This window comes from Leptospira bourretii, from assembly GCF_004770145.1.
Lineage (GTDB): Bacteria > Spirochaetota > Leptospiria > Leptospirales > Leptospiraceae > Leptospira_A > Leptospira_A bourretii.
Map to the genome: position 1 here is coordinate 115,344 of NZ_RQFW01000022.1, position 57,671 is coordinate 173,014.

The window sequence follows — 57,671 nt, forward strand, 5'->3', positions numbered from 1 at the left end:
GGACCTCGGCTACGAAAAGGTGCTGCCACAGCCACAGGTAAGTCGGAAGTGGTTGGTGCCGTGACCCTTATGTTACTGGGCGAAAATTCACTAGAAGTCACAACAGCAGTAAAAGATAAAATCACCCAAATCGAAAAAACACTTCCAACTGGAATGAAAATTAAACCATATTACGACCGTTCCATTATGGTGAAAAATACTCTAAGCACTATCGTTTGGAATTTATCAGAAGGTGCTATCCTTGTGATCATCATTCTTTTTCTAATGATCGGTGATTTTCGATCAGGGCTTGTGATCGCCTCGATGATTCCGCTTGCAATGTTGTTTGCCATCAGTCTTATGTTTTTACGTGATTTACCAGCCAATTTAATGTCTATGGGAGCCATCGACTTCGGACTCATTGTGGATGGTGCGGTAATTCTCATTGAAAATTCACACAGGAGATTGGGGTTAAAACGAAAGGAACTCAAAAGAGATCTTACTGATGCCGAACAAAAAGAAACTATTTTGAATGCAACGATCGAAGTTAGAAAAGCAACCATTTATGGTGAGATTATCATAGGAGTTGTTTACATTCCAATCCTCACTCTCAGTGGGACCGAAGGAAAAATGTTTATCCCGATGGCAACAACCGTTTTATTTGCGTTACTTGGTGCATTTTTTTTGACACTCACCATAATTCCCGTTTTAGCTTCCTATTTTTTGAAAGGAGGACATATCGCAGAAGAAGAAACTCCTTTTTTCCAAAAAATCCATCATTGGTATACTCCTAAGTTGGATTATTGTTTGAGAGAATCCAAAAAGGTTACCTATTCGACCATTGGAATCTTAATTCTATCCATCTTCTTATTTTTTCGTTTGGGTGGAGAATTTTTACCTAAACTGGATGAAGGAAATTTGTTAATTGAAATTAGTCGATACCCTTCAACAACTTTAACAGAATCCTTATTATCTTCCATGAAGATTGAAAAAACCATTCTTAAAGAAATTCCTGAAATCACAGAAGTAGTTTCACGTACCGGATCCCCTGATCTTGCTATCGAACCTATGGGTGTCGAAAAAACAGATATGTATTTAGACATGAAACCAAGATCAGAATGGAATCTTACCAAATCTGAAATCGAATCTAAACTACAAGAAATCATTGAGAGGGTCGCACCTCAAGTGGCTTATGGATTGTCTCAACCGATTGAAATGCGTAACAATGAAATTATGGCTGGAATTCGTGCCGATGTCGGAATCAAAGTCTTTGGTGATGACTTAATCCAACTAAAAACAATCGCAGAGGAAATCTCTACCAAAATCAAAAACATCCCTGGTGTTGTAGACCTTAGGATAGAACAATTGTATGGACTTGAATATTTAAGAATCAAACCTAACAGAGAAAAATTGGCACGATATGACCAATCAATATTAGATGTGAATCGAGTCACAGAATCTATTTCTTCTGGAGTTCCTGCAGGGATCGTTTATGAAGGAATGAAACGATTTGAAATTGTGGTCAAAACGGACGTTGGACAAAATCCGGAACAAATCAAAAACATTCCTGTAAAAGTTGGAAAAAACACCTTTGCTCCGTTACATGAACTTTCGGAGATTCAGATTGAAGATGGACCTGTTCAGATTTATCATCAAAATCAAAATCGTTATGCTTTAGTTCAGTTTAACATTCGTGGAAGCGATATGGTTAGTACTGTCAATGCAGTTCAAACTGTGTTACAAAAAGAAATTAAATTTCCGCCAGGTTATCATTATACAACTGGAGGAGAATTTGAAAAGTTTGAATCGGCAGCAAAAACATTATATGTTGTTGTTCCAATCACACTGATTATTATTTTTTTAATCCTCTATTTTGCATTTAACGAAATATCAGCGGCAACGATCATTTTTTTAAACGTACCGTTCGCAATCACAGGTGGAATTTTTGCACTTTATCTCAGAAATTTGCCATTCAGTATTTCTGCAGGAGTGGGATTTATCGCGTTATTTGGAATTGCAGTACTCAATGGACTCGTACTGATTAGTTTCATTCGTAGTTTGGAACAATCAGGTAAAAAGAAAGAAGAAGCTGTCAAAGAGGCGGCCATATCACGACTTCGGCCGGTCCTTACCACTGCCCTACTTGCATCGATTGGATTTATACCAATGGCAATTAGCACATCACCAGGTGCTGAAGTCCAAAGACCTCTTGCAACCGTAGTGATAGGAGGGTTAGTCACAGCTAGTGCACTGACCCTCTTTGTTCTTCCTTTAGTTTATTTGAAGTTTGCAGCAAAAAAAGTTTTCATACTATCAAAAGACGCATAATCTGCTTTTTGATTATAAGCAAGACCAGGTAACCCTTGTTTTTCGGAACCTGGTCGAGTGAATCCATGAACGGCTCCTGGATGAGAAACAAAAGTGACAGGAGCTTTTGCATCAGTTACAGTTTTCACAAAGGTTTCCACGGAAGCCTTAGGTACAAATGGATCGTCTGCCCCATGATGTACTAAAACTTTACTTTTTATCTTTTTGGCACCCGTTGCCAAATTTTTGCTACCAAAAAATCCATGGAAGGATACAACTCCCCCTTTTAAATCTGCACCATCTAATGCTAGTTCAATGACTCCTCCGCCACCAAAACAATATCCAATAGCACCAATTTTACTAACATCTACATTGGGATTCGATTTTAAAATATCTAAGGCCTTATAGATTTTTTTAAGGATCACTTTTGGATCCCCATTCGCACCAGAAAGTTTTCCAGCCTCCACATGATCCTTTGCAATGATTCCTTTTCCATAAACATCCATCACAAATGCAACATATCCCAAATCAGCTAATTGTTTGGCACGTTGTTTTGGATAATCGTTTAAACCCCACCATTCATGGATCACAAGAATTCCAGGTCGTTTGCCTGTAATGGAAGAATCAACGGCGAGAAAACCTTCATACGTTTTCCCGTCCAATTTATATTCCACCGGACTGCCTGTGACTGTTGATTTAACGGGTAGTTGTGAAGTTGGCACGCTTGCACATTGAATGGCAAAAACGAGCGTAAGAATGGAAATCAGTTGTTTCATACATCTCCTGTTCTGCCAAAAGGAGGGACGATTTAGTCCCGAGGCAGAGATAGATTTAGAATTTTAATTTGAAACTGTAAAAAAGAAACCTTATTTTCTGCTTAGTTCTGTCAGAATTTCGACTTTAGAGGAAGCCAATTACTATGTTCTTTTTTGTATCCAAAATTAAAAAATTTCAATAATGAACCGATCGGTTCACAAAATACAATCATTCAATTTTTTTTGTTATACGAATATTTTTTAATCGCCTCACATTCATAAATTTTATCTTCTAATCCAAAAGGAATTTATATGATCCAAAGTAACTATTTTCAAACCAACGAAGACCTAAGAGAACATTTCGAAGATTTGATTGATTGGAATGAAATTGTACCAATCTACGAAAATCAATTTTCAGATTCCAAGTTATATTTAGAAAACAATAACCCAAAACTAGAATATGCACCATCTAATGTTGGTGAGGCGAAATCGTTTTATGAAGAAATCCTAAAATCTTGTGGTGAAATTAGTGGGATGTATGTTTCACAAGTTGCTTCTATTGTAGATTCGAAAGGACTTAAATTTGAGAATGGAAACGTAATCCACCCACAAGAGATGGTGGATGTAGTCCAAATGTATCACGATGCAGGACTTGGTCCGGCAGCTTTCAAAAGAAAATACGGCGGACTTGGAACACCAAGTATCATCAAAGCGATGATCGCTGAGTTGATGTATAGATCCGATAGTTCCATTACAATAGCAGTGGGAAGTATGGGCCTTGCCGCTATCCTAGAAGTTTGTGCAACCGAAGAAATGAAAGATGAATGGATTCCAAAATTAATTTCAGGAAACTATACGGTCACCATGGGACTATCGGAACCGGACTTTGGATCTGACTTACCAAATATCACAACCAAGGCAATCAAAAAAGATGATAAGTGGTTTCTGAATGGAACCAAAAGATTCCAAACGGTTGCTTGTGGTATCAATGGAAGTCCGGGAATCACACTTACTCTTGCAAGAACTGGAACTCAAGAAAGCGGAGCGCGAGGACTTTCTTTTTTCATCGTTGAAAACAAAAACTACGCCGTACAAGGAATTGAAAAAAAATTAGGAATCAAAGCATCAGCTACATGCGAAACAGTTTTTGAAAACAGTGAAGGCCATTTGGTTGGAAAAGAAGGTTTCGGGCTTGTGAAGTATGTTATGGGAATGCTCAACGGCGCTCGCCTCAGTGTTTCTTCCCAAGGAACGGGAATTGTCACAGCGGCTTACGAAGAAGCTCTCAAATATGCGAAGGAAAGAGTTCAATTCGGAAAACCCATTTATGAAATTCCAGCCGTACGTCGTATGTTGGACCGAATGGAAAGGGAACTGGCGGGAATGCGTTGCCTCATGGTAGAGGCAGCATATTCCGTAGATAAATACTATTGGTATGAAGATGGAAGAAAACCTACCCCAGAAGAAACAAAAACAGGAAAATTTTGGGAGAAGGTAGCAAATACCCTCACTCCTATTTCCAAATACTATAATTCTGAAATGTGCAATGATCTAGTATATGACGGATTACAAGTATTAGGTGGTGCTGGATATACAGAAGATTATGATCTTTCTAGACTTTATCGAGATGCCAGGATCACCAATATCTATGATGGAACCACACAAATCCAAGTCAACGCAGCCATTGGAGGAATCACATCAGGGATGAGCCCGACAGGTACATTTCGTGCTTACTTAGATCATCTTGCAAAAGGTTCGGAATCAAATCCAAAACTTCTAGAAGTTCGAAATCTTTTTGAGTCCATTGTGGAAACATACAAGTCGATTGAAAACCAAGAGACCAAAGAAACATTTAGTTTTGAAGTTGTCGAATCAGCAGCAAGAGTGGTAGTCGGTTACTTAATGGAAAGAGCGAAAAACAAATCTTCGAAACGAAAAGATTTACGCACCACCTGGTGCAAAGCGTTCCATGCTGATAGTTTGGCAATCCTTTCCGCAAACAAAATCAGACTCACTGAAAGATAAAAAAAAGGGTCCTCGTTTTGAGGACCCAAAAGAAAGGAAAGGGATGAACTCCCCACAATGCGCTAGTGGGAAGTCCAAAATTGTTCAGGTTAAGTGAGAGTAACGGATTTCTCTTTTGCAGGAAGGGAGATCTGGAAACTGGGTTGTGAGATCATACCTTTTGGTTCCAAATATACTTTTCGATTTCCCATTAATTTTCCCGCAATGGAATCTGGAAAAGAGTATGCAATGATTCGTTTCCAAACAGAAGCAAACTGCTTTAGGAAACTTCCTGTGTTGTAGTGTTGACCATACTTTTCACAAATTTCTTTCAATCGAGGCGCAACTTCACGATAACGAATCGCTGGCATACCTGGAAACATATGGTGTTCAATTTGGTGACTTAAGTGACCAGTCATTGTATAAAACAACTTGCTACCTTCCAAGTTGGATGAACCTTTGAGCTGTCTTAAATACCATTGTGCTTTTGTTTCACCAACGATCTCATCAGTAGTAAAGGATTCTGCATTTTCTGTGAAGTGACCACAAAAGATCACAGCATAAGTCCAAAGGTTACGAATTAAATTCGCAATCATATTCCCTAAAATGATTTTTGGAAAATTTAGTCCGGCAAGTACAGGAAACAATAAGTAATCCTTAACAACCTGTAGTTCAATTTTTTTAAAGAACACTTTCTTAAAATCTTTTAAGGATCTTTTATTTCTTTGTTTTTTGGGAATTTCTAAGTGTTCAACACGGAATCCATGTGCACCAATTCCCCATTGAAAGTTCATAGCAAGAAATAGATTAGTGAAAGGCTGTGTTAAATGAACCGGCTTCCATTTTTGCCCTTCTGTCAAACGTGTAAAATTATAACCATAATCATGGTCTTTGTTTAAAACATTCGTAAAGGTATGGTGCATATAGTTATGATAAAATTTCCACTGATGTGCATCACATACAATATCCCACTCGAAAGTTCTTGAATTGAAACGTGGATCGTTCATCCAATCATATTGACCATGAAGGACATTATGACCAAGTTCCATATTGTTGATAATTTTAGATGTCGCCAGTAACAAGGTCCCAGCTACAAAAGAAATTGGTTCAAAACTAAAATGGATGAGTCCTCTACCCAAAACTTCTGTATAACGATATGCCTTATAAATGAATCGGATATGATCTGCATCTTCTTTTCCGACTTTGGACATTACTTCTTCTCGAAGTGAATCTACTTCTTTACCAAATGCTTCAATTTCTTCGTTGTTTAACTTTTTACTAATCGTTCTCATATTTTTTTTCCTATGAATATTTCGTTTATTTTAATCTGTTTGGTGACTTGAGTTCTCGAGATCTAAAGCTCTAATTCCAAATTTGATTCTGCACGAGAGATACAAATCTGAATATTCTCTTCACCTAACTCAGATACTTCGCCTTTAGATAAATCAGTCACAGAACCAGCAGATTTTTTACAAACACAAGTATGACAAATCCCCATCCGACATCCACTTGGCGGATAAATTCCTTGGTCTTCTAGTTCTTCGAGAAGAGAACGTTCCCCTTTTACTTGAATTGTTTTGTGACTCAAAGAGAGAAACACATCGACTGTTCCCGTTTTTTTGACTTTCAACTGCGATTGGCCCGGCAAAAGAAAAAGCTCGGACTTTACTTCATTTCCTTCTAAAAGGGATAGAGCTTTGGTTTGCATTGGTCCTGGGCCACAAACATATACTGAATACGATTTAATATCATCAGTATATTTCTGTAAAATTTCTTTGGTCAGAAATCCTGAATCAAAACCTTCACGAGGAACGTCTGAAAAAATATAACGAATCTCTAAAAAGCCAGTTGCTTTAACTATTTCTTCTAATGAAGAATGTAGGATGATGTCTTCATAGGACCTAACAAAATACAAAAGAGTGACTTTTCCTTTGAATTGGTTTGCCTGCAATTGTTTGAGGATGGAATGAATCGGAGTGATTCCACTTCCACCAGCCAAAAATAAAATTTTAGAAGGTAAAACCTTTGGAAGAACAAACTCACCCGATGGCTCTCCGAGTTCCAACAAATCGCCTTTTTTAATATTCTGATTGATAAAGTTGGAAACAAGACCACCTGCTTGGCGTTTGACGGTGATACTAAGATACTTTTCACCAGGGAAGGAAGACAAAGAATAAAACCGAGTGACACGTCTACCTGCGATTTCAATAGTCACTGGCACATGTTGGCCCGATACAAATCCTTTCCAAAGCCAATTGGGTTTTAAAACCAATGTCTTTGCATCTGCCGTTTCTTCGCGAACAGCAATGACCTTGGCTTTGACCGTAGTCACCGAAAATCGGGGATTGATTTCTCCTAATAGGAAATCTGCCCAATCTCCTGGTTGGAGGAATTTTAAAAATTCCTTGGGTTGGTTGTAGATAAAAGGAAAGGTTTTCATTTTCGCCTCATGTTTCGCATTTAAGTGAACACTCGTTCACAGAGATATCTAATAGTGTTAATTTACGTCGTTAGCTATGTCAATCCCTAATTCTCCATTTAGTCCTTGCTTTTTAAAAAAAAGTGAACAATCGTTTACTGAATTCACGCCATGAAACTCAACAAACGCTATGCCCAAAAGCTTCGTACCCATAGCAATCTGCTCGATGGAGCTTTGCGACTGATGGGAGAAGAGAAAGGCCTAGGTGATTTAAGCCTTCGAGAAGTGGCGGGGGAAGCAGGAATCGTTCCAGCCGCCTTCTATCGGCATTTTAAAAATATGGAAGAGCTCGGTTTGTCACTTGTGGATGAGTGTGGAAGCCGAATCCAGACAATTGTAGGGGATGCTCGCACCAAGGGAGCCTATAAGTCAGCTTTGCAACTTACGATTGGATTTTTCTTTGATTATGTTACGAATAACCGTTCCCTCTTTCGTTTTATCGCCAGGGAAAGAACCGGTGGGAACCGAAAGATTCGGGAAAAAATTCGTGAGTCGATGAAATCAATCGCAACGGAACTTGCAAAAGATATGCGAATGCCAAAAATGATTCCTGTCGAAGACATCCAATTTGCATCTGAATTGATTGTGAGTATTTGTTTTCAAATGGCTTCCGATTTTTTAGATCTGTCAACCGAAGCCCACTCAGAGATGAGAAAATTAAAATTGCAGACGATCAAACAAGTGCGATTGGTTTTTATCGGTACCATCCGAGGAAGAAAACGAAAAGATAAGTAAAATTAAATCTAAATTAATAGATTTAGTTTTTATCTGATTGATGTAATGGGAAAGAAATCATGATGTTAAGCCCTTCCCCTTTTTTAGAAACAGAGGAAAGGACTCCTTTTAACTGAGAAGTGAGACTACGAATTAGTTCATAACCGAAATGATTTCCTTTTTCGATGTTCACTGAATCCGGTAAACCTTCTCCATCATCTCCCACTGACAAAATGATATTTTCGCTGGAACGTGACAAGTGGATGCGAACATCACCACCTTTTTCATTTGGATATGCATACTTTAAGGCATTTGTCAAAAGTTCGTTTAGGATCAAACCAAGTGGCAAAGTTCGTTTTAAATCCAAACGAATTTCTTCTAACTTAACATCAAATCGGATTTTTGTAGGATTCAGAACAAAAATATCATGAAGGCTAAACACTAAATCTTCAATGTACTTACGCAAATCAACAGATTCCAAATCTTCCGATTGGTATAAATTTTCGTAAACCTTGGACATGGACATGATTCTGGATTGCGCATTTAAAAACGATTGTTTGGCGACGTCGTTTTCAACTTTAAAAGATTCTAAATTCAAAAGTCCTGAAATGATGGCGAGGGTATTTTTAACCCTATGTTGTAATTCTTTTAATAAAACATCTTTTTCTTCCAAAGATTTTGCGAGCCGGTCTTCGATATCTAAAATTTTTGTGACATCTAAATTGATCCAGAGAATGAACCTTTCTCCTGCAATTTCAAAGGCCTGGCTGAATACCATAACATCAAATTTTTTACCGTCCGAATGCGTGACAGACATTCTTTCGCCTGCCATCCGACCTTTTTCTTGATAAATTTGTGTTAGACGTGCAAGTTGTTCGGGATTACTCCAGGCCTCAAACTCTGTTGTTTTTCTGCCAATGACCCTTGTTTTTTCCAACTGGAAGATGGTTTCCATGGAGGAATTTATATCCAAATAGGTTCCATCTTTGACTGTAGAAATCGCCATGGCAATGGGACTGAGTTGAAATACCTTTGCATAAAGGCTTTCCCCATCTTTGGGTGGAACCATAACAGGTGCATTGGGTGTTTCTCTAAATACAATCACGACTCCGCTTAAATTCTTTTCAGAATCTAAAATAGGGGATATTGTTTCTGTAACATGTGTTTCGCGACCGCTACGAGAAACGATAATAAGATCATTTCGCCTTTCCGTTTTTTCGAGTCCACTTAAAGCATTTAGAAAGGGATAGGAAACCCGAGTTCTAGCTTCTGCCTGAATTAAATATAAAAATGAAGAAAGGTCTTTTTCTAAAACTTCTGATTTGCGATGCCCCAACATATCCAGAGCTTTGTGATTGATTTCACGGATTAAACCTTCAGGGGAAAGAACAATCACACCATCTCCCATAGCTTCAAAAGTAATCCGAAGTTCTTTTTCTCGAAATGCTAACGATTGTTCCGCTTGGTAAAGTTTGAGTGCAGATCGAATCATACATTCGATGATATCAGGGCTGGAAATTTTTGGAATGAAACCGTAGTGTTTTATTTTGCAAACACGATCCAGAATTTTGTTATCTGAATAACCACTAACAAATAGAATCGGAATCTCACGATACGAAAGAATTTTTTCAGCAAGTTGGATTCCATCCATTCCATCGGAAAGATTTATATCCATAAGAATCAAATCTACTCTTTCACCTGACGTGATGTAGTTGTATGCATCGTTTGTATTTGATACATACTGCACGGAATACCCTTTATTTTTGAGGAATTCTGACTGTGAAATAGCCAATATGGCTTCATCTTCCACAAGCAAAATATGACCTAAACTATGTTTGAGTTCCGTAAATGGCATAGAGTGTTCTATCGATTTTCATAATGAGGCGGTAGAAAAGCAATCGATTAAGATGATAAATTTTTATGAAAAAAAACGAAAACATCTGCAATAAAAACCAACGGCGACTGTTGAAGGTTAAAACTTTTTGATTGCGAATCTGTCTTATGAAGAATGGATTATGTCGATTTTAAATCACAAACGAATGTTTGTTGACATAAATTTTACGTAAGAAACCAAGCTACGAAGTTTTTTTCTATCAAACGTTCTTTTTTCATATTAGACTTATAGGGACGAATCACCCGATGAACTAAAAACCTTTGCTCGTTTTTGAAAACAAAGAAGAGAGAGAGAAAAACTAAGGATTAGTACCTAACTATTGTTACAAATTAAGATAAGTCTGAGTTTTCATCTGGTTCGAAGAACGCAAGATTTTCAGGCCCCTCATGGATCACAATCCGGCGGATTCTGCCATCAGAAGATTTGACATCTGACTTAAGACCTGCATAAAACCAACGAGCTACATTCTCAGAAGTGGGATTGACCCCTTTAAAATCGGGATGGTCATTGATCAAGATATGATCAATGGAATGGACTAACTCGGAAAGGCGGGTTCTTGCTGTTAAAAAATCATAAGAAATGCCATCTGGACGAATGTTTGTATTTCCCTCCAAAAATACCTCCACCTTCCAGGAATGCCCGTGGATGGGCTCATCTGAGCCGTCGGCAAAGTACTGGTAGAGGAAATGGGCGGATTCAAACCTTCCCTCAATTCGGACATAAAATTTCCCGTTTTCTTGGGTAAACATTCCATTGACGAATAGAGCATAGTCCAATATTTGTATAGTAATTTCCTTCCTGAGGGTTCTTAAGATGACCGAAACAACAAAACCGCGCTTTTTTAAAGAAATGACTGTGGGCGAAGCGATTGCAATCCATCCAGAAGCAGGGCTTGTTTTCTCCAGCTACCATTTAGGTGGATGTTCACACTGCTCCATTAACGAAGTTGAGACAATTGAACAAGTTTGTATGGGTTATGGTGTAGAAGTAGACACTCTCATCGATTCCCTCAACAATCTTTTCTCTGAAGAATAGACCAAATTTTCACTTCCACATTGTAAGGGCCCTTGTTCGGCCCACGTGTTTTTTTATCCCACCCCAAAACATAGTTTCGTAGGTCAACGATGGCAAAACATTTTGTACGTTTTCAATATAAAAATAAAATTGATTGGGGAATGGTTAGTGGAGAAAAAATCTTTCCTTTACAAATCGGTGATCTCTCCACCAAGAATTTGTTAGTTGGTCTTCAAAAGAAAAAAATCAAAACTCCAACAAAAATCCCATCGCAGAAAATCATTCCCCAAAACAACATTACGATTTTGTCACCAATCACAACTCCCTGCCAAGTGATTTGCCAAGGGGCTAATTATAAAAAACATTCTTTAGAAGCTGGGCTCAATCCTAAATCAAAAACATATAATTTGTTTTTTACTAAGTCCGATTTGTCTATTACCACTGCTATTGGCGATGTGATTCGACCAAAACATGTTGAACTATTAGATTATGAAATCGAATTGGGAATTGTATTTGGAAAAGAAATCAATGAAGAACTTGATTTGCATTCTTACAACCCAAAAGAATATATAGCGGCTCTTTTCATTGCCAATGATATTTCGGCAAGGGACATCCAACTTCGACAATTACAATGGTATAAAGGCAAATCTTATAGAACTTTTTTTCCTGCCGGACCCATTCTAGCTGTATTAGAGCCAAATGATTTTGATCAAATCGATTCGTTAGAATTAAACTTAACTGTCAATGGGCAATTAAGACAATCCGCAAAAGCAAACCAAATGGTGTATCCACCAAAAGAAACTATTGCCGAACTTTCTGGGTTTTCTCGTATTCAAGTTGGAGATGTTTTATTAACAGGAACACCTTCTGGTTGTGCGCTTAAGGCTCCAGGAAAACTAAAACAAATATTTGCAAGTTTTTTACCTGAACACAAAAAGTGGGAAGTTTTTATCAAAGGACAAAAAAAACGAAAAGAATATTTACAACCTGGCGATGTTATCAAAGCAAACATTCGCACTCCCGATGGAAAAATCAATTTGGGAGAACAAATCCTTCAGGTGAAACAAGGATCAATTGATTGGACAACCTAACCTATAGCATACCGGGACTATTATTTCCAGCAATCTCTTTACTGATGCTCGCTTATACCAATCGTTTTTTTGGATTAGCAAAACTTTCCAGGCAACTTCTCAGCGAATACGAATCTTCAAAGTCAGAGATTTTAGAAAAACAAATTCACAACTTACGTTTTCGCATTACATTGATTTTATATGCTCAAAGTGCGGGAATCTTTAGTTTGATTTTATGTACTTGTTCGATGGGTATGATTCCGTTTTATAATATAGTGGCTTGGGTTTTATTCGCCTCATCACTTTTATTTATGGTGATCTCACTCATTTTAGCACTGATAGAAATTCATTTATCAGTGATTGCCTTAGACATTGAAAGGAATTCGATATTAAATTCAGGATCTAAATGAAATCACTAACTTACTAAAAAAGATTGAATGGAGATTTTTCCATTCAATCAAATGGTTTCGATCTTTAGTTATTATTGAAAGATCGTTCTACCTAAAGAATCTATATTAACATTATTACTAGTACAGTCTCCAGAACCGACTGTATTATTTACTGGAGCAACAACTCCAGCTCCTGCACTATAATACGATCTCATAACAAAACCTTGCCCATTGGTAGTGGTTGCATTCATTGAAAACAAACATCTGCCACTGATCGTTGGAGCTGCGCCGGCGTTGACAGTGGCACAACTATTTGTTGCATGGTAAGTGCCTCCGGCACCACAAAGTGCAGCAGTATGTGTGCCACCTGCTAAAAAGTCAAAACAGGAACTTCCACCGGCATTGGTTAGAAAATTACAACTACTTCCACTACTGACTAATGTTGGATTATTGGCAACCTGTACCCTTACGGTTCCTCCAAATGTTCCCGATACAAAATAGTTTTTTACCCTAACACGATATGTACCGATTGCCAAATTTTCTTTTAAACGTTCTCTACTAGCACCAGCTGGATTTGTATCCGTTGCGCTGAGGACTACTGTCCCGGCTGCATTTGTTAGTTCTAAAACCAAATCGACAGTACTCGTTGTTGAAAATGCTGTGATGATATGATTCCCTGCAGATGTAACATTTAAATCAAAGTCAAGCAAAGGTCTGAGAGAAATAATCGTTCCATTCGATGACGTTCCATTAATCGCAATACTTCCACTTGTAGTAGGAATTGCTTTACACCTGTCGGTGGTCGAAGTTTGATCTAAATTAAAAGCACTTACACATAAAAAGCCTGAAGCACAATTAAAATTCGAAGTGCACGAAGCACCATCAGTGCCCGTTCCAGTTGATGCACTACTTCTAGGCGAAGCGAGTAACAGTAATAATAAGGAATCTTCCGCTGAAGTGTCTGGCTTTGACGAAGAACAATTTAGAACAAAAATAAATAATATTGTGAACAGAGTGTAGATTTTCATAGTGGAACTTTACGCATTGAAAAGTTAACAATCGTATATCGTCAACAACTTTCTGTTAAACTTTCGATTTGAATCGTTTAAAATAACATAGTCTCTGTTACACTATTGAAAGCAAAATGGATACATTTGCCTTAAAGGGAAATCCCTCAATCCCCTCGTTCTACTGAATGAATCAGTTTCTAGAAAAATGAAACTAATCTGGCTGGCGTTGGTTTTTTAAAAATATCTAGTGAAATGATTCTATCTCTTACAGATGGACATTCCTATTGCTTAGGCAAAAAATAAGGATTTTAAATTCGAATGACAATTTTTCCAAAATGGGATCCGGATCGTAAGTATCGGATTGCTTCGGCTGATTCTTCTAAGGTAAACACTTTATCAACTACCGGTCTTAGGCCAGAAGTCTGAATTGCTTGGTTCATTTCGATGAAGGCTTTCCTTCCACCGACAACTAGACCTTGGATTTTTAAGTTGTTCATCACAGCTGGAAGTAAATTGAGTTCTCCTGATTTACCGGCAAGAATCCCAATCAAATGGATTACACCAAACGGACGACAGGCTGCAATGGATTGTTCTAGAGTCCCGGCACCACCTACTTCAATGATATGATCGGCTCCAACTTTTTCTGTAATCCGACGAACTTCTTTGCCCCACTCGGGTGTTTCTTTATAATTAATTAAGTAATCAGCACCTAACTCTTTGCCTCGTTCTAACTTTTCATCACTAGAGGAAGTGAGAATGACTTTGGCTCCCGCCAACTTCGCAAACTGCAAGGCGAAAATAGACACTCCACCTGTTCCTTGTACCACAACAAATTCACCTGGTTTTAATTGGCTGAATTGAAATAGACCAGACCAAGCGGTGAGAGCCGCGCAAGGTAATGTGGCAGCTTCTTCATACGACAAATGAGAAGGAATTCGTACAAGTCCGGTTTCAGGAACTAAAGCAAACTCGCGTAAGGTGCCCAGAAGTGGGCCACCGATTGTATGACGCATTTCTGCATGGGTTGCTTCTTTTGCTATCCACTTGGGTGCAAACGTGAGAAGAACCCGATCTCCCACTTTCCATTCGTTGACTTCTGAACCAATCGCAACAACCTCGCCTGCACCATCACTACAGGGAACCAAAGGGAGTGGAAATTTAGGATTGTATTTACCTTCGACAACTAAAGAGTCTCGGTAGTTTAAAGAAGCTGCATGCAACCGAACGAGCACTTCCGTAGCACCCGGACTAGCAGGTTCCGGAACCTCTACAATTTTTAAATGATCCAAACCAAAATGACTGACCTGTGCTTGTTTCATTGTTTACCCAAAAACCCTTCTGATTAAAAATATAACAAAGATAATGCGAATTACTTATTTAAAACAATTTCGCCTTTTTCATTTAAAGGGAAAAATGGATTGAAGGCTACTTCAAAAATATGGCCATCAAAGTCTTTAAAATATCCGCTATACCCTCCCCAAAATACTTTTTGTGGTTCTTTCAGAATCGTTGCACCTAACGCGCGCACCTTATTGATTACAACATCAACTTCCGCCTCACTAGTCTGGTTTTGTGCAAGTGTAATTCCTGAAAACTCTTGACGTTTTTGAAAAGGGATTCCTATGTCTTCAGCCAAAGCCTCTTCACCAAACAGAGAAAGTACGATCGTACCAATTTGGAAGAAAGCAACATTATCGTTACTTTCTTCTGATCGTTTCCAACCAAGACCCTTTTCATAGAAGTCGATGGAACGTTGTAAATTGGAAACACCCAGGGTGACTAAATTGATTCGTGGATACATAAACGAACTCCTTTTGCGAAAATATGAACTTTAGAGAAATTAAAAATATGAAAGCGGGATTTGGATTCACAAAACAAAGGTTTCATGGTAGATGGAGCCATTGGGTGGCGGGTGGATAACCCCACCCAGTCTAAATAGGGCGGGGACATGTACTCTAAATACACACTTGGAAAAAATTACTTCTTTCCAAGTCCTGTAGTTTTTGCACCAACGAGGATTGACATGTTTCCTGCTGGGTGTTTGTTTTCTCTCATCAATTGGTGGCACTCACCTGTTTGATCGAAAGTAAAAGTTTGTGCCAATACTGGATCCACTTTTTTATCAATCACCAATTGGTTGAGGTCACGACAGTTGTCGTCGTTTGCGAAGTGAGAACCTTGCAGACGTTTTTGTCTCATCCACAGATAACGTAAGTCAGCTGTTGCGTTAAAACCAGTCGTTCCAGCACAAATCACAACCATACCACCTGTTTCACAGACAAATACGGAAGTCGGAAGTGTGGTTTCACCTGGGTGTTCAAAAACGATTTGAGGGTTTTTGCCTTTTCCAGCAATGTCCCAAATTGCTTTACCAAACTCACGTGCTTGTTTGGTCCATTCAACAAATGCTTCTGGTTTGTTGATATCAGAAGTAAGTCCACCCCAATGTTTAAACTTGTTACGGTTGATCACACCAGCAGCACCTAAGTTTTTACAAAAATCAATTTTGTCATCAGAAGAAACAACAGCGATTGGAATTCCGCCAGCTGCTTTTACAATTTGGATTGCCATAGCACCTAGTCCACCTGCTCCACCCCAAATCAAAACCACATCACCTGGTTTTACATCATTTGGTTTCCAGTGGTGTAACATTCTATAGGCGGTTGCAGCAACTAACATATAAGCAGCGGATGCTTCCCAAGTTAGGTGTTGTGGTCGAGGAAGGCATTGGTGGTCTTGTACTTTGCAAAATTGTGCAAACGAACCCCAGTTAGATTCATATCCCCAAATGATTTGGGAAGGTGCATACATTGGATCTTTACCAGAAAGAACCCATGGATCTTTTGGATCCCACATTGCACAATGGACAACAACTTCATCGCCCACTTTTACATTTTTAACTTCAGATCCAACTTTGTAGACAATCCCAGAAGCATCTGATCCACCAATGTGGAATTTTTCTGGTTCACCTTTTTTGTTACGAGCTGCGATCACATCAACAGGATATCCTAAAGCTGCCCAAACATTATTATAGTTAACACCGGCAGCCATAGTGGCTACGAGAACTTCGTTCGGACCGATCTCCGGAACATCAATGACTTCTGACTGGAAAGAAGTTTTCGGTTCGCCGTAACGTTCCGGGCGAATGACCTGCGCGTGCATTTTTTTGGGCACAACTCCAATAGGAGGGAGTTCCCCTACTGGTACGATTTCTACGTTGCTCATAGATTACCTTTTACGATTAAAATTTATAGAGTTTCTTAGAACGTTTTAAAAAAGGCATCAGATGTCAATCGCTTCCCCACTCCATGGAGAAGGCAAAAGTCCATGCAGATTGATAGAGTCGATACTCACGATCCCTTTGTAACGGGTACCGATAGGCTAAACTCATGTTGTATTTCTCAGAAAAATTCCAAGAAAACCCAGCGCTCGCCTCCGTAAAATACGATGGGTTCGCTTTATCTTTTTCTTTTGAATAATCCACACCATTATAGGGATTACGATACAAGAGACCAGTAAAGAGAGAAATTTCTTGCATCAAATAATACGTCACATAAGCGGAAATAAGAGTCGTTTTTTTGAACTCATACTCCGGTTCAGGAGGAGAGGCAGAAGGTTTTCTATAGTAGTAAGGAATTCCATCATTGTCTTGTAAGTTGTTTGGTTGGGGACGAGAAAGTGGATTTAATCCACCAATCTTAGTTACAAAAGACCACTTCTCATACAAATACCCAAGTTTGATAAACCCAGAACCTGTATAATAATTTCCACCAGTGAATCGGTCTGTGTCAGGTCCACTGGGAAAACCAACAGAACCCTCGATCACAAAAAAGTAAGGTTTATCTAAATCAAAGAAAGGTTGGAATTTAAAACCAAGATAAGTTTTTCCAATCCTTGCTGCATCCTCTCTTCCTCGTTGTTGGTAATAATTCCAAGGCACAGAAGCATTCAGTGCAAATCTTCCATCGAAAAAATTCATCTCCGCAAAGGCTGTGGTTGTGAAGAGATGGCTATTCTCACGAGTGGATTGGTAATAATCTTGGGTCATTACCAAATAGTTAGTTGGTTTTTCCCTCTTTCCCGTAAATGGATCCACAAATCTTGCGGTGGCATTCGGACTATCCGACGAACCAGTGTGATGTGAATGAATCGATTGAAAAGAAATTATAAAAAGAAATAAAACTAAAACACTTTGTTTCATCGTTCCACTCCAGGGAAACAACCAGGAAAACTAAAAACAATATCTTCTGCTTGGAGATTCTGCAATAGAATATTGTATAAAGTCACATTCGAAACTTTTGAAATGATGACAGGCCCAGCCACGAGAGATAGTTGCTCTAAAAAGCGGACGGGAGTTCCTGAAACGGTGCGATCCTGAAAAAGTGAGGAAAGAGAGAATAGAATTTCTATATTTCCGCTTCTCCCCAGTTTGATTGGGATTTTGCATTTAGGAGTGATGGATTTATTTCCTTGTGAAAACAAAATTGTCACATCTTTTGCTCCCACTGTCATCCGAATATAAATCTCTTCCCAACTCACATTGGCCACTGCCACCACTCCTAATGGCATACTCGAAATCCTTGTGTTTGGAAAAAGAAAACTAGCTCCCGTTTCCATTGTGCTATTGTAAGCTGTAATATTAGAAATCGTTCCTGCTGTTAAAAAAGGATAAGACTTTCCATACAAATCATCTGCTGGCAAATCGAGAGGCACCGTATACGGGGTATGTGTTTTTGCTGTTGCGTTAGAACTTTTTTCCGAACCAGAAGTAGAAACACCTAAAACTTGGTTAGGAGGATTGATGCGATAGGTTCCCGTTTCCCAGGTTATATAAGAACTACTTTGTATTGTAATATTATATGTTGTAGGTGTAGGGCTCGTTAAACTAAATTGGTTTAGGTTATCATCCGCTTGGTCATCATAACTTCGAAGATTCGTACCCACCGCTACCGTTTGGTTGTTATTAAAAAAGATTAAGTTTTGAAGGATTGTTTCTTTTTCTTTGTTACTATCCCCCACCGAACCAAAGGTACAGTGAGAGAAAAGAAGAGGCAGAAGAAAGAACAAAATCCACTTACAATGACTTTGTTTCATCAAAAGGGACTCGCAAACTTAGGATTGGTTAAGAACTCATCGTCCGTAAGGGCCAAAAGGAAATTCACCATGTCATCTCGTTGAGAATCGCTAATGGTAAATGGCCGAATGAGTGCCCCATCTTTCCCACTATGAGCCTGCCCACCCGAACGGTAGTGATCCACCACTTGCGTCAGCGCATCTCTGGCACAATCAATCTTTGTTTTCCCAGCAGCAGCACCTGCGGCTTTGTCAGGATTGTTGGCATCAGCACACATAAAAATACCATCATGCATGTAAGGGTAAGTAACCCCAATATTACGCAATGATGGAGCACGAAATTTTCCCGTATCAGATGCAACTCCCGTTAAATCGAATAATCCTCGTTTGTTGCTCGGAAGTCCGGCGTAATAAGCATCCGTGTGAATTCCGTTGCTATGATAAAAGAATTCTTCCGTTGCCCCACCATGAAAAGATGTGTCCGTAAAATTAAACCCCCCATGGCAATGAAAACATTCTGCCGTTTCACCATTAAATAAATTGAGTCCTCTTACTTCAGAAGCAGTTAAAGCTGATCTGTTATTTCTAAACGTGTATTGGTCATATCTGGAGTTTCCAGAAATCATCGATCTTTGGAAACTAGCAAGGGCATATCGTACATTTTGTTCGTTAATTCCAGAACCACCGAAAGCACGTTCAAACATTGGCGGGTAAATAACATTGGACGATAGTTCATTTAAAAAATTATTATTTTGTAAACCTAGTTCTACCGGTGATTCTCCAAACATGGGAGCACGGGCTTGCAGTTCCAAACTTGTCATTTTAGGATTACTCCAAGTAAGTCTAGGCATATAGGCTACATTAGAAAGATGTTGCGCGTTTCTTGGATGGGCTTGGTTTGTAATCCCACTGGGAAAATCCTTTCCATCTGCAAATGCCAAAGATTGAAAATGGCAACTGCTACATGCCATTGTTCCATTTCCAGAAAGTTTCTTTTCATAAAACAAAAACCGACCGAGTTCTACTTTCGCCTTCGACATAGGATTATCAGATGGAACATTTGGCACAGGGAAACCAGGTGGTAAATCCCAAACCCAGTCGGAAGCAGTTGCCAAGATCCCAAGAGCAGCTAACAACATATCATCATTGTTTTCTTTTTTCTGGAACGGAAAAATGTTACAACCAAACAAAAAAACAAATAAAACAAACAATGGAAAATGAAAATACTTCATATTTGTATCCTATCAAAAACTAGGTTGGTATTAAAACACCAACCTAGGAAAAAATTTTTATTTAAGACTAAACACTCGTTGTGTGATGGAACTATCAACTGCTCCACTACTAATATTCAATCCAAAAGCTTGGACTAAGGTATCACAAGGTGCTGCAGTTCCCGGCATACACATACCCATTGCGCCAAAGGTATGTCCTGTGAGTAACTTATCTACATCAAAAGAAATCTTTTGATTACTTGCGGAAAATTGACCTGTCAGAGTAATCGAAGCTCTGTATTTTTTTGAACAATTACCATAATTAGGCGCTCCACTACAAGTAGTCGACCCAAGATGTAAAAGAGTATAATCAGTTCCATTATAACTAAACTCAATATTTGCATGTTTGTATCCACTTGTCCATGCCCAATACATAGAACTAACATTAAGTGGTGCCGGTTGGACATTTTTATCTAAATGATTTAGTGCCTCAGGAACCCCCACAGAAAATTGAACTCCCGTATATGCTCCAGGTGCGACACTACCCGATACCTTGGTATTTGTTTCTGCAGTTTTAGAAGTTTCTAAATCAACAAGCGCTACACCATTGGATTGCCAAACATTGTCTGTTGACAACGACACATCCGATGTTGAGCCATCTGCTCTTATTAGCTTTACCTCAGAAATAAACATCCGGAAATCACTAAATCTAACGGTTCTTGCATCTGCCAAAGTATTGGAACCAGAGGTAATTTTTTGTCCATTCGCAAGTGCCTCAAACTCTAGATTCACAGCTTGTGGCATAGCCAAAGCCAACAGTGCCAATGTTTGGTTGTCATCTGATTTGGAATTCGGATCGCAGGAAATAACTCCCAACACCGAAAGGAAAATAAAAAATTTCTTAAATATATTCATAAATACCTAATATTCTAAAATACTGTTTTTGATTTGGATTTGATTGAAAGGATGAAAATCATTCATCCTTTCAATATACTAAATGTGAATTTTAAGAATTTAGATACGTGGTGGTCTTAGTAAAGTGGGGATTTTTCCATCCAGAAGAGTGGAAGGAGACTCAGTCATTGTATAAATGGTATCAGAAGAGGGAACCAATTTCATTGCTAAATTGGGCCTATCCATCGTTTGGTGATGGGTTCGTAAATTAAGGGCATCTTTTTTTTGTTTTTTGCAGGAACAAAGATGGGCCTCTCCCGATTTTGCATCGTGGCAACTCGGTTTGAGAGTTTCTTCCGAACTGTTCCCATGGTCATGCGAGGAAACCAAGGAAGTGGAAGATTCTCTGTCTTCGGAAAAAAGTTTATCTTCTGCATTCCCATGTTTTTCCTTTTTGGATCCATGGTTGCACTGGCAGATTTTTGACGCAGACTCTACGCAATACCCTAGTAGCCCACTCCCTAAAAATAGGAATTGGGTACAAAGGAATAGGGCCAAACTACCGGCAATCCACCGTCTAAAGAACATCCACCCCATCTTTGGTCACCCAACCCAAAAATCGAGCCATTTTTGGACAAATTTAGTGTCCCCCCTCCTGGACTTTGAAAACATGGTATTGGAACCAATGCAAACGAGCTAGAGGCCATCAGATGAAACGTACGGAACTAGAACGCAGGGAAAGAGAACTGCGAAAGGCAGAAAAGAAAAAGATCCTACCTGGTCAAAAAGAGGCCATGAGTGTAGGGGATTACATTGACGCCCTTTTTGGAATGTTTCGTTATGATTCGGATGAGATTTTTAATGCATCCGATGACGAAAACATTTTAGAACTTCTGGAAAACATGAAAATGGAACACCCAGAAAAACAATGGGATGTAATCATCCGCAAAGCAGTCAATAAAACCAAAGTAGAACAAAAAGAAAAGGCTTACGATTCCCTTCGTATCCTTGCAGGAATTCCTGCAGTCACTGCTTAAATCCTTTTTTTTCGAAAACAAACAGATTTACAAAGGAAGGTCTTCGTCTTATACTTGTGACCTTCCTGTATGAAACAGACATTCACCTTCATTCTGTTATGTCTCTTTTATACAAACCTCTTTGCTGACACAAAACTTTGCCCAAACACAACTGCTGTTACACTTTCTTCCATTCACGGTGAGACTTTCGATCTTTCCAATCATCTACTTTATTTTTCGAAAAAACCACCCATCCATTCTATCACCGAAGTTTCAAACCACTTTCATTCTTTTCCTACAGAAAAATCAGAAGGTATCATTCCAAATTTCGGAAACACTGACAAACAATATTGGTTTTGTTTTGTCATCCATAATGATGGAACAAATAACAAACGAATCATTACCTTTATCAAATACCCGCTATTGGATGATGTTAAATTTTTCACCTTACGAGAATCAGGTGAAATTTTAGAAAACCAACAAGGAAGACTATTCCCTTTAAAAAACAGAGAAAGGGACTACAGAGGGTTTAGTTATGCTTCTGATTTATTACCTAATGAAACTGTCACTTATTACGTAGGAGTCAAAACAGATAGTTCCATGTCGGTTCCACTCATGGTTGCAGAGGAAAAAGATTTTGATAGTTTTGCTTCTTTGGACACCCTACTACAAGGATTTTTTTTTGGGATTGTGGGAGTGATGACTCTTTACAATCTTTTTGTATACTTCATGGTTCGAGACAAAGCATATATTTTTTACGTTTTGTATTTATTCGTTGCAGCCATTTGGTTTCAACTTTCCTTACAAGGTTTATTGCCAGTTTATTTTTTCCCAAACTCTCCTGAACTAGTATACAATACACATAACCTGCTTTACTTTCTTTTTTTACTAACTTGTTTTCCGATGAGTATTACCTTTATGAACTTAAAGGAAAATGCTCCACTCATACACAAATGGTTTTTGGGATTGATGATCATCCCTATTGTTAGCCTTTGTTTACTTCCTTTTTTACCTTATCGATTGATGAACAGAGCTGGTGATATATTTTCGTTTTTACTCGCTTTTTATGCTCTATTTGTTTCTTATTACATTGCCTATATCAAAAAATTTCCGCCTGCAAGATTTTACTTTTACGGTTATTTTATGGTGATCATTGGAGGGCTTGCCACAGTTCTCAAATACATGGGTTTTTTCCCAGTCAATGCCTTCACCGAAAATTCCTTCCAAGTGGGTATGGCCATTGAAGTGTTACTGATGGCCTTTGGTTTGGGTGATCGGATTTCAGTAGTTCGCAAAGAAAAAGACAAAATCCAATTCAAAGCAGAAATCAACAAACAAAAGTTAATCGCCTATGGAAAAGAACTCAAATTAGCCCAGAAACTACAAGAATCCACTCTTCCCCAAGTCCTTCCTAAATTTCCAGGCCTCATCATCAAAACTGGATATTTTCCTGCTTCATTGGTGGGTGGAGATTTTTATGATCTCACAGTTTATGGCAAACATCAGATTTGCGGACTCATTGCGGATGTCACAGGACACGGTGTACCGGCTGCGATAGAAGCGGCTATGTTAAAAATTGCCTATATGCAAACCTTAGCCTTTGCCAATAAACCGGGAAAAGTATTGGAGAGTATAAACGTATCACTCGTTGGTAATTATAAAAACCAATTATTAACAGCAAGTGCCATCTTTATCGACTTAGAACAAAAACAATTAAAAGTAGCAAATGCAGGTCACCCCGCCTTATACAAGTTCAACGAAAGTTCCACTTTCATAGAAGTCATTCGACCCAATGGCAAACTCATTGGATATTCAAAAGAAGTTCAGTATCCAGAAGAAACTTACAAACTAACCTCTGGAGATAAAATTTTACTTTTTACCGATGGAATTTGGGATTTATGGGAAAATGGCGACTCGGGAGAAGAGGAACTACTCCAGTGGTTACTAACAAGAAAAAGTGAGTCAGTGGAATCGTTGTATGGAGGGATTGATGAACACATTCGCCTACGGAACAAAGAAGGTCCCGCAGACGATGATATAACATTTATTCTTTTTGAAATTACTTAAACAAAGTATGCGGACTAAACGTCCGCATAAATCGCCGCATTGAGTAGTCTGGAAATATTGTCCAAATTACGAGAGATATCGCGGTAAAGAAGAGCTGGCATCAAATTGTCTTTTTTCTGATACTTTTTCTTCTTCACCTTAGAATCGTTCTTTTTAATGGAACGAATCATTTGAAAACGATATTCACGACTTTGGTTACGAATCTGCGGATTACCGAGGATATCAAAAGTTTCACTTTGATCCAAGTTCACGAGCAAAATGTCGTAGTGGTGTTTGAGTAAATCCATTTGGTCTTTTACAGAATGACCGAACGTTTTGTCCAGTGACACTTTTTGGCGGTGGGACTTTCTCATTTTCCTTGCAATGGAAGCAAAGTTATCACCCATCTCTTCCACTGCCTTCACTCTTTCCATAATTCCTAAAACATCTTTCGCATAGTTACCAGTGACACCGGTTTCTTGGATTTGGTTTAGGTAGGTCAATACTTCAGTACGGACTTGGTCTAGTTCTTCTTCTTTTTTCAGAACTTGGCCAATTCTTGTGGCATCGTATGGCTGAAGTAAAATTTGTTCAGTCAAACGAAGGAAATCATACGTATCTCGAATGATTTTTTTTGTGAACTCAACCAGTTCCACCATCGCAAGTTCCGTGGTTTTAACACTACCAGCTTGTAACAATCGAATGGAATCTTTGTCTTTTCCCGTTTTTGAAGCAAGTCCATCAACGATGGCACTGACCACTTTGGAGATTGTATTCACAAACCAAATAAGGATTAGCGTATTCGTAATGTTAAACATAGTGTGAAACAAAGAAATATGGAATCTTGTTGATTCTTTATCTGTGAGAGGATCTCCAGGAATCAAATCATCCACAATCCCTGTGAACAGTTTGAAAAAGAGAAGGGCCCAGACCACGCCGAACACATTGAACAAGGTATGCGCTAGTGCTGCTTTTTTGGCGTTTCGATTTCCTGGAATGGCTGCAAGGTTAGCAGTGATTGTCGTTCCAATGTTTTCCCCAAGGATCATACCATAGGCGGCATCAATTGGAATATAACCGGAGAACGCTAAAGTGATAGTAATGGTTGTGGAAGCAGAAGAGGATTGGATAACAATCGTTAATAGTGCACCAATCAATACAAATAACAATATGGTGTTAAATCCCATATTTGTGTATTGTTGTAAAAAGAGAAAACTATCAGGGTCTTTTGCGCTATCAGGAACAGATGTTTTTAAATAATCCAAACCTAAAAACAAAAATCCAAACCCAATGAGGAAACTTCCCCAACCGGATCTACTTTCCTTCCTTGAAAAATTTAAGATCACCCCTGCCGCAACTGCTGGCAATGCGAACGATGCAATATTGAACTTAAATCCTAAAAAAGAGACAATCCATGCAGTGATGGTGGTTCCTATATTGGCCCCCATGATCACACCGATGGCTTGAGCGAGAGAAATTAAACCAGCATTTACAAATCCAACCACAAGAACGGTGGTTGCCGAGCTGGATTGTATTGTAGATGTAATAAATAGTCCGCTGAATACAGCAGAAACTCTGTTTCTCGTCATAGACGAAAGAAAGGAACGAAGCCGATCTCCCGCCACACGTTGTAAGGACTCACTTAGTAATTTCATCCCGTAGATGAAAATCCCGAGTCCACCTAAAACTTGAATAAGTAGTGACCAATTCATAGATGTAATATTTCCAAGGTTCAATTTCTTTGATTACAATTTGGTACCAACCTTTTATTCGGTTGCAGTATTTTTTTCCATTGGTAGAATGTAATGAATATGTCAAAAACCATCAGCAAAGGAATGGTTGTAGGATTTTCCTATCACCTAAAGAACGCCCAGGGAGAAACTCTGGACCAATCAGACGAACCACTATTATACCTCCACGGCTGGCAAAACATCATCCCCGGTTTGGAAAAAGAACTAGAAGGATTAGTGAACGGAGATTCTAAAAATGTAACTGTACCACCTGAAGATGGTTATGGGACATATAACGAAGCTCTTATCTTTCAAGTTCCTAAAACGGAACTCCCACCGGAAGCAGAGTTGGAAGTGGGAATGGAGTTTCAAACGGACACACCTGAAGGTAGAATGGTTCTATACTTACAAGAAGTTCGTGACGCAGATGTCATTCTGAACGGCAATCACCCGTTAGCTGGAGAAACCCTCCACTTTGCTGTCACAATCAAATCCATTCGCGAGGCAACGGAAGAAGAATTACAACACGGTCACGTGCACGGTCCTGGCGGACACCACCACCACTAGAAATCTCTTTTTTCGCAATTTTCTCTCTGAGTCTTCTTTCAGATTGCTTTTTTTAGAAAGGGTAATTACACTGACAGAAGATTCAGAGTATTGTTGATTTTCACCGCCGAAGTAGTCCTTTCAAGCTTGCACGCTGGTAGCTTTCCCAAGTTTTTCCCTGCATTTTTCTGGAGTTCTTACCAAAAATCCCGTCCAGGGTTCCCGACGATTGTAAATCTAGAATTCCCGAGTCAACTTTAACAAACAGGACAAAAAACTATGTCAGTAAACATTTACGTTGGCAACCTCTCTTACGATATGACTGAAGGTAAACTCAGTGAGCTTTTCGGAGCACACGGAGCAGTAACTTCTGCAAAAATCATCACTGACCAGTATTCTGGCCGTTCTAAAGGTTTCGGATTCATCGAAATGAAAGATGGAAAAGAAGCTGATAACGCAATCAAAGAACTTAACGGAAAGAACATTCTTAACCGTGAGATGAAAGTAAACATCGCAAAACCTAAAACAAACAACTGGAGATAATCCAAGTTTGTTAAAAGGCCGTCGCTTAACTTAATGTTATGCGACGGTTTTTTTTGCCCACTTAGTTTTTGAAATTTTACCTTCCCAACAAACTTAATCTAGAAATTAGATAAATCGAACTTACTTTTCTCTCCCCTACAAAACCACCTGATACTTCGCTTTCATCTTCTCAATTTGTTCTTCTGGAATTTGGTGCACATTTTTTCCATCGTGCCTGTTCTCCACAGTTACAACATAAAGTTTATATCCAAATTCTTTCGCTAAATGTATGTAAGGTGAAAGTTCCCAATCTAAAGTAAATGTATTGTCCACGATGACAAAAGGGATTTCCCGTTCGAGGGCTTGTTTGGTTTTGGTTTCACACTCTTTGTAAGCTAAATGGTTTTTTTGATAGTCAAAATGATATTCACCGGCTTCATCTTCAAAATAGGAATCAATGGAAAAGATAGGTGCCCCATTCGTAAAGGAAATGGCCTTAGCTAAACTTGATTTTCCGGAACCGGGAATTCCTCTTAAAGCAAGTAGTGTTTTGGCTGTCTCACTTGAGGTATGATTTGTTTCAGAGTTTGACAAATTTTGGGGTTCCATTCACCAAAACCTAGTTCTTTTTCCTCACCTGGAAAGAGAAAAATCTAGCCTAGAATGATTCTATCTGAAAGAATAGAGCAGAAACAAGGAGACTTTTGTGTCATACGAAGCGTATAAACTCATCCATATTTTCGGAATGTATCTTTTATTTTTATCCCTCGGCGGAATCACTCTCTACACCATCAATGGGGGGAAAAAATCGGAAAACAAATTCAAAGTAGCGGCAGCCATTTTTCATGGTGTAGGACTTTTGCTCCTTCTCGTCGCTGGATTTGGACTGATGAAGTTCCGAGGAATTTCTCATTCCGCACTTCCAGTTTGGGTGATTTTAAAAATCGTCATCTGGCTTGCGTTTGGTGGACTTTTGGCAATGGCATCTAAAAAAGAAAAATTTGCCAAAATCCTTTGGTTTGTATTTCCTCTTTTGGGACTCGCGGCAGCTTACTTAGCTTTCTACCAACCATTTTAGTTTTTTGATGATTGATTCCTCCCGTTGTTTTTGATACGGGAGGTTTGATTTTTTACTCCCACCTTTTTCTTTTTCGATTCTCAAAACAAACTCCGTCTACATAAAGAACAGAATTTATCTAAATGAATTTGTGAGGGCATATGAAAACAAGAATCGAAACCGACTCTATGGGTGAAATTGCTGTAGAAAACACTCGTTATTGGGGTGCACAAACCGAACGTTCCCTCCACCACTTCCATATCGGTAATGATCGATTTCCGAGAGAAATGATTCGAGCTCTTGGAATTTTAAAAAAGTGCGCTGCACTCACAAATAAAGAGTTAGGCATCTTATCTCCGGAAAAATCAGAACTTATCGTAAAGGCAGCAGAAGAAGTCATTGCCGGAACTTTGGATGACCACTTCCCTCTTGCCATATGGCAAACCGGATCAGGTACACAAACCAATATGAATGTGAACGAAGTCATATCAAATCGTGCCATCGAATTGGCAGGTGGAGTTATGGGTTCTAAAAATCCCATCCATCCCAATGACGATGTGAACAAAGCACAAAGTTCCAATGACACCTTTCCTACAGCCATGCACATTGCTTGTATCGAACAATTGGTTCACAAACTCATTCCCGCCTTACAAACGCTTCACGATACTTTCGAAAAAAAATCAAAAGAGTTTGAAAGTATCATTAAAATTGGAAGAACCCATTTGCAAGACGCCACACCTCTCACACTGGGTCAGGAATTTTCTGGATATGTACAACAACTCTCGTATTCCATAGACAGAGTCAAACGGGCCTTACCTTCTGTTTATCGTTTGGCACTTGGCGGAACGGCTGTGGGAACAGGACTCAACACACATGCCGAGTTTGCAGTAAAAGCTGCGGAAGCGATTGCCAAAGAAACAGGACTACCTTTTGTCAGTGCGGAAAACAAATTTGAGGCTCTCGCCGCACATGATTCGTTAGTCGAAGTCAGTGGTGTTTTAAAAACCATCGCTTGTTCCCTCATGAAAATCGCAAACGATATCCGTTGGTTGGCTTCGGGCCCACGTTCCGGGATTGGAGAAATCTCCATTCCCGAAAATGAACCTGGCTCTTCGATTATGCCGGGAAAAGTCAATCCTACACAATCCGAAGCCATGACCATGGTGGCCGCTCAGGTCATCGGAAATGATGTGGCAGTGAATCTAGGAGGATCTTCCGGTAATTTTGAACTGAATGTATTCAAACCTCTGATTATCTTTAATGTTTTAAATTCCATACGCCTGTTAGCGGATGCAACTTTATCTTTTGAAGAACATTGCGCACGAGGAATAGAACCAAACCGAGAAACGATCGAACAAAATTTAAATCGTTCGTTAATGCTTGTGACAGCACTAAACCCTTATATTGGATATGACAAAGCAGCGAAAATTGCGAAAACAGCTCACAAAGAAAACTCAACACTAAAAGAAGCGGGAATCAAATTAGGAATCCTCACTGCTGAGCAGTTTGACGAATGGGTGAAACCGGAAGAGATGATTTGAAATAATGTAAAAACAATTAGAGATTCATCATAACAAAAAAAAAAATTCTTAAACCAAAATGAAAATCCTTTTATTTTTTGGCTTAAATGGAATTCGTTTTCACAACATTCCGAATCTTATCCCAATAGTTTTGGCGCCAACCTTCCTCTATATCAGGGATAAGTTCCTTCGGAACGCCGCGGTGCGTGAGTACAACTTCAGTTCCACCTTCAGAAGTTTCTTTGAAGGTAAAAGTAGCCATCGAATAAATTCCCTCAGGAAAATCGGTTCTTCTCCATGCTTGGACAATACGTTTCGAAGGTGCAAGATCGACGATGATTCCGGAAATTTTTCCAGACATAGTGAAAAACGTACCACCGATGTGTTTGCTGATCGTGGCAGTTTCCCCAGTGAGTGAAGTGACTTTCTTCGAGTCAGCGATGCATTGGTAAATTGTCATAGGTGAGGCTTTAAATTTCACTTTCTGTTTAATTGTTTTACACATATAAGTTTACCTTATCTGAATTTTAATTACCAAACCAATATCATTCTGAATCTATTGACTCTTCTGATTCCACCTGTTCTTCCGCTTCTTCTTTAAGGTTACAATTGATAAATGGATCTAATTCATCTTCGATAATGATTTCGTCGATTACTCTTTGTAATTCACCAACAAAGTCGACTCTCCGCATTTCACAGACATATTTTTTATCATCACTTGTCCTAAGATTAAAGTAAACTGCTTCTTGTGGCATTCCAAAACTAGACTCACCCATTTGATAAGTAGCAGTGCAATCAACGTCACCAACTTTACATTCCGTGACGAGAAATCCTTTACCAAAAATTTTAAATTCTGCTTTTAAATCATTATCTTTGACATAGAACACATAGGGGCTTACTAGTTCTTGAAGACTCTTTTTATAATAACGAATATCATATTCATCATCGCTTAAGGAATTGCGGTTCACCCAACCTACTTGATCATTATATTTGACTTTTACATATCCTACATTTTCAGTTAAAGGATTCGTATTTTCCATTACATCGAAAACAATATTTTTTGGAATGGTGGTGATGATTGAAGCGTTGGGAGTAAAGTCAGTATAAAGTGGAACTGAATTGTTGCCAAGTGTACGTAAACTTTTACTGATATCTAAATCAAATCGGCTCACCAATATTTCTTTTCCTTTCCAAAAGGCTTTATAATGATAAACGTTTTTATCAATTTTGACTTCTATGAATTTTCCATATTTATCTGTAGGTAAAACAACTTTATCCAAAGGAACAGGAGGGTTCACTTTGATGAATGATAAATCTAAGTCAAGACCAGGTATAATTGCACTTGGAGAAATAAAAGTAGTCAAACATGTGAAATTCTTAGGACAATCGGAAGGTTCTTTCTTTCTAGAAAGATCTGTACCGTTCAATAGAAACAGTGAAAATAATAAAATTACAAATTTTTGGAATAAACAAATACGATTGGATACTTTCATTTTAATACTTTTCCATTTTAAAAAACTAACGTTACAAATGATTCGATGCTTTAACGCATCAAAACGATGTTAACGCAAATCTTTCCTTTTGGAAAGTCAGATTTTATCATGATTGCAACAATAAATAGGCAAAAGAGAAGGAAGGGTTTTGTTGGTATCATCATCTTCAGTATCCCGAGTGGAAATGACAAACAATGCCCTTTGTTTGCCACTTCCCTAGAATGTGAAAAGAAAAAACCTAATTCAACATTTGGAAAAAATCATTTCCTTTATCATCCACTACGATGAAGGCAGGAAAGTTTTCCACATCAATGGACCAAACTGCTTCCATACCTAACTCTGGAAAGTCGAGGACTTCTACCTTTTTGATATTTTCTTTGGCAAGAAGGGCCGCCGGGCCACCGATGGATCCGAGATAAAACCCACCATTTTTTTTGCAACTATCAGTGACCACCTTGGAACGATTTCCCTTAGCAAGAGAAATCATCGAATAACCTTTTTCTTGGAAAAGAGGAACATAACTATCCATACGACCTGCAGTGGTTGGGCCAAAAGAACCAGATGGCATTCCTTCTGGAGTTTTGGCAGGACCTGCATAATACACTGGATGGTTTTTGAAATATTCGGGAAGTGGTTCACCCTTATCCAATTTTTCCTTTAACTTTGCATGAGCAATGTCACGAGCCACAACGAGACGGCCCGACAACATAACACGTGTTTTGACAGGATATTTAGTAAGAACCTTTAGAATTTCAGGCATTGGTTGGTTGAGATTGATATGTACGGATTCTGTATTTGCATCCACATCATCAATCGTTGGTAAAAACTTAGATGGATCATATTCTAGTTTTTCTAAATAGATTCCGTCTTTTGTAATTTTTCCTTTGATGTTCCGATCGGCACTACAACTCACGCCAAGTCCCACTGGACAAGAAGCACCGTGGCGAGGAAGTCGAATGACTTTAAAGTCATGGGCCAAATACTTTCCACCAAACTGAGCTCCAATCCCTGATTTTTGAGCTGCCAGTAACATTTTTTCTTCCAGTTCTATATCGCGGAAGGCAGATCCAAATTTGTCTCCTTTGGTTGGCAAATGATCCAAATATCCAGCTGACGCCAGTTTTACGGTCTTTAAATTGGCTTCTGCTGACGTTCCTCCAATCACCACGGCGATATGGTAAGGAGGGCAAGCTGCTGTACCCAAGTTGGATACTTTGTCTGCTATGAATTTTTCGAGAGAAGCAGGATTGAGAAGTGCTTTTGTTTCTTGGAAAAGATACGTTTTGTTCGCAGACCCACCCCCTTTTGCCAAAAATAGAAAACTATATTTATCGCCAGGTGTGGAATAAATATCGATCTGAGCAGGTAAATTGGAACCGGAATTGACCTCATCATACATTGTGAGAGGAACCACTTGTGAATATCGTAAGTTTCTATTTACATAGGTATTGTAGATTCCACGAGAAAGGGCTTCTGCATCATCGCCACCGGTGATCACATATTCGCCTTTTTTTGCCATGACAATCCCGGTTCCTGTATCTTGGCAGGAGGGAAGTTGTTTGTCTGCGGCAATCACAGCATTTTTAAGGAGAGCCATTGCCACAAAACGATCGTTTGGTGTTGCTTCCGGATCGTCTAAAATTTTACGAACTTTTTCCAAGTGTTTTGTTCTTAGATAAAAAGATACATCTTCCATTGCCTTTTCCGCAAGGAAGGTAAGTCCTTCCGGTTCCACTTTTAGAATTTCTTTATCCCCAAAGGGGACAGTGCTTACAAAATCTTTTGTGAGTAATTTGTATTCGGTGGTGTCTTCTTTTAAAGGGAAAGGATCGGCGTAAAAAAACTCTGGCATGGAAACCTCTATTTATAACTTCTAATTTCGCGGGATTCCTCGTTTCGTAAATGAATTTTTACAAGGACTGTTAGAAACACCAAGGAGAAAGAGGAAAACAGGAAGGAAAAAATCGTTTCCATTTTTTAAAATCAGTCTATAACAGAAAAAATGAAACAGAACCTAATTTATCTAATCCTTGTTTCTGTCTCTTCGATGATTTTTGCGGAGGGCCGGGAAATGGAAACTCCTACCCCCGAAGGAAAAAACAAAAAATCAGAATGGAGTTTGCTCTTAAAAAGACAGACCTACCACTACCTTCCTTACGAATACAGCTCTCTTACGGATAAAAATGAATCCATTGTCCCCACTCGTTCCAGTTCCGCTTTGAAAGAAAATGGAAAGGTTCTCATTCCCTTTGTATTCAGTTATGAAAACTTAGAGAAAGGATTCAAAGTGGATCTTTCTTATTTTGAAATTGAAATCGTAAATGCAAACACTCTACTTTACCAACAGTCGGCCCAAGGGGGAAATGTATCCCGGTTTTATCTTTCTCCGACAGCTCGTTCTGAGTTTGAGCTGAACCTTTACCAAACATTTTTACTTAACAAAGATTGGAAATTGTATCTGGGAGGTGGGGTTCGCAATATCAACAGGTATCTTTATGGAAACTATTTAGGCCAAGGAACCTTCAAAGAATATTTTTTTACGTATGGCCCACAAGTCTCAGCCCAAACGATCTACCAACTCACCCAAGAATTGGCACTCCACCTAACAATAGATGTATTCTACACACAAGGCACTCGGTTTTTCAAACAACCCAACTTAATGGAGGACCGGTTACAATATTCCCTATCCACTGCCGGTACGGAAGGAATCTTTCGTGGTTATGAATGGGATGGATCGTTTTCCTATTCCTTTCATCCTAATATGAAATTTTTTGTGGGTTATAATATGATTGTTTCTAAGTTCTCCTATTTGCATTATAATGAAATTCAATTTAGCCGTAACACTGCAAATTTAGGTTCACAGAATCCTTCCGTGACAGACAATTGGGAATGGAACCTGCCTAAAAAATCAGAAAACTTTGATCGTTTGCGTGGAATTTATTTGGGAATGATGGTTAGTTTTTAAGAAATCTTTTTTGGAACTAGGATGGATTCACATGGTTCATTGTTGTCTAAAATAGGATGGAAACAAATGTTTTTGACCAACTCGCAAAAGAGTATGATACAAACGAAAGAATAGAATTAGCAAAAATCATTTCCAGTGCCGTGGAGGCAGAATGCCAGGAGAGCCAATCAAAAACTTTATTTGATTATGGTTGTGGCACGGGTCTTGTCGGCCTCACCTTAACATCTTTAGTGGAACATATACTTCTGATTGATGCATCAGAACCCATGTTAGACATTGTCCGAGAAAAAATCAAAAGAACCAACATACACAATGCAGAGGTAATCCACTCCAACTTTCTGCAAAATTCAAAAACAAAAAAAGCAGATATTTTGCTGGTTTCGTTGGTTCTATTGCATATCCCCGATACAAAAAAGATTTTAAAGTTTTTTTATGAAATCCTAAATCCCCAAGGGAGGATCATCCTTATTGATTTTGATAAAAATGAAAAGATTTACCATCCCAAAGTGCATAACGGATTTACCGATTTAGAAATTAAGTCCCTACTCTCTGAAGTTGGGTTTCATAATATAAAGAAGAATACATTTTATCATGGAAAAAATATTTTTATGAAGGAAGATGCTTCGCTATTTTTGGCAACAGGGATCAAATGATCCATGTCCAACTCCAGTGAATCCTCATCACATTGAAAATCTAGGCTAGTTTGTCATTGTATTCTGAAGCATCTAGAAACCTAATTCCTTTCTTGACAACTTCACCATAACAGGTGATTTGTGAAGAATTCAAACTATTTCTGAAATCGAATCAATCTGATGAAGTTTTCTCAATTAGTCCAAGGAAAAAATGAAACGAATTTGTGTTGTCGCCATCTTATTCAGTCTACTTTTTTTATTCCAATGTCGTGTGCGTATCACAACAAACAATAACTGTGAAGAAAAAAAGAGAAATTTACAGGTGTGCCTTCTGATTGCTCTAAACTCTAGAGATGCAGACAAAATTCCTCTGACCTTATCTTGCCAAGAGCTCTACCAACCTGGGTTTGGATGTGATTAAATTCCAAAAGAATTACAATTGATGAGAACGACAAACAAACAGAATCAAATTTGCCGTTTAGTTTTTTTTTATGTTTTTTTCATAAATTTGAATCCAATCCTTAGGACTCATCTTCGACACCAGTTCTCCAATCAATTTCCAAGGAATATCATTTAAGTTTTTAAAACGGATACAACTTTTTCCCATATCCAGTTTGGTTTTACAATGTTTGGGATATTCGGTTTGGAACCATTTGAGTAATTTTAGATCGGCGTAAATTCCCATATGATAGAGAGCAAGCCCATTCTTTTGGGAAGCAATATGGAGAAAAGGAAGAGCCAGTTCCGGTGTTACATGGTATCCTGCAGGATATGTTTTTTTAGGTATTACATAACCAATCATTTTGTATTGGATGGTTTCTTCAAAACCCTTAGGAAGATTTTTTTTGACGGTGTTTCGAAGTTTGAGGAAGGCTTCTTTTCGATCTTCTGGTAAGGATTGGATGTATTCGAGAGCGGTGTTTGGCATGATAGATCCTAGATTTCCGGTAAGCAGTTTGTCATCGTAAAGAAATTGTTTCAATCAAAATATCCGAACCAAATGGATCATCTTACACTTGTTTTAATAATCATATGGAATCGTAATTTCCAAAAAGAGAATCATTTTTGGTGTTAGCTCCCACCCCCTGCGCCAGCGATTGCAGAGGAAATCCTTCGCAGAAATATATATGGATCTTGTTTCAGATAAAAACTAACGAAGGATTGAAGCGAAAAGCGCGGTCGTTATAGAATCGAATTGTCATTCGCATAACAAATACGAGGCGCCCAAACCAAAAAACCAAGAGAGGTGTCTGATCACAAAAAGGAAATAGGTATAAAAAAACCCACCAAAGGGTGGGTTTTTATTTAGAGAAAAATCTCTAGTTAAGAAAGGTTACTTTCTTATTTAGAAACGACTTGGAAAGTCACACGACGGTTGATCGCGTCTTTTTCATCAAAACCAGAAATTGGCTTAGAAGAACCGGAAGCTTTTGTTACGATTCTGTCAGCAGGGATCCCTTGTTTTACAAGAGCGTCTTTCACTGCATCAGAACGAATTTGTGAATAGTATCCGTTTCCTTTTTTAGCACCTTCTGCTTCTTCTGGACCAGATGCATCCGCATGACCAGTTACTTCTAAAGCATATCCTTCAGGAAGTTTTGCAAGAGCGTCTTTGATATAAGAAACGTTGTCTTTTGCCCAAGTTTTGAAATCTTCTGCTTGGATGTCCGCTTGTTTGTAGCTAAAACCTCTGCGACGAACACCATCTGGATAACGGTAGTCTTTGAGTGCTACATTGATTTCGTCCAAAAGAGCTGCATTGAGATCTCTGGAAGATACAGTGGATGTTGTTCCCGTAGTGGAAGAAGTTGTCTCTTTGGGAGTTTCTTTTTCTTCAGAAGACGAACAATTCGTTAATGAAAGCGAAAGACCTGCGAGGAGGATGAGGCTTAAAAAAAATCCTTTTTTCATCAGTTGACCTACCTTAATGTTTCCATAGTTTAGTTCTTTTCATTAGATAACAACCGAAAATGCAAATATTTGTAACTGTTTCCGAAGATTATGACCAAAGTCGCCTGGATGTCTTTCTAAAAGACAATGCCGGAGACGATCTCAGCCGTTCTACCGTTCAAAAGTGGATTGATTCTGGATTTGTGACAAACAAAACCAAAGAACAACTGGCCACTAAAAATGGATATAAAGTGACCGTTGGCGAAGAATATGTCGTGGATGTGATCGCAAGACCACCCTCAAGACTCGAACCCATCCCCATGGACATTCCTGTTCTCTATGACGAGGACGAATTTATGGTTATCCATAAGAAAGCAGGGATTGCTTGCCATAGTGGGCCTGGTGACGACCAACCTTCCCTTGTGAATGGACTCCTGCACCAATTTAAAAATCTTTCGGCTACCGGTGGTGAACGTCGTCCAGGGATTGTCCATCGTTTAGACAAACCCACTGAAGGTGTTCTCATCATTGCCAAAACCGATCGTGCCCATGCTGCCCTTTCCAAAATGTTCCAAGATAGATTAGTTGAGAAAACTTATTACGCTTGGGTCCTCCAAGCTCCTGTGGAATCAGAAGGAACCATCAATCTACCGATTGGCCGCCATCCCGTCGAACGAGTGAAGATGTGTGTAAGAGAAGATGGACGAATGGCCGTCACTCATTACAAAACAGAAAAAATTGTCCAAACACAAACAGGGCGTAAATTTAGTTTGATGAAACTAGGGCTTGAAACAGGTCGTACCCACCAAATCCGTGTTCATATGGCAAAGATTGGTTGCCCCGTTGTGGGAGATACTTTGTATTCACGTTCGGCAAAAGATTATACCCAATATGGACTTTTACTTTTTGCGAAACGATTGGAGTTCCCTCATCCCTTTATTGCCGACAAACGAATCTTAGTGGAATTAGATTTCCCAGAACGATTCAAAACGTTCGAAAGGAAATGCCCCAGTTACTAATTCACTTGGTTCATTTGATCAATTGGATTTGAACTTAAAATTAAATTTGGTTTAAACTTTGTTAAGTGTTTGGATCATTTGTGTTGGTGGATTTAGTTTAGATAACTGGTGATATTCGAATGATACGGCGATTGATAAAAACAATCCTAATCTTACTGATTCTTTTTGGCACCTTTCATTTGTTTTTTGATGCCATTTATGAAAACCATTTGGGAGAAGGAACTGATAGCGATATTTTATATCCTTATCTTTTTGCTCGGGATTTTTGGACTGGTGGATGGGCCGGAGTTCGAGGTTGGAACCTTCCTCCTTGTTCCAGTTTATTTCCAGAAATAATCCTATCGGTTCTACTATACCCGCTTTTCCATTCAGTTTATTGGTTCCATTGGTTATTTGGTTTTTTTTATTTTTTGATGCCCTTTGTTTTGGCCAAAACCTTGGGCATTCCAAACAAAGTTTCGTATTTGTTTTCTTTGGGGTTTTTAGCCTTAGCAGGTGTTTTGCCCAATAGCCTCGGACAGTTTTATTTTCCGGGGTTCCATGCGGTTATATTTATTTTTGCTGCCTACACAATTTACGAAATCCAAAATTGGAATCCAAAAAACCGAATTCAGATGATTCGATTCCTTTTGGTTTTATCTTTCATTTGGATTTCCGAGTATTGGTTTTTTGTCCATATTGCCCCATTTTTACTTGTATATGTTCTCGTTCGTTTGCAAAAAAAATCCATTTATCCCATTGGTTTGGTTCTCATTGGATTTGGTTTAGGAAAAGTTTGGCAACAAGGTTTACGCCTAAGTGGGATTGGAATTTTTACTTCGAAAGAACTGCCCACAATGGATAGAATCCAATCAGCAAAAGTTTTGATTTTAAAAGATCCAAGTTCTTGGGTTTCGGGGTTAACTGAATCCATCACCAAACATCCGATATTTGCAGAGTGGTTTGATTGGTATCTTGTTTTATTTATTTTCTACATTTTGATTTCCGTATTTCGGCCCAAGGGAAAAGATTTAATTTTGGAATTGGTTTTATTGCTTTCGCCTTTTCTCTCAGTCCTTGCATTATTTATTTTTCAAATAGAACCAAACTTTCGTTATCTCTATTTTTTGGTATTTTGTATTTTTTTCCTTATCTACCGAATGGTTACATTCATTCCTGTCCTTCGTTCCGTGGCAGTATTCATTGTATTTTTAGGAATTGTTTTCTTTTACAATGATCGGTATCCAACATTAACTCAAAAAGTAAAGGAGGGGGAATCCAAACGGTTACACCGGATGGTTTGCCTTTCCCAATTTGATCCTCAAATTTCTGGCGCTTCTACCTATTGGCCAATTAAGTATGTTTACGCATTTTCAAACCAAAATTGGACTCTTGTTCCATTCACGAAAGAGGGGATCTACTACCCTTGGGTTTCCAACCGAACTTGGGACAAGGGATTAGAACGAAAATCTTTTGGAGAATTTTCCTGGGGGATCACAGAAACCAAAGAACATTTGGACATTTGGAAAGGGGTTCGTTTGGTGAAAGAATGTGAAGGTTGGTATTTTTATCGTCGTTAGTCTCTTTATGGAAAACGTTGCTTGGATTTAGATTGATTCCTTTTTTGATTTTATCAGTTTGGGATACGTTATGATAGAAATTCTCTCCGATCCCTCAGTTTGGTTTGCACTATTGACACTGACTGCTTTGGAAATTGTCCTTGGCATCGACAATATCATCTTTATCTCCATCCTCTCCTCTCGATTGCCAAAAACCAAACAAAAGTCAGCAAGGCAAATTGGTCTCTTACTTGCCATGTTCACTCGTATCCTTTTGTTATTTTCTCTTTCACTGATTATGAAACTCACAAATCCAATCTTAACGATTTTGAACCATTCCGTCAGCGGGCGTGATCTCATTTTGATTTTTGGAGGACTCTTTTTAATTGCTAAGTCTACCACAGAAATCCATCACAAACTAGAAGGAGAATCTGAGTTAGGCGAAGAATCAACCAAACGAGTTTCTTTTTCAAAAGTCATCATTCAAATTATGATTCTTGACATTGTATTTTCTTTGGACTCAGTGATCACCGCAGTGGGAATGACAGACCAATTAGGAGTCATGATTGTTGCAGTAGTTCTATCTGTAGGATTTATGTTATTATCGAGTGGAAGTATTTCCGATTTTGTCGACAGACATCCAACCATCAAAATTTTAGCTTTAAGTTTTTTGATTTTGATTGGAGTGGCTTTGCTTGGAGAAGGATTTGAATTACACATTCCCAAAGGATACATTTACTTTGCGATGTGTTTTTCTGTGATTGTTGAATTCTTAAATATGAAACTCCGTTCCAAACCGGAAAAACCAGTTGCGCTAAAAGGAAAATTCTAATGAAACGAAAAGAGTTTATCAAACGATCTGCCTTGTTGTATACCGCACTCCAATTTCCTGTACAAAGTGAATCCAAACAGGATGAGGACAAATCCACTCAAACAAAAGAATCTCCTTGGTTGGAAGCGGATGACCTTGCTGACCTTCGTGTTTTACTCGTCGGATTACAATCTGATCCCAAAGGAATTCAAATTGCTGGAAACTGGAGTCCTGGAAAAGTTTTAACCCATTGTGCCCAAAGCATTGAGTACTCACTGAATGGGTATCCTGAAATGAAATCATCTCTCTTCCGAGGTTCTGTCGGGAAAATTGCATTTTCTGTATTTGCTTTTAAAAATAAAATGAACCATGGTTTAGAAGAACCCATTCCCGGCGCGGAGGAAATTTCCAATGCCACTGAATTAAAAGTTGGGATCACAAGGCTCATCAAAGCCATCGATGATTTTTCCAAAACAAAAGAGTCTTCTCTACGACCTCATTTTGCTTATGGTGAACTCACAAAAGAAGAATATGATGTAGCACATAGCCTTCATATCAAAAATCACATGGAACGAGTGTTACTCTAAGATCGCTTCGATTTGTTGGCAGAGGTCCTCTGCCTTATACATTTTGGAATAATAAGCAGAAACAATGGTTTCTAACCCTTCTTCTTCCAAAAACTTATCCCCGCCGGAAAGGGGGGCATCCGAACTGACTAAGATGATGGGTATTTTTTGGTTTTGGTTACGACGCCCTTCCCACTCGTGGATTAATGAAATCCCATTCATTCCAGGCATATGCAAATCGGTAATGATGAGGCTTGGAGTGATTCTTGATAAATGTGATAAAGCTTCTTCCCCGTTTCCTGCTTCAATCACAATCCATTGATTTCTTCGCATAACTTCAGCTAGGTCTGATCTAAAATTACCAGAATCATCCACAAGTAACACAGATTTTGTGCTTTTTGACAAAGAAATCTCAAAGGCCGAACCAACACCTAAAACTGATTTGATTCGAAGTTTTCCAAAGTGTGCTTCCAAAATATTTGTGCATAATTGTAAACCAAGCCCAGTACCACGTTCTCCTGCAGTACCTGGCATACTTTTTATTGTTTCTTCGCCGGTGAGTCGGTGGATTTGTTCTTCACTCATCCCTAAACCCCGGTCCCGAATTTCTGCAGAAAGCCATTTCCCCTTGAAAGAAAGACCAACCCAAACTTCCGAATTCAGATAAGAATACTTAATAGAATTGGTAAGGATATTTTTAAATACTTCGCCAATCAAAGTGCGGTCAGCAATGATTTCTGCTTGGATGGGAGTGTCTTTTTGGATTCGAATCCCTTTGAGTGTGGCCAATGGTTCTACTGATTCAATGATTTCATTCAGGAGTTCATTCACACAAAACCGTGTTTGGATGAGTTTGGTTCCAAAGGCATCAAACCGACTTACATCCAATAATTGTTCCAACATACGAAGAGATTGGGTGACACCTGTTTTACAAATTTCTAAAAATTTCTTTTTTTCTTCTTCGGTTGTTTCGCTAAAACTAAAATCAATTACATCCAAAATTTGATTCACACTATTTAGAGGCGAACGTAAGTCATGCGAAATTAAAGAAACGAAGTTTGCCTTCCAACGATTTGCCTTTTCCAATTCCATCGTACGTGCTTTTACTTTTTTTTCGAGAGCTTCTTTTCGTTTGTATAATTCTTTTGATAAGGTTTCTGATCTTTTATAAACACGAACGAGCCCTAAAGTCACTCCCAATGTTTGCGGAAAAATAAACAAATATAAAGAAACAAGTCCAAGTGGCCTATATCCAAAATTCGGATTTGTAATTAAAAATATGTCAATAAGTCCACCGATAATGGCTAATAACAAACTAAAGAAATACAATCTACTTTCTTTTCGTTGGAAATAAAGAGCAAGAGAGACGGAAAACAATCCCAAAAATACAAACACAACAGAAGTAAACTCGAAATAAAAGGAAAGTTTCGAAAGATAAGAAACCGGAGTTAACAGAACTACGGCTAAAAAACTCAATGTATACAGTTTTAGCAAAACCAAGATTCGTTTGAAAAAACGCATTTGTGCTAAATTAAGAACAACATAGCCACCGAAGTATAAAACCAAAACAAATCCAATTCGAGAAAATCGAAACAATGCCATACAATAATCATCTGAAAGAAGATTAAACAAAACTCTTGTTTCAATCAATGTGGAAGAGAGAATGAGAATCCCCAAATAAACAAAGGCCATTCGAAGTGCATTTCTTTCTGATCGATTGATAAAATAAACCAACGCATGATAGATGGAAAGAAATAACATAAAGATCATAATGATCCAAGAAACGGTAAAATTTACATTCCATATGTTTATGATGTTTTGAAGTTTTCCTAATCGAATGATTCCATGTATCCCTGCATACTTATGAGAGAAATTGGAAATATGAATGACCAGGTTTATTTTTTTGGAGACTCCACTGAGAGGAATAATTTTGGAATGAAAGGAAGGTTTGTGTTGTTCTGCGGATTTTGCAATGGTTCCATTTTCACCAACCAACTCTCCGTTCACATAAATTTGATACGCACTATGCAATACAGGAACCGAAATGGCAAAAGGTTCATTTTCGGAAGTATTCTCCGGCAAAAGAACCGTTAGGCGATAGGTGGCATAACCAAAACTTGGATACAATTCCCCATCTTCATTCTCTTGGGAAAACCAAGGAACACCCACTTTAAGATAAGATTTGTGAATTGGTAACTCTGTGGTGGGATCCAAAAACTCATTCCAATAAAATTCCCAATTCCCAGTCAGGTTTATCGTTTCCCCTGAAAAGTCGGCGAATCTCGCATCCAAAACACCATCTTTTGCCAGTAAGGTTGGGTAGGCGTCAAACCGGCAGGAGGTGGTGCCAATGATGACAAGTGAGAAAATTAAGGGATATCTACAAAAAATAAGTAAGTCCCAGAAAGATTTTTGGATGGATGAGAAGAATACTCTGAGAATCATAAGGCTGTGGAATCCATAAAAATTGCCATCTTAGAAGATCATTCCGTTGTCACTGAAGGAATCATATCTATCCTGAAATCCAATCCTTTCTTTTCTCTTGCCGGAGAATTTCGAACGGCAGCCGATTTGTTTCATTTTTTAGAATCGAATCCCATAGATGTTTTGGTTTTAGACATCGATTTACCAGACCGAAATGGTATCGATGTATTGCGTGAGATTAAAGAAAAACACCAACCAACAAAAGTCATTATCTTTTCTTTACATGGAAGCCGTGTCTATGTAGAAGATGCCATCAAAGCCAAGGCTGATGGGTATATGTTAAAGTCAGATCCTATCTCTAAACTACCAGAAGTCATTTCACTTGTGATGAAAGGTGGTTCATTTATTTCCGAGGGAGTGAGCAAAGTACAACTTCCTTTTTCTGCCTTCCAAATGGAAATTCTCAACCTACTCGTCCAAGGTTTATCTCAAAACGAAGTGGCAGATCGAATCCAAAAGTCTAGAAAAACTGTGGAATACCATCTCAACCAAATGAGGACAAAGTTTTCTTGTAAAAACAATAACGAGCTCATTTCCAAATACGAAAAAGAAATACAAAAATAGTCATTTCGTGATTTCTCAGTCATTTGTTTCGATTAGTATATTGTTATGAAACAAATCTATTTACTTCGCCATGCCAAATCAGAATGGGATGAACCTTATGATTCTGATTTGGATCGCAGCCTTTCCCGCCGAGGGAAAGAACAATCCAAAGCCTTAAGAGATTATTTAAAAGAAAGTCGTTTTGAATTTGATCAATGTTTTGTCTCACCGGCAGAAAGAACTTTAAAAACCTATTCTTCCCTTCGTAAAGAAATCCTTCGGTTTCCCAAACCAGAACTTCGCGAATCCATCTATGACGCAGAGAAAGAAGATTTACTTTTTTTGCTGCAAGGACTCACGTCTGCCGTACGTTCCGTCTGCCTAGTCGGCCACAATCCAGGGTTAGAGGACTTAGGAAGTTCCCTCCTGTTTGGGGAATCAGAGGTTTCTCACTTTCAGAAATTTCCGACGGCCGCATTTCTCGGCTTGAGTTTTTCAAAAGATTCATGGAAAGATCTTAGCTGGGGCAGTTGCCAATTGTCGGTATTCTGGATCCCCGGGCAAATAGGCAAAGAATGAAACCTTTATATTCAGAAGAAAGAATCCACCAACGTGTAGACGAGCTCGCAAGAGAAATTTCACGAGACTTTTTAAGTAAGGACTTAGTTGTGATTGGAATCTTAAATGGTGGTTTTATCTTCACAGCTGATCTTTGTCGTAGTATTGCCATTCCGCATGAGGTGGACTTTATGGCCGCCTCTTCTTATGGAGATTCGACTTCATCTGGAGATTTAAAAATCACCAAAGAGCTCAAACACTCAGTCAAAAATAAATCTGTTTTGCTTGTCGAAGACATTGTTGATACAGGAAAAACTTTAGAATACCTTTTGGAAGAAGTCGGAAAACAAAATCCAAAAGACTTAAGAGTGGCGGCCCTCTTTTGGAAAAAATCAAAAGCCAATCCACACATTCCAGTCGATTATCCAGGTTTTATCATCGAAGATGATTTTCTTGTCGGTTATGGTTTGGACTACAAAGGTAGATTTCGTAATCTACCTTATGTGGCAAAGTTGGAAGGTACGGATTCTACAATTTAAGAAATTTATTTCCAAAAGGAGTTGAACCAAAAAATAAATTGCCTTAATCCTTCTACTAGAATCCATTTCTTAAATAGATGTTTGTCCGACTGATTTTCCTTTCATTGGTTTTATCTTTTTCTGGAAACTGCCAGATGGCATCCTTATCTAACCCTTGTGATAGCGAGGCAAAAGATTTTTTCCCACAACTTCTTGTTTCTGCAAGTATAGAAGGTGGATTTTGTCAACTGCAAGTAGTGAACTCTGGAGATCTATACCGTTTCACAGATTTTACTTTTTATAAATCCATTCCCATCTCCGTATTGCCAAGATTAGGTTCTAAAACAAATGTTACCATTTATCCAAGTTTACCTATAGGACTTTATATAGATCCAAATACAGGAGCGCTGTCGGGCAATCCTACCTCTCCTGCAGAAAGACAAACTTATACTGTCTACCGTAAAAGTGTGGCTCTTGGACAAATTACAATTCAAGTACAAGATTTGATAGCCACTAAAGTGTATGGACAGCTAGGAAATTTGAACTGTGGGGCCAATTACCTTACTGCCAGTGATTGTTCTGCGGGAGGGCCAGTAACAGCCGATAACTTGTCGGGGCCCAATGCCGTAATCACTGATAACACAGGTGGTGTTTATATTTCCAGTGGGAATCGAGTTTTGTATTATCCACCTGGTCAAATAACAGCAACTAGAGTATATGGACAACATGGGTTGTTTACTTGTGATATTTCCAACGCACATACAAACCAAAGTTGTACCCCATTAGGAGCTCTTGCAGCCACCACACTAAATAACCCACGAGGCATTTTCCTCGATACATCAAACAACCTATTTGTATCAGATACAAATGTTAATCGTAGAATTTTAGTTTATGGAAATCAAAATACAGTGCCTTACCGTGCGATCGGTGTTCCTGACTTTGTTACGCCAGGTGGTGGAGTTGCTTCGGAGGCAAATTTCTATTCTCCCATTGGATTGAGTTTAGATATTACAGGAGGTTTCTATGTATCTGATTCTGGAAATAGTCGTGTAATTTATTTTCCAAAAGATTCAAACATAGCTACGGAAGTTTATGGACAACCTGACTTCGTTAGTAATGGCGCTACTACCTCAGTCAGTGGCCTCAATTCAAACCAAGGTGTGGTTGTCGATTACGAAGGTGGAATCTACATAGCAGATACATCAAACAATCGAGTGGTTTATTATCCAAAAGGTTCTAATGTTGCGACAAAAGTCTATGGCCAACCTGACTTTATTTCAAATGCTTCTGCTACTACAAGTAACGGTCTAAACAATCCTGTTGCAGTAGCTTTAGACCAAAGCGAAAATCTCTTCGTAGCCGATCTCAATGGACACCGGGTACTGGTTTATCCAAAAACAAACTTGTCATCTGGAATGACAGCTTCTGCAGTCATCGGCCAATTTGGAAATCTCAATTGTGGTGCTGACAACAATAATGGAGCGTGTGGGATTGGTACACCGGGCCCCCAAAATTTATACCGGCCTACTGCCGTCCATTTCGATCGACAAGGTCGAATGTATATTTCAGATTATAGTAATAATAGGGTATTGGTTTACTGATTTAAAACGATAATTCTTTTACTATAGGAGAGTATGCAAATAACTTCTTAGTTGGTTACAAGTTTGAAATTAGTTGATAAATCCTTTATTAAATAAAATCCACCAAAACATTTTTGTGGACGATCCTTACCAGCCAGTAGTTTTATACTAAAAAACCTTTCCGACATGAAAATAATAAGTAAAATATTCGCAATCACTCTTCCTATTTTCATTTTTTTCACCACCAGCTGTAAACCAAAGGATCTAGAAAACACTTGCGATCCTAAAGCCGATTCTTATTTAGAAACTTTAATTGTCCAAGCCATCACAACACCTGTATCCTACCACTGCGGATTCAATCTTCTGGACATTCCCCCATTCGGTTATAGACATTCCAATTATAGACTCTATCTTAATTTTCCTGTGTCCATTATCCCTCGCCATCCAATGAACTCTAGTTATTCGATCCAAGGAGCTTTACCTTCTGGTTTAACTTTTGATACGGCAACGGGAGAAATCAAAGGCACAACCACGCAAATCACGACAGCGACCAATCTCACCATCACCAAAAATAGTCCAGGATTTGGAATGGTAACCATCACCTTACAGGTGGTAGATACAAGTCCTACAATGGTGTATGGGCAATTCGGATTTTTTAATTGTGCCAATACTTATAATAGTGGTGCTTGTACACCAGGATCAGCCACCAACCAAAACTTTAGTTTTCCTTATGGGGTGGTTGCAGATCCTTCCGGAGGAGTTTATATTTCAGGTGTCAATCGTATTCAATACTTTCCACCAAATACAACTGCATCCACAAGGGTGTATGGGCAATTCGGAATGTTTACATGTGACCTGGCCAATGTGAATTCAGCAGGATCATGTGGAGTGGGTTCTACAAATGCAAATTCCTTAAATGGAGTTCGTGAAATTGCCTTGGATCACCAAGGTGGCTTGTATGCCGTCGACTTGGCAAACCATCGCGTATTATATTTCTTCAAAGATACAATCATACCTTCCGTGGTTTATGGGCAACCTGACTATACCACAAACACACCTGGGTCTACCAGTGCGATATCTTTGAATACTCCACAAAGTGTGGTCTCCTCACCAGAAGGGGGAGTTTATATTTCAGAGTCTGCAACTCATCGAGTTCTTTATTTTCCTCCAGGTTCTACCACTGCAACTCGCATTTATGGACAAACCAATTTCACAACAACGACCACTGGTACAACCAATGTCAATTTGAGTGGCCCTATGGGTATCACACTTGATTCAGAAGGTGGTCTTTATGTCGTTGATACAAATAACAACCGGGTGCTGTACTTCCCTGTCGGTTCTACAGTCGCTAGTCGAGTGTATGGTCAACCTAATTTCACTACAAATACCCCCGGTACTGCTAGTGCTACAACACTTTCTGGTCCAACGAAAGTGGCTCTGGATCAAAGTGAAAACTTATATGTTTCTGATTCAGGGAACCATCGAGTCGTGGTCTATCCCAGGACAACTCAGTCTGCTGGGATTGCAGCAGTGGCAGTGTTTGGCCAATTTAATAATATGCTTTGTGGAGTTGCCAACAATAACGGAAGTTGTGCAGGTCCAAACATTGGACCCAATAGCCTTTCCACGCCCACAGGAATTTCTTTCAACCAACTGGGCCAACTACATATCTCTGACCAACAAAATAATAGAATCCTGGTTTTTTAAAAATCTAAGCAACCATTTCAATTTTCTGGCGCCTCGCATTGGTTAGATGATAAAAACGGAAGTTGAATCAAAAGTAAGATCGATTGCTCAAATTTTAAAAATATAAAAGGACCCACGTCCTATCGATAAATTAGCATGAGGTTGCGCCATCAGAATTGTTTTTAAGGATTTCCCCAAGTATCCCTTTTCGAAGGATGGTTCTGCTATCTGACATTAAATCCCTTTGCTGAATTCATTATCTTCGTACAATTTTATTGATTTTTTTGTTGATAAATTATTTTTTATTTTGCCAATATTAAATTAACTTATTATAAAATTTAAATATTACATCCTTCCACCTTATTTGATAAATCCTATCTAATGCAAACCTCATTCAAATTCCAAAATTTATTTTTATTATTTTCAATCTTACTTTCGAGCTTTTGTAAACAGGAATCTCTAAATAACTACTGTGATCCAAAATCAGATTCCTATCTTTCTTCTTTATTTTTCCAATCTGCCACTACCGCTGCGTCCCATTACTGTGGAAATAATCTAGTAAACGTCCCTCCATTCGAATATAAATTTTCAAATTACCGATTGTATCTAAACTTTCCAGTTTCCATCATTCCTAGATATAAAACTAATTCCAGTTATTCGGTGCTAGGGGCTTTACCTGTCGGGCTTAGTTTTGATTCATTTTCTGGAGAAATTAAAGGTACCACTGCTGCCATCACAGAAAATACTCCAATTACCATTACAAGAAGTAATCCCGGATATGCCGTTTTTACCATCACACTCCAAGTTGTAGATACAAGTGCAACCATGGTCTACGGACAATACGGGTCATTTACTTGTGGTATCACTTACAATACAGGTGCCTGTGCAATCAGTGCCGTTGCGTCTAGCCAAAATCTAAGCGCCCCTTATTGGGTGACTGTGGATACCTCAGGAGGCGTTTATATTTCCGGAGTGAACCGCATCCAATACTATCCACCTAACATTAACGCATCGTCAAGAGTGTACGGACAATTTGGAGATTCGACTTGTGATGTGATCAACAGAGCATCCGCTGGAACCTGTGCTGGTACTGCTGTAAGTGAAAATTCCCTAAATAGTGTTCGCGGAATAGGAATCGACCAAGACAACGGATTGTATGCAGCGGATATGGGAAACAATCGCATTTTGCATTTTTCAAATAACTCTTCAATTCCCTTTGCTGTTTATGGACAACCTGGGTTTACTAGTTTTTCGGCAGGACCTGCAAGTGCTACCACCTTAAGCACTCCGATGGGAGTGACCCATGCATCCGACGGAGGAGTGTATACTTCTGAATCTGCATACCATCGTGTCCTTTACTTTCCTGCGGGTTCCACTACGGCCAGTCGCGTTTACGGACAACCAGATTTGACCTCTAGTTCTTCTGGATGTTCCAATATAAAAATGAGTAGTCCCAACGGAATGGTTTTAGATTCCGAAGGTGGATTGTACATCTCCGATAATGGCAATAGCAGAATCCTATATTTTCCCCCAGGATCCACAACCGCCACCCGAGTGTATGGCCAACCAGATTTTATCACATGCGGTGGTGGTAGTTCAGGTCCAACAAGTCTTTCTGGTCCGACTGGTTTAGCTTTAGACCAGAGTGATAATCTTTTTGTTGCAGATTCGGGTAACAACCGTGTGGTGATGTATCCTAGGACTACCCAAACAGAAGGGATTGCCGCAGTCGCAGTATTTGGTCAGTTCAATGATCTAATCTGTTCTGTAGCAAACAATGGAGGAAGTTGTAATGCAGGAGTCATTGGACCTAAAAGTCTATATTCCCCTACTGGAATTTTTTTCAACAAATTCGGCCAACTGTACATAGCGGACCGAATGAATCATAGAGTTTTAGTTTATTAAGTAAAACAAACAAAGAAAAACTTTGTTTGAAATTTAAATCGAAAAACGTCCCTATTTCACAGGCTCTGCAGAAACTTCTACTTCTGGAAGTGATGCTCTTAAATATCCAGATTGTAAAACGGCAACCTGACCTTGTTCGCTTGTAAGAAAAGTAACAAAGGCATCAATTTTATCACCTTGGTCTGTTTTATAGATCATAAATAATTCTCGAGCCAATTTATACTTTCTATCGTATACGTTTCTCACGGAAGGTGCAACATAAGGATCTTTTTTAGTTCTCGCATAATCCAAAGCTTTTAGTTTGTCTTTGTTTTCCACAAGAGCAGATCCCATACCCATATAACCAATGCTATTCGAATTTTCTTGAATGAATTTTGACATTTCAGAATTATCTTTTACGATTTTTGCGTCTTTTGAAAAAACATTGGCTTTGTATTCGTTAAACTCATTCAAACCCAAATCCTTTCGTTTGAGGATATGATTTTGAAAGTAGTCTTGTGTTCCGGATTTATCGTTACGAATGACAATCGAAATGGGAGCATCGGCACCACCTACATCTTTCCAATTTTTAATTTTTCCAGAAAAGATATCGGAAGTTTGGGCCAAGTCAAGTTTTGAAACAGAATTTTTAGGATTCACAACGAGAGCAACTCCATCGTAAGCCAATCTTACTTTTTCTAAGTTTCCCGTTTTACGAAGGTCATCAAATTCGGCTTGGTTTAAATCGCGAGAGGAAACTGCCATATCGATCTCACCTTTTCGTAATCTGTCAATTCCTGATTCGGAACCACCACCTTCGACTGTTACACGAACATTAGAATTAACCTTTTCATATTCAGCTCCTAAATAACGCATCATACTGTTCATGGTTTCGGAACCTGCAACTTTTAAGGTTTGTTTGTCCTTACAAGCGACAAAGTTGATTGTAATCAAAATGTAAAAAAGCAGAGAAAGGTTTTTCATGGTAATTCAGGTAAAGCCAAAAATCCATCCTTCGTCAATCGCAAAAACCCCTAGTTTTTTCCATTTCCCCTATCAGTTTTTCTAAAAATTCCCCGATCTTTGTTTTGTGATGACCTTCCACCGATTGGTATTTTATAGTTTTGTAACAATTCTTCCGTTGGCCACGGCCTCTGCCGACCCGCAGTCCAAAACCACTTTCCAGTGGAAATGGAAGGAAAACCAAGTATTGGAGCTAAACGAATACCACGATGTTTTTTTCCGTGTCGGCACAAAAACGGTGGAAAGAGAAGATAAAAACAGAGTGGTTATGAAACCTAAAAAATGTTCAACTGACTCTTGTTTGGTGAACGCATGGTTTGATACCTATCTTCGTTACGGGAAAACATCTGGACCTTTCTGGAAGGATAAAGAATTTTTATCAGATTTCACTCTCTTTCGCAATGGCCGGTACGAAGTTCCTAATGAATTTATCATGCCAAACCTTCGCAGTTTTCCGAGTTTCCCCGATACGCCGGTTTCTGTTTCCGATGTATGGAAATTACCAGCAGAAGAATCGTTTGATTTTAATTCTGAACGCATCCGAGTCAAAGTGATTCCCGAATATACCTTCCAAGGAATCTTTCCTTGGTCAGAAGGAAATTATAAAGGCAATTGTGAGAAGATCACTTATACCTATCCGATTTTTTATAACAAACCAGACGGGGAAAAGATGGTACCAAATGTTCCCTATAAAATTTTTGGATTTGCATCCGGAACCGTTTTTTTCAATGCCAGCCGCGGTGTTCCCGAGTTTAAAGAAGTGAAATTATCATACACTTTTATCTATCCCAACGGAACGGTACAAGAAGCAAATTTTCATATCAAAGGTGTATATTTTCTTCGTAACCAAATCAATGCCAAAGATAAAGAATCCATTCGAGAAGATATACTGGAAGATTTAATTGTAGGATATACCGGTGATTTGAATGGAACTAAAATCGGTGATCCATCAAAAGATAAAACCAACGGAAAATTACCAAATGAAGAAAACTTAGGAAGGATTACTGATACGGGAGAAATCCCTTCTCCTGAGAAAAAAACAGATCCAAAAAATCTTCCCGTTTCCGTTCGAACTTCCGAAGATGGAATTGTTTTCTCTTTGGATTCTATTCTGTTTGATTTTAACGATAGCAAACTAAAACCCGAAGCAGAAACCGCTGTAACAAAAATTGCGGAGATCCTAAAAAAATATCCTGACAGAGAAATTCGAGTTTCCGGTCATACAGACAATATAGGAAAAAAAGAATACAACCAAAAACTATCTGAAGACAGAGCAAAGTCCGTACTTCATTCGTTAGTTGATCTTCATAAGATGGACGAAAAACATATTTCCTTCAAAGGGTATGCTGACGAAGTACCAATCGTTCCCAATGATTCAGAAGAGAATCGGCATAAAAACCGCAGAGTAGAAATTACTTTAGTTTTGGACTAACCGATTTCCAAATCAAGTCCCACCGAATACGGAGGAACCAAAGGTTCACTTTCTTTTTTGCCTCGTTCCAACAGTATTTCCATTTGTTTGCGAATTTCTGTAAGTAAACTTTGGATGGCGTCTTTTTTTTGAGACTGATACGTTTGATAGTACGGTGCGAGTGAAAACGCAGGACCAACAACCACATGAGCCTTTCGTGGTCTCATTTCTGTTTTTCCAAAAATATGTTTTTCAAAACTACAAATCCATTCCATCAAACGTTCCGCCGACGGCCATTGGATTAAATTTTTAGGTTTGGTAATGATAAACGCATAGGCAGTATCCACCAATTGTTTGGCACGACGGATATTCTGATCTGTTAGGTGTTTTGGTGTTGTAGAAAGAGGAACACCTGCTTCTAAACGATCCAAGGCAGTAAATAACAATCGAATCTTTTGAATGGCATTGTCTGATTCTTGAAACTTCACGTTTAAAATGGAAGCTGCTAAATTCAAAGCAGTATGTCTAGCCCTTCCCAAACGATAATCAAAATCTTTCCCTTCTGTATCAGCTCTTGGAATTCCCAGTTCAAATTCAGTTTCTTCTAACATCACGCGGCCCACAGTCAAAAATCGGCGAAGAAGTGTCCTTCCACCGGGATAAAGTTTTAATTTGCGTTCGATTCTTGAAAGAGAAGTTTCAATGTCGGCAAGGATCGAATCCCTTGAGCCGGAAATTTTATATTTCACAAAGGTTGGTTGGATCCATAATTCCGCATTGGGATCTTTTTCTAAAGCAGCTTCCAATCCCCAAAAAGAAACTTGTGCGACTCCAGGTAAAAACGATACCAAATTATCATTTTCACCAGAGACCATTCCTTCCGGGTACATAACCAGTTTCCCAGCTTTTTCGGATAATATCTGTTTTGTGGTTTTGATTGCACTACGATTGAAAGATCCTGAAATTACGGAAAAAGCCCCAACTCGTTTGATAAGTTCTCCCACCAAACCAAAACCCCAATTAAAAATGCTACGTGAAGCCATAAAATGAAATCGTGTTCCAATTTTACTGGCAACATAATATGCGATGATAGGTTCCAAGTCACTTGGTTGATTGGAAAGATACATAACCCTTTTGTTTTTGATTTCTTTTAGGCGGAGTTCATCTTCTTTATCTATCACAACCCCATCAATGTTGAAGAGAAGTTTAGAAAGAATGGGAAAACCTAAATCCAATCCCAATGCAATTGGGATTTCAAAATGCGGAGGAATAAACAAGTCTTTCATACAATTGTCTTGATCAGTAAGTCAAACCCCTTTGCCAATACGAGCAATTATTCGTGGATGTATCCCCAGGTTTCCAATATTTTTTTCACCTCTTTGCCCATCTCTCTTTGTACATCCGATTCTCTCGTTCCACTAAAAGCACCATCGTTGTACACCCAAGGCAATGAAGAAGTGGGAAACCCTTCTGGTTGCCTTTCCGATACAATTAAGTCTTCTACGTTGGTGATGGATCTTTGGTATTCCAATCCATACCTTCCAAAACGAACAGGAATCGTTTTTCCATTCCTTGAAAAACTAAAAAAAGCACCGAGTTCTGGATTCACTGTTTTGAATACTAGCTCTTCCCCTTGGCTTGTCTTAGAAGGTTTTGATTCTTTTTGCAAAGAAATGGTTTTTGCGGAACCGGAACCCAGTTGGATCGCAGGAGAGATCTCCCAATCATAAATGGACCCTTGGACATTCAAAGAAAGGAAATCACGACAAAGAGCTTCCGAACAAGGTGGAATTAAAATTCGCAAATTGTTTCGTTTTAAAAAGTTTTCCCGGCGAAAGTCTGACCTTGCTGTTTGTAAAAGACTCTCACCTTCGGGCAAGGGACTGAGGTTATTTTTTTCCTCTGGATCTTTTTTTAAATCATACAACTCTTCAGCCATGGTATGGGGCTCACCAGCTGATGTTCGCCTAACTGTTGTAAAACCTGGATACCTACGAATGTACTTATAATTTTCCGTCCGAACTGATTCCGACATTCTTCCTTCTGTATAAATATACTTCTCTATGGGACAAATATTTGTTATGCGAATGCAAGATGAATAATTTACACCTTGGTAGGTGGAATTTTTAGGTAATAAATCAAGAAATCCTAAAATGGTTGGCGCCAAAGACAACAAAGACGATTGGCCAGAAATTCGAATTTGTCCTCCATTTGCCTTTTTAGCAAGGTCAGATTCTAAACTTTCTTTTAAAGACTTAGGAAGTTTGATGAAGTATGGGACATTGATTTCTTCATCATAATGAGTTTCCCCATGACCAAACCGAGTTTGCATAATGAAATGATAACTATAATCGTGGTGAGGACTAAAAAGTTCCCCATGATCACCGGTCACAATGATCATAGTTTCTTCATATACCCCTTCTTTCTTTAACGCATCCACAAGCCTCCCAATTTCTCGGTCAGTATAATGCATTTCGCCGAGGTAACGTTGGACAGGGGATTCATATCGATAAAACAAATGGGAAGGAACAATCGACCGAACCGCGACCATATCCTCAGGAGGTGGAGAATACGAGGCATGAGGAGTATTCAAATTAAAATGTAAAAAATAGGGTTTGTCTTTGTATTCTGAAACAAACTCGATTGCTTTATTTGTGAGAACTTCGGTATCCACTATGTCCATTCCCACCTGGAAAGAGTTATGAAATCCCAAATCCAAACCAACCGTTGTGTAATCCAAAAAGAAAACATTATTCATGATTGTTTGAGTAAAGTATCCTGCTTCCCGAAATGTTTTGGCTAAGTTGTCTCTTTTTTTTCCGTAATAAACTTTTCTTTGGTAGGGTTTTGTCGAAAACCAAGAATTCCCCAAACCAAGGTTAGACGAATATTCGGAATGAAAAAAAGACATCATCGAAGGTTTCGTCCAATTGCCATTGGCAAAAGGATTTTCGAAAAAAACAGATTCCTTAGCCATCTGGTCCATCACGGGTGTGACAGAATGAGGGTAACCATAAGATCCAAAAAAATCTTTTCTCGCAGAATCAATGACAATCAGTATCACAGACTTTGGTTTTTTAGATTCCTGACTTTCAAAACCAAACTCTTTTTTTGGATATAACAAAGGTTCTCCGACAAAAAGATAACTATCCGGACTCTCCCAAACCAATCGTAATATTTGTTGTTCCCCAATTTCTAAAATTTCTTTTTTTGAAAACCAACGTTCCTTAGATAATCCGTTTAGGTCCCATTCTTTTAATAGAGTTTCTCCTGAATAAATTTTGAACTTTCCTGAAACTTGGGTTTGAAATTCCGTTCCACCTAACAAACCAACAAGAGAAGAAAATTCATATTCTCCTTTAGTTACCTTAAATTCATACTCTTGCCCCGGTGGAAAAAAAAGAGAATCAAGGGAATGGTTTAAAAAAATCTCTTTGTCTGTATTGAAAGTGACTTGTGTATTTTCCCATTTGCGAGAGAGGGGAAGTCCACTTTGGCGACCTGGATTTTTTTTCCAATGGTAGGGTAATAAATCACGCGGGATGGCGATTTTTGATTTTGCATTTCGTAACTCCAAAACCAAATCCACTGGGAAACGTCTTTCCGATTTGTTCAAACAGCTGAAGAGACAAAAACAGATTGTAAGGGCGAAAGGAAGAGTCGCTCGCATTTGAAACCAGTTTGGAAAACTGGTTTCCGACGAACAGGAAAAGTTGTTTCTTTTTAGGTTTCTATCATCCACCATTGACATCTATGAGTAATTGGGAACAAGCCTACTCCCGTGAGGAGTCTACCTTTCAAAACAAAGACGGCGGTAAAATTTATTACCAAATTTACCGACCTAAATCGGGAGTCAAACGTGTCCTTTTGGTCCACCACGGGATCGGGGAACACGGTGGCCGTTACAATTTTTTATTGGAGGCAATGGCAGAACGCAATTACGCCATTTACCTCATCGATGCGAGAGGTCATGGTAAATCCGATGGACGCCGCGGTGTCATCACTCATTTCTCTGATTTTTTTGCTGACCTTAAGGAACTCATCGATATCGCAAAACGAAACGAAGGTGTCAGTAAAGTCACTCTACTTGGTCACTCTATGGGTGCAGCCATTACCTTTCTTTACACTGCCACAGACAACTACCAAAATGATTTAGATGCTTATATCTGTAGTGCTCTTCCCATCAAAGTCAAAACAGACCTAGTGATGGATATCAAAAAAGGAGCCGGTGGATTTTTAGCAAAACTTGCACCCACTCTTACAGTTCCCACAGGACTTGATGTTAATATGATTTCTCACGACAAGTCAGTCGTAGAAGCCTATGTAAAAGACCCGTTAGTGCACGGAAACGTCGGAGCCTACTTAGGTGACTACTTACTCAACTGTTACGGTCTCGCTTTGGAATCAGCTACAAAAATCAATGTACCAATTTATATGTTCCATGGGAAAGAGGATCAAATTGCTCTCGTCCAAGGAACTTTGGAAGCCTTTGAAAAGGTAAACTCTAAAGACAAAACAATGAAAATTTTTGACGGATTATACCACGAAACCATGAACGAACTCCCAAAAGACAGGACAATCGTCTTTAAAGAGTTAGTTGCTTGGATCGATAAACACTAAGGAGATAAATGCCAATGGCAATAACCAAAGATATAGTTGGAAAAAAACTAGATCGTTTTGATTTCACAGTGGAACGAGGAAAAATCAAAGAATTCTGCCTCGCCATCAACGAAAAAAACCCAATCTATTTTGACGTAGAAGAAGCAAAAAAAGCTGGATACTCTGATGTTCCTGCTCCACCTACTTTCCCTACAGTCATTATGTTTTGGGGATACCCAAAGATTTGGAACGATATGGCCGAACTCGGTATCGACCTTTCCAAAATCCTTCACTTAAAAGAAGAGTATACGTATCACAAAATTCTGTATCCGGGCAAAGTTTACGCACAGTCCGAAATTTCTGATGTAAAATCAGGAAGAGCAGAAATCGTTACTTTCAGAACAACCATCTATGATGAAAAAAATGATCCCATCCTTTCTGCTGAGATGGCGATTTTCATTCGTAAGGATTAATACAGGAGGCTAACAATGGCAAAAATCGAATTTGATAAAGTAGAAGTTGGTCAGACTCTTCCTTCCCTCGACATCCCAGTCATCGAACATGCAAATTTAGTTCGTTATGCGGGAGCATCTGGAGATTTTAACCCCATCCACAATGATCCTGATTTCGCAAGAAAAGCAGGCCTCGATGGAACAATCTCTCATGGTATGTATGTAATGGCACAAGTAGGAAGACTTTGTACTTCTTGGGCTGAACAAAAAGACATCGCTTACTTTGGTGTGACTTTCAAAGCCATGACTAAACTCGGCGAAAAACTTACCATCGTTGGAACCATCAAAAAGAAATTTGAAAAAGATGGCAAAAAAACAGTGACTGTTCTTGTAGAAGCTAAAAACGAAGCTGGCGAAGTAAAAGCTGGTGGAGATTTAGTCGTCAACGCAGTATAAAACTTTACCTCCCTTTGAATGAGATTGTTCCATCATTCGAAGGGAGAAACTTTCCCACCTAATAAGGAACAGTAAATGCTTAGCCAAGAAACCGTCGTTTCCCAAATCAAATCCTTACTGACCAATCATCCACATATTGATCTCAATATCCTTTTCCTTTATGTAAGTGAGTTTACGATCCTGCACCAGATCTTACAAGAAGATGAAATCATCCAAGGGTATTGCATTGGCCTTCTCGAAGGATCCAAAGAGAAATACAAAGCCGGTAAATGGCTTCTCATTCTCACAGATAAACGATTTCATTTAGTACGAAATCCAGTTTTACGATCTCAC

General features: G+C 38.8%; 55 protein-coding genes (2 of these 55 cut by a window edge). 30 read left to right on the forward strand and 25 right to left on the reverse strand.

Translation table 11 applies throughout. The features are described from left to right. Positions 1-2,307 carry the 3' portion of an efflux RND transporter permease subunit gene (locus tag EHQ47_RS17715; protein ID WP_135777737.1) on the forward strand. 804 nt of this gene lie to the left of the window's left edge, so only the last 2,307 of its 3,111 coding nucleotides appear in the window; the start codon falls outside the window, past its left edge; it ends in the stop codon at positions 2,305-2,307. Here EHQ47_RS17715 and EHQ47_RS17720 read toward each other — a convergent pair. Beyond that, the gene (locus EHQ47_RS17720) at positions 2,256-3,062 is read right to left on the reverse strand and encodes a dienelactone hydrolase family protein (RefSeq protein ID WP_135747168.1); all 807 of its coding nucleotides are present in this window, start codon (positions 3,060-3,062) and stop codon (positions 2,256-2,258) included. The two genes, EHQ47_RS17715 and EHQ47_RS17720, sit on opposite strands and share 52 nt — an antisense overlap. A gap of 291 nt (positions 3,063-3,353) precedes the next feature. Here EHQ47_RS17720 and EHQ47_RS17725 point away from each other — a divergent pair, with 291 nt between their 5' ends. Next, on the forward strand, positions 3,354-5,066 hold the full coding sequence (locus EHQ47_RS17725; RefSeq protein WP_135747169.1) for an acyl-CoA dehydrogenase family protein: 1,713 nt from the start codon (positions 3,354-3,356) through the stop codon (positions 5,064-5,066). A gap of 89 nt (positions 5,067-5,155) precedes the next feature. Here EHQ47_RS17725 and EHQ47_RS17730 read toward each other — a convergent pair whose 3' ends face one another. Then, on the reverse strand, positions 5,156-6,337 hold the full coding sequence (locus tag EHQ47_RS17730) for a fatty acid desaturase family protein (RefSeq protein WP_135747170.1): 1,182 nt from the start codon (positions 6,335-6,337) through the stop codon (positions 5,156-5,158). Positions 6,338-6,399: 62 nt separating this feature from the next. Continuing rightward, entirely contained in the window at positions 6,400-7,485 is a 1,086-nt protein-coding gene (locus EHQ47_RS17735; RefSeq protein WP_135777738.1) for a flavin reductase family protein, read from the reverse strand. Between the two features lie 150 nt (positions 7,486-7,635). On the opposite strand from EHQ47_RS17735, the gene EHQ47_RS17740 reads away from it, so the two are divergent. Next, positions 7,636-8,259, forward strand: coding sequence for a TetR family transcriptional regulator (locus EHQ47_RS17740; RefSeq protein WP_135747172.1), 624 nt, complete (start codon positions 7,636-7,638; stop codon positions 8,257-8,259). A gap of 22 nt (positions 8,260-8,281) precedes the next feature. On the opposite strand, the gene EHQ47_RS17745 is transcribed toward EHQ47_RS17740, so the two are convergent. Together EHQ47_RS17745 and EHQ47_RS17750 are read right to left on the reverse strand one after the other, a co-directional pair. Beyond that, positions 8,282-10,093, reverse strand: a complete 1,812-nt coding sequence (locus tag EHQ47_RS17745) for a PAS domain S-box protein (RefSeq protein WP_135747173.1) — start codon at positions 10,091-10,093, stop codon at positions 8,282-8,284. Between the two features lie 368 nt (positions 10,094-10,461). Further along, a complete protein-coding gene (locus tag EHQ47_RS17750; RefSeq protein ID WP_135747212.1) occupies positions 10,462-10,881 on the reverse strand; it encodes a 6-carboxytetrahydropterin synthase in 420 nt (139 codons plus the stop codon). A 64-nt stretch (positions 10,882-10,945) separates the two neighbouring features. Between EHQ47_RS17750 and EHQ47_RS17755 the strand changes: the two genes are divergently transcribed. The 3 genes from EHQ47_RS17755 (at position 10,946) to EHQ47_RS17765 (ending at position 12,626) form a co-directional block, all read left to right on the forward strand. Then, entirely contained in the window at positions 10,946-11,167 is a 222-nt protein-coding gene (locus EHQ47_RS17755; protein ID WP_002973441.1) for a DUF1858 domain-containing protein, read from the forward strand. 89 nt (positions 11,168-11,256) lie between these two features. Then, a complete protein-coding gene (locus EHQ47_RS17760; RefSeq protein ID WP_135747174.1) occupies positions 11,257-12,237 on the forward strand; it encodes a fumarylacetoacetate hydrolase family protein in 981 nt (326 codons plus the stop codon). Further along, entirely contained in the window at positions 12,225-12,626 is a 402-nt protein-coding gene (locus tag EHQ47_RS17765) for a DUF2721 domain-containing protein (RefSeq protein ID WP_135747175.1), read from the forward strand. Before EHQ47_RS17760 ends, EHQ47_RS17765 begins: the two co-directional genes overlap by 13 nt. Before the next feature lie 71 nt (positions 12,627-12,697). On the opposite strand, the gene EHQ47_RS17770 is transcribed toward EHQ47_RS17765, so the two are convergent. The 9 genes from EHQ47_RS17770 to EHQ47_RS17810 form a co-directional block, all read right to left on the reverse strand. Beyond that, complete coding sequence (locus tag EHQ47_RS17770; protein ID WP_135747176.1) at positions 12,698-13,315, reverse strand: hypothetical protein; 618 nt, start codon at positions 13,313-13,315, stop codon at positions 12,698-12,700. A 608-nt stretch (positions 13,316-13,923) separates the two neighbouring features. Continuing rightward, the gene (locus tag EHQ47_RS17775; protein ID WP_135747177.1) at positions 13,924-14,934 is read right to left on the reverse strand and encodes a zinc-dependent alcohol dehydrogenase family protein; all 1,011 of its coding nucleotides are present in this window, start codon (positions 14,932-14,934) and stop codon (positions 13,924-13,926) included. Positions 14,935-14,984: 50 nt separating this feature from the next. Next, positions 14,985-15,416, reverse strand: coding sequence for a VOC family protein (locus EHQ47_RS17780; RefSeq protein WP_135747178.1), 432 nt, complete (start codon positions 15,414-15,416; stop codon positions 14,985-14,987). A 176-nt stretch (positions 15,417-15,592) separates the two neighbouring features. Further along, entirely contained in the window at positions 15,593-16,840 is a 1,248-nt protein-coding gene (ccrA, locus tag EHQ47_RS17785) for a crotonyl-CoA carboxylase/reductase (RefSeq protein ID WP_135573362.1), read from the reverse strand. A 64-nt stretch (positions 16,841-16,904) separates the two neighbouring features. Beyond that, a complete protein-coding gene (locus tag EHQ47_RS17790) occupies positions 16,905-17,816 on the reverse strand; it encodes an LIC11086 family outer membrane transporter (protein WP_135747179.1) in 912 nt (303 codons plus the stop codon). Next, positions 17,813-18,709 (reverse strand): hypothetical protein, encoded by an 897-nt coding sequence (locus EHQ47_RS17795; RefSeq protein WP_135747180.1) that lies wholly within the window; start codon positions 18,707-18,709, stop codon positions 17,813-17,815. Before EHQ47_RS17795 ends, EHQ47_RS17790 begins: the two co-directional genes overlap by 4 nt. Beyond that, entirely contained in the window at positions 18,709-19,920 is a 1,212-nt protein-coding gene (locus EHQ47_RS17800) for an MbnH family di-heme enzyme (protein ID WP_135747181.1), read from the reverse strand. Before EHQ47_RS17800 ends, EHQ47_RS17795 begins: the two co-directional genes overlap by 1 nt. Positions 19,921-19,977: 57 nt before the next feature. Then, positions 19,978-20,814 carry an MbnP family copper-binding protein gene (locus EHQ47_RS17805; RefSeq protein ID WP_135747182.1) on the reverse strand — a complete coding sequence of 279 codons (837 nt, stop codon included), beginning with the start codon at positions 20,812-20,814 and terminating at the stop codon, positions 19,978-19,980. Positions 20,815-20,913: 99 nt separating this feature from the next. Then, the gene (locus EHQ47_RS17810; protein ID WP_208727457.1) at positions 20,914-21,381 is read right to left on the reverse strand and encodes an LIC_11090 family protein; all 468 of its coding nucleotides are present in this window, start codon (positions 21,379-21,381) and stop codon (positions 20,914-20,916) included. Between the two features lie 122 nt (positions 21,382-21,503). Between EHQ47_RS17810 and EHQ47_RS17820 the strand changes: the two genes are divergently transcribed. After that, the gene (locus EHQ47_RS17820) at positions 21,504-21,830 is read left to right on the forward strand and encodes an LB_289 family protein (protein WP_004784080.1); all 327 of its coding nucleotides are present in this window, start codon (positions 21,504-21,506) and stop codon (positions 21,828-21,830) included. A 69-nt stretch (positions 21,831-21,899) separates the two neighbouring features. Further along, positions 21,900-23,876 carry a 7TM diverse intracellular signaling domain-containing protein gene (locus tag EHQ47_RS17825; protein WP_135747184.1) on the forward strand — a complete coding sequence of 659 codons (1,977 nt, stop codon included), beginning with the start codon at positions 21,900-21,902 and terminating at the stop codon, positions 23,874-23,876. A gap of 14 nt (positions 23,877-23,890) precedes the next feature. Here the strand turns inward: EHQ47_RS17825 and EHQ47_RS17830 are convergent, their stop codons facing one another. Further along, the gene (locus EHQ47_RS17830) at positions 23,891-25,567 is read right to left on the reverse strand and encodes a Na/Pi cotransporter family protein (protein ID WP_135747185.1); all 1,677 of its coding nucleotides are present in this window, start codon (positions 25,565-25,567) and stop codon (positions 23,891-23,893) included. 93 nt (positions 25,568-25,660) lie between these two features. Between EHQ47_RS17830 and EHQ47_RS17835 the strand changes: the two genes are divergently transcribed. Both EHQ47_RS17835 and EHQ47_RS17840 read left to right on the forward strand, forming a co-directional pair. Continuing rightward, entirely contained in the window at positions 25,661-26,152 is a 492-nt protein-coding gene (locus tag EHQ47_RS17835; RefSeq protein WP_004785810.1) for an FKBP-type peptidyl-prolyl cis-trans isomerase, read from the forward strand. 258 nt (positions 26,153-26,410) lie between these two features. Then, positions 26,411-26,674 carry an RNA recognition motif domain-containing protein gene (locus EHQ47_RS17840; RefSeq protein ID WP_035983131.1) on the forward strand — a complete coding sequence of 88 codons (264 nt, stop codon included), beginning with the start codon at positions 26,411-26,413 and terminating at the stop codon, positions 26,672-26,674. 135 nt (positions 26,675-26,809) lie between these two features. On the opposite strand, the gene EHQ47_RS17845 is transcribed toward EHQ47_RS17840, so the two are convergent. Then, positions 26,810-27,262, reverse strand: coding sequence for an AAA family ATPase (locus EHQ47_RS17845; RefSeq protein WP_208727458.1), 453 nt, complete (start codon positions 27,260-27,262; stop codon positions 26,810-26,812). 136 nt (positions 27,263-27,398) lie between these two features. On the opposite strand from EHQ47_RS17845, the gene EHQ47_RS17850 reads away from it, so the two are divergent. Both EHQ47_RS17850 and fumC read left to right on the forward strand, forming a co-directional pair. Next, positions 27,399-27,731, forward strand: a complete 333-nt coding sequence (locus EHQ47_RS17850) for a hypothetical protein (RefSeq protein WP_208727460.1) — start codon at positions 27,399-27,401, stop codon at positions 27,729-27,731. A 140-nt stretch (positions 27,732-27,871) separates the two neighbouring features. Then, positions 27,872-29,251: a class II fumarate hydratase gene (gene fumC, locus EHQ47_RS17855; protein WP_135747187.1), complete on the forward strand. Its 1,380-nt coding sequence runs from the start codon at positions 27,872-27,874 to the stop codon at positions 29,249-29,251. An 82-nt stretch (positions 29,252-29,333) separates the two neighbouring features. On the opposite strand, the gene EHQ47_RS17860 is transcribed toward fumC, so the two are convergent. The 3 genes from EHQ47_RS17860 to EHQ47_RS17870 all read right to left on the reverse strand — a co-directional run bounded on the left by EHQ47_RS17860 (position 29,334) and on the right by EHQ47_RS17870 (position 32,575). Then, complete coding sequence (locus EHQ47_RS17860; RefSeq protein ID WP_244290398.1) at positions 29,334-29,711, reverse strand: SRPBCC domain-containing protein; 378 nt, start codon at positions 29,709-29,711, stop codon at positions 29,334-29,336. Positions 29,712-29,775: 64 nt separating this feature from the next. Continuing rightward, the gene (locus EHQ47_RS17865; protein ID WP_135747189.1) at positions 29,776-30,723 is read right to left on the reverse strand and encodes an SH3 domain-containing protein; all 948 of its coding nucleotides are present in this window, start codon (positions 30,721-30,723) and stop codon (positions 29,776-29,778) included. A gap of 238 nt (positions 30,724-30,961) precedes the next feature. Next, a complete protein-coding gene (locus EHQ47_RS17870) occupies positions 30,962-32,575 on the reverse strand; it encodes a fumarate hydratase (protein WP_135747190.1) in 1,614 nt (537 codons plus the stop codon). Between the two features lie 150 nt (positions 32,576-32,725). On the opposite strand from EHQ47_RS17870, the gene EHQ47_RS17875 reads away from it, so the two are divergent. From EHQ47_RS17875 to EHQ47_RS17885, 3 genes are all read left to right on the forward strand, one after another. Further along, a complete protein-coding gene (locus EHQ47_RS17875) occupies positions 32,726-33,688 on the forward strand; it encodes an LA_2444/LA_4059 family outer membrane protein (protein WP_135747191.1) in 963 nt (320 codons plus the stop codon). Positions 33,689-33,744: 56 nt separating this feature from the next. Then, complete coding sequence (locus EHQ47_RS17880; protein WP_135747192.1) at positions 33,745-34,341, forward strand: class I SAM-dependent methyltransferase; 597 nt, start codon at positions 33,745-33,747, stop codon at positions 34,339-34,341. Between the two features lie 190 nt (positions 34,342-34,531). Beyond that, positions 34,532-34,741 (forward strand): hypothetical protein, encoded by a 210-nt coding sequence (locus EHQ47_RS17885; RefSeq protein WP_135747193.1) that lies wholly within the window; start codon positions 34,532-34,534, stop codon positions 34,739-34,741. Positions 34,742-34,798: 57 nt separating this feature from the next. On the opposite strand, the gene EHQ47_RS17890 is transcribed toward EHQ47_RS17885, so the two are convergent. Together EHQ47_RS17890 and loa22 are read right to left on the reverse strand one after the other, a co-directional pair. Beyond that, positions 34,799-35,302, reverse strand: coding sequence for a DUF1801 domain-containing protein (locus EHQ47_RS17890; protein WP_244290399.1), 504 nt, complete (start codon positions 35,300-35,302; stop codon positions 34,799-34,801). Between the two features lie 359 nt (positions 35,303-35,661). Further along, positions 35,662-36,234 (reverse strand): OmpA family outer membrane lipoprotein Loa22, encoded by a 573-nt coding sequence (gene loa22 / locus EHQ47_RS17895; protein ID WP_208727461.1) that lies wholly within the window; start codon positions 36,232-36,234, stop codon positions 35,662-35,664. Positions 36,235-36,290: 56 nt separating this feature from the next. Here loa22 and EHQ47_RS17900 point away from each other — a divergent pair, with 56 nt between their 5' ends. The 4 genes from EHQ47_RS17900 to EHQ47_RS17915 all read left to right on the forward strand — a co-directional run bounded on the left by EHQ47_RS17900 (position 36,291) and on the right by EHQ47_RS17915 (position 40,165). Continuing rightward, positions 36,291-37,229 carry an RluA family pseudouridine synthase gene (locus EHQ47_RS17900; RefSeq protein ID WP_135747195.1) on the forward strand — a complete coding sequence of 313 codons (939 nt, stop codon included), beginning with the start codon at positions 36,291-36,293 and terminating at the stop codon, positions 37,227-37,229. 119 nt (positions 37,230-37,348) lie between these two features. After that, positions 37,349-38,788 carry a hypothetical protein gene (locus EHQ47_RS17905; RefSeq protein WP_135777739.1) on the forward strand — a complete coding sequence of 480 codons (1,440 nt, stop codon included), beginning with the start codon at positions 37,349-37,351 and terminating at the stop codon, positions 38,786-38,788. A 73-nt stretch (positions 38,789-38,861) separates the two neighbouring features. Beyond that, on the forward strand, positions 38,862-39,599 hold the full coding sequence (locus EHQ47_RS17910) for a TerC family protein (protein ID WP_208727462.1): 738 nt from the start codon (positions 38,862-38,864) through the stop codon (positions 39,597-39,599). Further along, on the forward strand, positions 39,599-40,165 hold the full coding sequence (locus EHQ47_RS17915; protein ID WP_135747198.1) for a DUF1569 domain-containing protein: 567 nt from the start codon (positions 39,599-39,601) through the stop codon (positions 40,163-40,165). The genes EHQ47_RS17910 and EHQ47_RS17915 overlap by 1 nt, the downstream gene beginning before the upstream one ends. Here the strand turns inward: EHQ47_RS17915 and EHQ47_RS17920 are convergent. Beyond that, entirely contained in the window at positions 40,157-42,589 is a 2,433-nt protein-coding gene (locus EHQ47_RS17920; RefSeq protein ID WP_208727459.1) for a hybrid sensor histidine kinase/response regulator, read from the reverse strand. The genes EHQ47_RS17915 and EHQ47_RS17920 overlap by 9 nt on opposite strands. 6 nt (positions 42,590-42,595) lie before the next feature. Here EHQ47_RS17920 and EHQ47_RS17925 point away from each other — a divergent pair, with 6 nt between their 5' ends. The 6 genes from EHQ47_RS17925 (at position 42,596) to EHQ47_RS17950 (ending at position 49,418) form a co-directional block, all read left to right on the forward strand. Further along, on the forward strand, positions 42,596-43,192 hold the full coding sequence (locus tag EHQ47_RS17925; protein ID WP_135747199.1) for a response regulator transcription factor: 597 nt from the start codon (positions 42,596-42,598) through the stop codon (positions 43,190-43,192). Between the two features lie 45 nt (positions 43,193-43,237). After that, complete coding sequence (locus tag EHQ47_RS17930) at positions 43,238-43,750, forward strand: SixA phosphatase family protein (RefSeq protein WP_135777740.1); 513 nt, start codon at positions 43,238-43,240, stop codon at positions 43,748-43,750. Further along, the gene (hpt, locus tag EHQ47_RS17935) at positions 43,747-44,268 is read left to right on the forward strand and encodes a hypoxanthine phosphoribosyltransferase (RefSeq protein WP_135777741.1); all 522 of its coding nucleotides are present in this window, start codon (positions 43,747-43,749) and stop codon (positions 44,266-44,268) included. Before EHQ47_RS17930 ends, hpt begins: the two co-directional genes overlap by 4 nt. Before the next feature lie 134 nt (positions 44,269-44,402). Next, complete coding sequence (locus tag EHQ47_RS17940) at positions 44,403-45,848, forward strand: NHL repeat-containing protein (RefSeq protein ID WP_135777742.1); 1,446 nt, start codon at positions 44,403-44,405, stop codon at positions 45,846-45,848. A gap of 165 nt (positions 45,849-46,013) precedes the next feature. Next, the gene (locus EHQ47_RS17945) at positions 46,014-47,534 is read left to right on the forward strand and encodes an NHL repeat-containing protein (RefSeq protein ID WP_135747203.1); all 1,521 of its coding nucleotides are present in this window, start codon (positions 46,014-46,016) and stop codon (positions 47,532-47,534) included. Positions 47,535-47,894: 360 nt separating this feature from the next. Further along, positions 47,895-49,418, forward strand: coding sequence for an NHL repeat-containing protein (locus EHQ47_RS17950; RefSeq protein WP_135777743.1), 1,524 nt, complete (start codon positions 47,895-47,897; stop codon positions 49,416-49,418). Between the two features lie 51 nt (positions 49,419-49,469). On the opposite strand, the gene EHQ47_RS17955 is transcribed toward EHQ47_RS17950, so the two are convergent. Beyond that, positions 49,470-50,381, reverse strand: coding sequence for a phosphate ABC transporter substrate-binding protein (locus EHQ47_RS17955; protein ID WP_135777744.1), 912 nt, complete (start codon positions 50,379-50,381; stop codon positions 49,470-49,472). Positions 50,382-50,490: 109 nt separating this feature from the next. On the opposite strand from EHQ47_RS17955, the gene EHQ47_RS17960 reads away from it, so the two are divergent. After that, a complete protein-coding gene (locus tag EHQ47_RS17960; RefSeq protein ID WP_135747216.1) occupies positions 50,491-51,852 on the forward strand; it encodes an OmpA family protein in 1,362 nt (453 codons plus the stop codon). Here EHQ47_RS17960 and EHQ47_RS17965 read toward each other — a convergent pair. Together EHQ47_RS17965 and EHQ47_RS17970 are read right to left on the reverse strand one after the other, a co-directional pair. Continuing rightward, positions 51,849-53,117, reverse strand: coding sequence for a 1-acyl-sn-glycerol-3-phosphate acyltransferase (locus EHQ47_RS17965; protein ID WP_135747206.1), 1,269 nt, complete (start codon positions 53,115-53,117; stop codon positions 51,849-51,851). The two genes, EHQ47_RS17960 and EHQ47_RS17965, sit on opposite strands and share 4 nt — an antisense overlap. 47 nt (positions 53,118-53,164) lie before the next feature. Next, the gene (locus EHQ47_RS17970; protein WP_135777778.1) at positions 53,165-55,573 is read right to left on the reverse strand and encodes a sulfatase family protein; all 2,409 of its coding nucleotides are present in this window, start codon (positions 55,571-55,573) and stop codon (positions 53,165-53,167) included. Between the two features lie 11 nt (positions 55,574-55,584). On the opposite strand from EHQ47_RS17970, the gene EHQ47_RS17975 reads away from it, so the two are divergent. From EHQ47_RS17975 to EHQ47_RS17990, 4 genes are all read left to right on the forward strand, one after another. Continuing rightward, complete coding sequence (locus tag EHQ47_RS17975) at positions 55,585-56,451, forward strand: alpha/beta hydrolase (RefSeq protein ID WP_135777745.1); 867 nt, start codon at positions 55,585-55,587, stop codon at positions 56,449-56,451. A gap of 14 nt (positions 56,452-56,465) precedes the next feature. Continuing rightward, complete coding sequence (locus EHQ47_RS17980) at positions 56,466-56,903, forward strand: FAS1-like dehydratase domain-containing protein (RefSeq protein ID WP_135747208.1); 438 nt, start codon at positions 56,466-56,468, stop codon at positions 56,901-56,903. A 15-nt stretch (positions 56,904-56,918) separates the two neighbouring features. Further along, positions 56,919-57,338, forward strand: a complete 420-nt coding sequence (locus EHQ47_RS17985) for a MaoC/PaaZ C-terminal domain-containing protein (RefSeq protein WP_135579596.1) — start codon at positions 56,919-56,921, stop codon at positions 57,336-57,338. Between the two features lie 75 nt (positions 57,339-57,413). After that, positions 57,414-57,671: the 5' portion of a PH domain-containing protein gene (locus EHQ47_RS17990; RefSeq protein WP_135747209.1), read on the forward strand. 168 nt of this gene lie beyond the right edge of the window; only the first 258 of its 426 coding nucleotides appear in the window; it begins with the start codon at positions 57,414-57,416; the stop codon falls past the right edge of the window.

Excerpts from the sequence above, each read along its gene's own strand:
- EHQ47_RS17720 (WP_135747168.1), bottom strand. The coding sequence starts at position 3,062 with ATGAAACAACTGATTTCCATTCTTACGCTCGTTTTTGCCATTCAATGT.
- EHQ47_RS17725 (WP_135747169.1), top strand. The coding sequence starts at position 3,354 with ATGATCCAAAGTAACTATTTTCAAACCAACGAAGACCTAAGAGAACAT.
- EHQ47_RS17730 (WP_135747170.1), bottom strand. The coding sequence starts at position 6,337 with ATGAGAACGATTAGTAAAAAGTTAAACAACGAAGAAATTGAAGCATTT.
- EHQ47_RS17735 (WP_135777738.1), bottom strand. The coding sequence starts at position 7,485 with ATGAAAACCTTTCCTTTTATCTACAACCAACCCAAGGAATTTTTAAAA.
- EHQ47_RS17740 (WP_135747172.1), top strand. The coding sequence starts at position 7,636 with ATGAAACTCAACAAACGCTATGCCCAAAAGCTTCGTACCCATAGCAAT.
- EHQ47_RS17745 (WP_135747173.1), bottom strand. The coding sequence starts at position 10,093 with ATGCCATTTACGGAACTCAAACATAGTTTAGGTCATATTTTGCTTGTG.
- EHQ47_RS17750 (WP_135747212.1), bottom strand. The coding sequence starts at position 10,881 with ATGTTTACCCAAGAAAACGGGAAATTTTATGTCCGAATTGAGGGAAGG.
- EHQ47_RS17755 (WP_002973441.1), top strand. The coding sequence starts at position 10,946 with ATGACCGAAACAACAAAACCGCGCTTTTTTAAAGAAATGACTGTGGGC.
- EHQ47_RS17760 (WP_135747174.1), top strand. The coding sequence starts at position 11,257 with ATGGCAAAACATTTTGTACGTTTTCAATATAAAAATAAAATTGATTGG.
- EHQ47_RS17775 (WP_135747177.1), bottom strand. The coding sequence starts at position 14,934 with ATGAAACAAGCACAGGTCAGTCATTTTGGTTTGGATCATTTAAAAATT.
- EHQ47_RS17780 (WP_135747178.1), bottom strand. The coding sequence starts at position 15,416 with ATGTATCCACGAATCAATTTAGTCACCCTGGGTGTTTCCAATTTACAA.
- ccrA (WP_135573362.1), bottom strand. The coding sequence starts at position 16,840 with ATGAGCAACGTAGAAATCGTACCAGTAGGGGAACTCCCTCCTATTGGA.
- EHQ47_RS17790 (WP_135747179.1), bottom strand. The coding sequence starts at position 17,816 with ATGAAACAAAGTGTTTTAGTTTTATTTCTTTTTATAATTTCTTTTCAA.
- EHQ47_RS17795 (WP_135747180.1), bottom strand. The coding sequence starts at position 18,709 with ATGAAACAAAGTCATTGTAAGTGGATTTTGTTCTTTCTTCTGCCTCTT.
- EHQ47_RS17800 (WP_135747181.1), bottom strand. The coding sequence starts at position 19,920 with ATGAAGTATTTTCATTTTCCATTGTTTGTTTTATTTGTTTTTTTGTTT.
- EHQ47_RS17805 (WP_135747182.1), bottom strand. The coding sequence starts at position 20,814 with ATGAATATATTTAAGAAATTTTTTATTTTCCTTTCGGTGTTGGGAGTT.
- EHQ47_RS17810 (WP_208727457.1), bottom strand. The coding sequence starts at position 21,381 with ATGTTCTTTAGACGGTGGATTGCCGGTAGTTTGGCCCTATTCCTTTGT.
- EHQ47_RS17820 (WP_004784080.1), top strand. The coding sequence starts at position 21,504 with ATGAAACGTACGGAACTAGAACGCAGGGAAAGAGAACTGCGAAAGGCA.
- EHQ47_RS17825 (WP_135747184.1), top strand. The coding sequence starts at position 21,900 with ATGAAACAGACATTCACCTTCATTCTGTTATGTCTCTTTTATACAAAC.
- EHQ47_RS17830 (WP_135747185.1), bottom strand. The coding sequence starts at position 25,567 with ATGAATTGGTCACTACTTATTCAAGTTTTAGGTGGACTCGGGATTTTC.
- EHQ47_RS17835 (WP_004785810.1), top strand. The coding sequence starts at position 25,661 with ATGAATATGTCAAAAACCATCAGCAAAGGAATGGTTGTAGGATTTTCC.
- EHQ47_RS17840 (WP_035983131.1), top strand. The coding sequence starts at position 26,411 with ATGTCAGTAAACATTTACGTTGGCAACCTCTCTTACGATATGACTGAA.
- EHQ47_RS17845 (WP_208727458.1), bottom strand. The coding sequence starts at position 27,262 with ATGGAACCCCAAAATTTGTCAAACTCTGAAACAAATCATACCTCAAGT.
- EHQ47_RS17850 (WP_208727460.1), top strand. The coding sequence starts at position 27,399 with ATGTATCTTTTATTTTTATCCCTCGGCGGAATCACTCTCTACACCATC.
- fumC (WP_135747187.1), top strand. The coding sequence starts at position 27,872 with ATGAAAACAAGAATCGAAACCGACTCTATGGGTGAAATTGCTGTAGAA.
- EHQ47_RS17865 (WP_135747189.1), bottom strand. The coding sequence starts at position 30,723 with ATGAAAGTATCCAATCGTATTTGTTTATTCCAAAAATTTGTAATTTTA.
- EHQ47_RS17870 (WP_135747190.1), bottom strand. The coding sequence starts at position 32,575 with ATGCCAGAGTTTTTTTACGCCGATCCTTTCCCTTTAAAAGAAGACACC.
- EHQ47_RS17875 (WP_135747191.1), top strand. The coding sequence starts at position 32,726 with ATGAAACAGAACCTAATTTATCTAATCCTTGTTTCTGTCTCTTCGATG.
- EHQ47_RS17880 (WP_135747192.1), top strand. The coding sequence starts at position 33,745 with ATGGAAACAAATGTTTTTGACCAACTCGCAAAAGAGTATGATACAAAC.
- EHQ47_RS17885 (WP_135747193.1), top strand. The coding sequence starts at position 34,532 with ATGAAACGAATTTGTGTTGTCGCCATCTTATTCAGTCTACTTTTTTTA.
- EHQ47_RS17900 (WP_135747195.1), top strand. The coding sequence starts at position 36,291 with ATGCAAATATTTGTAACTGTTTCCGAAGATTATGACCAAAGTCGCCTG.
- EHQ47_RS17905 (WP_135777739.1), top strand. The coding sequence starts at position 37,349 with ATGATACGGCGATTGATAAAAACAATCCTAATCTTACTGATTCTTTTT.
- EHQ47_RS17915 (WP_135747198.1), top strand. The coding sequence starts at position 39,599 with ATGAAACGAAAAGAGTTTATCAAACGATCTGCCTTGTTGTATACCGCA.
- EHQ47_RS17920 (WP_208727459.1), bottom strand. The coding sequence starts at position 42,589 with ATGATTCTCAGAGTATTCTTCTCATCCATCCAAAAATCTTTCTGGGAC.
- EHQ47_RS17930 (WP_135777740.1), top strand. The coding sequence starts at position 43,238 with ATGAAACAAATCTATTTACTTCGCCATGCCAAATCAGAATGGGATGAA.
- hpt (WP_135777741.1), top strand. The coding sequence starts at position 43,747 with ATGAAACCTTTATATTCAGAAGAAAGAATCCACCAACGTGTAGACGAG.
- EHQ47_RS17940 (WP_135777742.1), top strand. The coding sequence starts at position 44,403 with ATGGCATCCTTATCTAACCCTTGTGATAGCGAGGCAAAAGATTTTTTC.
- EHQ47_RS17945 (WP_135747203.1), top strand. The coding sequence starts at position 46,014 with ATGAAAATAATAAGTAAAATATTCGCAATCACTCTTCCTATTTTCATT.
- EHQ47_RS17950 (WP_135777743.1), top strand. The coding sequence starts at position 47,895 with ATGCAAACCTCATTCAAATTCCAAAATTTATTTTTATTATTTTCAATC.
- EHQ47_RS17955 (WP_135777744.1), bottom strand. The coding sequence starts at position 50,381 with ATGAAAAACCTTTCTCTGCTTTTTTACATTTTGATTACAATCAACTTT.
- EHQ47_RS17960 (WP_135747216.1), top strand. The coding sequence starts at position 50,491 with ATGACCTTCCACCGATTGGTATTTTATAGTTTTGTAACAATTCTTCCG.
- EHQ47_RS17965 (WP_135747206.1), bottom strand. The coding sequence starts at position 53,117 with ATGAAAGACTTGTTTATTCCTCCGCATTTTGAAATCCCAATTGCATTG.
- EHQ47_RS17975 (WP_135777745.1), top strand. The coding sequence starts at position 55,585 with ATGAGTAATTGGGAACAAGCCTACTCCCGTGAGGAGTCTACCTTTCAA.
- EHQ47_RS17980 (WP_135747208.1), top strand. The coding sequence starts at position 56,466 with ATGGCAATAACCAAAGATATAGTTGGAAAAAAACTAGATCGTTTTGAT.
- EHQ47_RS17985 (WP_135579596.1), top strand. The coding sequence starts at position 56,919 with ATGGCAAAAATCGAATTTGATAAAGTAGAAGTTGGTCAGACTCTTCCT.